Below are 56187 nucleotides of genomic sequence, written 5' to 3'. Positions count from 1 at the left end.
GTGCGGTCCTGCGACGAGGGGCGCCCCGCTCGGGAGGGGCGCCCCTCGGCACAGCCGTGCCTAGTCCGCGTCCTGGTTGTCGATGCCCAGGCCGGGGAGCAGGTCGGGCAGGAGCGGTGGGATGGTGACGTCCGGCTGGCCCGTCGGGGACTTGCCGGCGGACGGGGAGCTGCCGGTGGGCCCGGTCTTCGGGGGTTCGAGCAGACCACCCGTGTCGCCGCCGATGAGACCCTCGCCGCTGCTGCCGGTGGCCGAGCCGCTCGGGGTGCCGGTGCCGGTGTGCTGCCCCGCGGACGGGGTGTCGCCGGCGGAGCTGGGGGCCGTCGACCGGTGGCTGCCGGAGGAGCCGACGGACGGCGATCCGGAGCCGCCCTGGCGCCTGCCGCCGCCCGACGGGGCCGGCGGCTGCGGGAGCAGGGACTGCAGCGGGGCGACCTCTTCGTCTATGGCGTCGAAGACCGAGGACACCTGCTGTTTCACGTCACCCAGCTGCACGGGCAGCCTGTCGCTGAGCGCGCTCCACGCCTCGCGGTGGGACCGGGAGAAGGCGGACAGCGCCTGGATGGGGCCGAGGGAGTCCGGATCGGCCTCGTAGGCCGCGTGGAGCAGGCGGTGGCCCTCGGTGACGTCGTGCCGCATCCCGGACAGGGTGCGGCGGATCTCGCCGATGGACTCGTGGTCCAGATGGCCGCCCCGGCCGCGCTCCAGCAGCCGGCGGGCCTCGCTGAGCCGGGTGGACGCCTGGTCCAGATAGGTCTGGCCGCGCTGGTCGTCGCCATCGGTCAGGTAGTTGAGCTTGAAGTCCTCGATGCCCCGCTTCAGGCCGTACAGCGAGTCACCGGGAAGGGCGTCGGAGCTGGCGGCGGCTACCCCGCCGAAGGCTCCGGCGGCCACGCCGACGCTGAGCCCGCCGGCCGCGAGCCCCTTGGTCAGCCTGGTGCGCGGCCGGAGTTTGCCCAGCGGGCTCGCCCGGTGTGCGCCCCGGCTCCGGTGCGAACGCTGTTCCGGTACCGAAGCATCCGCCGCCCCCGTGCCCTCCCGGAGCATGGCCTCCATCGCGGCCACCAGCTGGGCCCGCTGAACGACCTTGACCTCCGGGTCGAGCTGCGGCTTGGGCAGCGCGCCGAGACCCGCGGACAGGGCCAGGAGCCGGCCCCGCTCGGTCTGCTCCTCGGCGGCCGGCGGCGTCTCCGCCGCTGCTGCGGACTGCTCGGCCGCCGGGTCCCGGTCGGACTGCTCCTCCAGGGCCTGGGCGAAGGCGTTCGCCCGCCGGTGCGCCGATACGTTCGCGATCACTGGCGGCACCTCCTCTCGTCATGACGGTCGACTCCCCAGGGGGTCCTGAGGGTTGCACGCCCACGACCACTTCCCACGATCGAGTGATCGGGGTCGGCCAGGACGTGACCACAGGGAGCCTGTATCCCGCACAACGACTGGCGCGGCACTTGGGTTACGGACAGCGGATGGTCGGATCGGAAAGACAACGGGCCTTCACGGAAAGTGAGTTGTGTGTCGCCCGGTGTCGCCCCACTCAGCGGGCGTCGTCCGGCAGCAGCCGGGCGAGGGTGCGTACGGCGCGGTACTGGAGGGTCTTGATGGCGCCCTCGTTCTTGCCCATGACCCGGGCGGTCTCGGCGACCGAGAGGCCCTGGAGGAAACGGAGTGTCACGCACTCCTGCTGCTGCGGGTTGAGCCGCCGTACGGCGTCCAGCAGGGCGGCGTTCGACAGGGACTCCAGGACGGAGTCCTCCGGGGAGCGCTCGACCTCGTTGGCGTCGAGCATCTCGCCGGTGGTGACCTCCAGCCGGAAACGGCTGGACTTGAAGTGGTCGGCGACCAGGTTCCGGGCGATGGTGACCAGCCAGGCCCCGAAGTCACGGCCCTGCCAGGTGAAGGTGCCGATCCTCCTGAGCGCCCGCAGAAAGGTCTCGCTGGTGAGGTCCTCGGCGGTGGCCCGGCCGCCGACGCGGTAGTAGATGTACCGGTAGACGGTGTCGCTGTACTGGTCGTAGAGCCGCCCGAAGGCCTCGGCCTCCCCCGCCTGGGCGCGTTCGACGAGGTCCATCATCCGGGCGCTGTCGCTGTCGGCGGCCGGCCGGCGGGCGGTGGCCGCGCCGGTGGCACGCCCTCGTCTGCCGACGGCGGCGCCGCCGTCGGCCAGTGCGTAGCACGGGCCTGCCGGCGCGGCGGCGGCGAAGGCAGGGACGGCGTACGCGGGGGGGACGAAGCCGCGCAGCGTCTCTTTGACCGTCGCGACCGTTGCGCGCAGCGTAGCCAGGCCCGAGGCGTCAACCCCGACGTGTGGGTACACGGGACTCCCAGAGGCAGAGCTTCCATCACGTGCAGTGCGGGACCTTTCACCCGTCGTGGCGACGGAGGGGTACCGGATTGCGTCTGAGGAGAATAACGCTTCGTACAGGCCCTGCTACACCGAGTTGCTCAAATCATCGATTGCGTCGCATCTGTAACCGTTTGATGGCTGGTCGCGTTTCGCAAAGTGATCGCTGGCTGACCGGAAAAGGGCGTCTTTCGGTGAAGTGCGGGGCATGTTGAACGCGGTGATGTACACGGGCGCGTTCAAGGTGCGCGCCGACCTGCGGCCGGACGGGGATGCCGGGATGCGCGGCACGCGATGTGTCGCTGCCGGCCCGGTTGGCGCTATCGGCGCGCTATCGGCGCCGTCGGCTCAGGGCGATGGCCGCAGCCGTGCCGCCGGCGACCGCGCCGACACCCGCCGCCGCGGGGATGCCGACCTTCGCCGCCTTGCGGCCCGTGCGGTAGTCCCGCAGGCGCCACTCCTTCTCCCGGGCGTGCCTGCGCAGCTTGGCGTCCGGGTTGATGGCGTAGGGGTGGCCCACCAGGGACAGCATCGGGATGTCGTTGTGGCTGTCGCTGTAGGCCGCGCAGCGGGAGAGGTCCAGCCCCTCGGCCGCGGCCAGGGCGCGCACCGCCTCCGCCTTGGCGGGGCCGTGCAGCGGCTCGCCGACCAGCTTGCCGGTGTAGACGCCGTCGACCGACTCGGCCACGGTGCCGAGGGCGCCGGTCAGGCCGAGGCGGCGGGCGATGACCTGGGCGATCTCGACGGGGGCCGCGGTTACTAGCCACACCTTCTGGCCCGCATCCAGGTGGGCCTGGGCGAGGGCGCGGGTGCCGGGCCAGATGCGGTCGGCCATGTACTCGTCGTAGATCTCCTCGCCGATCGACTCCAGCTCGGCGACCCGGTGGCCCTTGACGATCGACAGCGCCGAGTCGCGGGCGTCCTGCATGTGCTCCGGGTCCTCGACGCCGGCCAGCCGGAACCACGCCTGCTGCCAGGCGAACCGGGCGAGGTCGCGGGTCTCGAAGAACTTCCGCTTGTACAGCCCGCGGCCGAAGTGGAACAGCGCGGCGCCCTGCATCACCGTGTTGTCGAGGTCGAAGAAGGCGGCGGCCATGGCGTCGCCGATCACGGGGAACGCCGGTTCCTCCGGCGTGGCGCGCGGCGCCTCCTGCGAGGACTTGCGGGCGGCCTCCGCCGAGGCCTCGCCTGCCAACACGCTCCGCGCCGTGGCGGAGCGCCTACGGGGAGTGAGCCATCCGAGAGCGGCCATGACGCGAGCATAGCCAGTCTGTTCGGTGGTTCCGGAGTCGAGCGGGTGGCAGGGTGTGAACTCTGCGCGACAGGGCCGTGAAAGAAGCGATCCGGAATGGGCGCGGAGCGCGCGAGAATGGCCCGTATGAGTCCCCTTTTCCGACGCAGGGCCGAGCCGCGCGCGCGGCTGGTCACTCTGATCCGCAAGCCCGGCTGCCATCTGTGCGACGACGCGCAGCTGGTGATCGAGAAGGTGTGCGGGGACCTCGGTGTGCCGTGGGAGCCGAAGGACATCACCGAGGACCAGGACCTGTACGACCGCTACTGGGAGCAGATCCCGGTCGTCCTCGTCGACGGTGAACAGCACACCTTCTGGCGCGTGAACGAGGAGCGGCTGCGGCGTGCACTGACCGGGTAGTCCAAAGCGGCCGGAAAGTCGCTTAGGATCGACGGCGGTCTGGTCTCGGGGGCGGGATTCGTGAGGAGAGTGTGCGGTTTTGCCCCCAGTAATGAAGGAACGCCGGTGCGTGTGCGCCGGTTCCCGCCGGGGGCGCGAAACCGGCGTGACCCCGGTCACTTCTGCCGGGCAAATCGGACACCATCTTTGTGCACGCGTTCACAAAGACATAGCCTGCTGTCGACGGGGCGGTCTGGGGACGTATGACCGCCTGCAGCCCCGCTCTACCCGCAGGAGCACCGTGGCAACTGGCCGAACACACCGACCGGCGACCCGTAGCCGAGGGATTCCCGAGGCCACCGTCGCCCGGCTTCCGCTGTACCTCCGAGCCCTGACCGCACTGTCGGAGCGCTCGGTCCCCACGGTCTCCTCCGAGGAGCTGGCCGCGGCGGCGGGGGTCAACTCCGCCAAGCTGCGCAAGGACTTCTCGTACCTGGGCTCGTACGGAACCCGCGGTGTCGGCTACGACGTGGAGTATCTCGTCTACCAGATCTCCCGCGAACTCGGCCTGACCCAGGACTGGCCGGTTGTGATCGTCGGTATCGGTAACCTCGGCGCCGCCCTGGCCAACTACGGCGGCTTCGCCTCCCGCGGCTTCCGGGTCGCCGCGCTGATCGACGCCGACCCGGCGATGGCCGGCAAGCCGGTCGCGGGCATCCCGGTGCAGCACACCGACGAGCTCGAGAAGATCATCAAGGACAACGGCGTCTCCATCGGCGTCATCGCCACCCCGGCCGGCGCCGCCCAGCAGGTCTGCGACCGGCTCGTGGCCGCCGGGGTGACCTCCATCCTGAACTTCGCACCGACGGTGCTGTCCGTCCCGGACGGCGTCGACGTCCGCAAGGTCGACCTCTCCATCGAGCTGCAGATCCTCGCCTTCCACGAGCAGCGCAAGGCGGGCGAGGAGACCGCGGCGGGCGACGGCGCCCTGCCCGCCGCCACCGCCCGCGAGGCCTCCGCCGACCAGGGGCCCGACGGGGACGTCCCCGCCGTGATGCCGGCATGAGTCTCCTCGTCGTCGGACTGAGCCACCGCAGCGCCCCGGTCAGCGTGCTGGAGCGGGCCTCGCTGAGCGCGGACGCCCAGACCAAGCTGCTCCAGGACACCGTCGCCGCCGAGCCCGCCACCGAGGCCGCGGTCCTCGCCACCTGCAACCGCATCGAGCTGTACGCCGACGTGGACAAGTTCCACGCCGGTGTCGCCGAGCTGTCCACGCTGCTCGCCCAGCACAGCGGCGTCGGCCTGGACGAACTGACCCCCTACCTCTACGTGCACTACGAGGACCGGGCCGTCCACCACCTGTTCTCGGTGGCCTGCGGGCTGGACTCGATGGTCGTCGGCGAGGGGCAGATCCTCGGCCAGATCAAGGACTCCCTGGCGCTCGCCCAGGAGCTGCACAGCGCCGGCAGGCTGCTGAACGACCTGTTCCAGCAGGCCCTCAGGGTCGGCAAGCGTGCCCACTCCGAGACCGGCATCGACCGCGCCGGCCAGTCCCTGGTCACCTTCGGCCTGGAGCAGCTGGCCGCGGGCGGGGACGTGCTGGAATGGGCCGCGGGGCGGACGGCGCTGGTCATCGGTGCCGGGTCGATGTCGTCCCTGGCCGCCGCGACGCTCGCGCGCGCCGGGGTCACCGAGATCGTCGTCGCCAACCGCACCTTCGAGCGCGCCGAGCGGCTCGTGCACATCCTCACCGAGGGCGACGACACGGCCGTGACCGCCCGCGCGGTGGAGATGGACGCGGTGCGCGACGAACTGACACGTGCCGACGTCGTCGTCTCCTGTACCGGGGCGACGGGGCTGGTGCTCACGGCGGACATGGTCGCGCAGGCGGTCGAGGGCCGCACCGGCGCCCCCGCCGCCGAGATCGCCGACACCGCCCGTACGGCCGGCGCCACCCGTACGGCCGTACCGGCCAAGCCGCCGCTGCCGTCCGCCGGCGGCGACGAGAACTGCCCGCTGGACCTGGCCGCCGCACAGCCCGGCTTCTCCGTCATGGGCGAGGCCGCCGTGGCCGGCATGGACGCGGCCACCCTGGAGCAGCACGCCGCCTGGGCCGGCGGGGGCACCGCCCAGTTCGAGCGGAGCCGGGAACTCGGGGGAGGCACCGGGGACCGCCGGGGAAGCCGCAGCCCCGAGGCGGACGCCGACCTGATCAGCGCGCTCGCCGCGACCGCCGCGACGGTGGGCCGCATCCCCGAGCGGCGCAAGCCGGAGCCGGTGGCCGAACGCCCGGCACCCTTCTTCTTCCTCCTCGACCTCGCCATGCCCCGCGACATCGACGCGGCCGTGCACCGGCTGGCCGGGGTGCGCCTGGTCGACATCGAGTCGCTGGCGGAGGCGTCCGCCGACGCGCCGATGGCGGCCGACGTGGACCAGGTCCGGCGTATCGTCTCCGACGAGGTCGCGGCCTTCGGCGCGGCGCAGCGGGCGGCGCACATCACGCCCACCGTGATCGCGCTGCGCACCATGGCCGCCGACGTCGTCGCCGGCGAGATCGCACGGCTCGACGGCCGCCTGCCCGACCTGGACGAGCGCCAGCGCGGCGAGATCCGCCAGGCCGTGCACCGGGTCGTCGACAAGCTGCTGCACGCGCCGACCGTACGGGTCAAGCAGCTCGCGGCCGAGCCCGGCGGCGCCGGGTACGCGGACGCGCTGCGCACCCTGTTCGACCTCGACCCCGAGACGGTGGCCGCCGTCTCCCGGGCCGAGGACAGCACAGACGAGAAGGACCGACCGGCATGATGGAGAAGGCTTTGAGGCTGGGGACCAGGCGCAGCAAGCTCGCCATGGCCCAGTCCGGCCAGGTGGCGGAGGCCGTCCGCCGGGTGACCGGGCGGCCCGTCGAGCTGGTCGAGATCACCACCTACGGCGACACCTCCCGCGAGCACCTGGCGCAGATCGGCGGCACCGGCGTCTTCGTGACGGCGCTGCGCGACGCGCTGGTGCGGGGCGAGGTCGACTTCGCGGTTCATTCGCTCAAGGACCTGCCGACCGCGCAGCCCGAGGAGCTGGCCCTGGCCGCCGTACCGCCGCGCGAGGACCCGCGGGACGTGGTCGTCGCGCGCGACGCGCTGAAGTTCACCGACCTGCCGCGCGGGGCCCGGATCGGAACCGGCTCCCCCCGCCGCATGGCGCAGCTGAACGCGTACGCCCGTACCCACGGCCTGGACATCGAGACCGTCCCGATCCGCGGCAACGTCGACACGCGGATCGGATACGTCCGTGACGGCGAGCTGGACGCGGTCGTGCTGGCCGCCGCCGGACTCAACCGGATCGGCCGGATCGACGAGGTGACCGACTTCCTGTCGGTCGACACGGTTCTGCCCGCCCCCGGCCAGGGGGCCCTGGCGATCGAGTGTGCCGCGGACCACGCGGACCTCATCGCCGCGCTCGGCGAACTCGACGACCCGTTCACCCGGGTCGCCGTGACCGCCGAACGATCCCTGCTCGCCGCCCTGGAGGCCGGTTGCAGCGCACCTGTGGGTGCGCTGGCCGACCTTCCCCCCCTCTCGGCTCCGCTCGAGCGGGGGGACCCCCAGGCCGACGCGCAGATTGTCAAGGAAATGCGCCTGCGCGGCGTCGTCGGCACGACCGACGGCACCCGCATGGTGCAGCTGTCCACCACCGGTCCCGTGCCCCAGACGCACGACCGGGCGATGGCACTCGGGCGCGAACTCGCCACCGAGATGCTCGCCCAGGGCGCGGCCGGTCTGATGGGGGAGCGAGCACAGTGAGCCCCACCGCCCTTCCTGCCGCCGGTCCGGAACACGGGCACGTCACCTTCCTCGGTGCCGGACCCGGGGATCCGGGACTGCTGACTCTGCGCGCCGTGGAGGCGCTGTCGAGCGCGGACGTCCTGGTCGCCGAGCACGAGGTGCTCGACGTCATCCGGACGCACGCCCGACAGGGCGTCTCCGTGGTGCACACGGACGCGGACACCTCCGCGGTCTCGCCGCCGGGCACGGGCACGCCCCAGCTGACGGTGGTTGACGGCACGTCAACACCCGCCGCTGTCCCGGCTGCTGCTCGGGATGCCGCTCATCTTGTCATGGAGGCCGCGCGAGGCGGCAGGCGGGTCGTCCGTGCGGTGTCCGGGGACCCGGGACTCGACGCGTACGCCGCGGAGGAGATGCTCGCCTGCGCCGCCGCCGGGGTGTCCTTCGAGGTCGTCCCCGGTGTCGCCGCGGCGGTCGGCGTGCCCGCGTACGCCGGTGTGCCGCTGCGCGACGCCCAGGGCGCGGACGTCCGGTTCGTGGACGCCCGCACCGCCTCCGACCGCTGCTGGACGGAGGTGGGCGCCTCGGACGGCACGGTGGTCGTGTCGACGACCCTGGACTCCGTGGCCGCCGCGGCGGCCGAGCTGGTCTCGGCGGGCCGCAAGCCGGACACCCCGCTGACGGTGACCGTCGCCGGTACGACGACCCGGCAGCGCACCTGGGCGGCGACGCTCGGCACGATCGCGCAGACGCTGAAGCAGGCGAAGGTGCTGCCGTCGCCGGACGGCGGCCGGCCGGTGATAGCCGTGGTCGGCGAGCGTTCCGCCGCCGCCCGGCGCGACCAGCTGTCGTGGTTCGAGTCCAAGCCGCTGTTCGGCTGGAAGGTGCTCGTGCCGCGCACGAAGGAGCAGGCGGCGTCGCTCTCCGACCAGCTGCGCTCCTACGGCGCCGTGCCGCACGAGGTCCCGACGATCGCCGTCGAACCGCCGCGCACGCCCCAGCAGATGGAGCGTGCCGTCAAGGGCCTGGTGACCGGCCGGTACGAGTGGATCGCCTTCACCTCGGTCAACGCGGTGAAGGCCGTCCGGGAGAAGTTCGAGGAGTACGGCCTCGACGCCCGTGCCTTCGCGGGCATCAAGGTGGCCGCGGTGGGCGAGCAGACCGCCAAGGCGCTGGTCGCCTTCGGCGTGAAGCCGGACCTGGTGCCGAGCGGTGAGCAGTCGGCGGCGGGCCTGCTGGAGGACTGGCCTCCGTACGACCCGGTCTTCGACCCGATCGACCGTGTCTTCCTGCCGCGTGCCGACATCGCCACGGAGACCCTGGTCGCCGGGCTCATCGAACTGGGCTGGGAGGTGGACGACGTGACCGCCTACCGGACGGTCCGCGCGTCGCCGCCGCCGGCGGACACCCGGGAGGCGATCAAGGGCGGCGGCTTCGACGCGGTCCTCTTCACCTCGTCGTCCACGGTCCGCAACCTCGTCGGCATCGCGGGCAAGCCCCACAACGTCACCGTGATCGCGTGCATCGGCCCGGCCACGGCGAAGACGGCCGAGGAACACGGGCTCCGTGTCGACGTGATGGCTCCCGAGCCGTCGGTGCACAAGCTGGCGGAGGCGCTGGCCGACTTCGGCATGAAGCGGCGCGCTGCCGCGCTGGAGGCGGGGGACCCGGTGACGCGGCCCAGCGAGCGCCGGCCCGGGGCGCGCAGGCGCCGGTCGACGACCTAGCCTTGCCCCCCGGGCGGCACCCGCCCACCGGCAGAAGCCGTACGCCCCGCCGTCCCGTGTCTGGGACGGCGGGGCGTACGGCGTCCGGGGGCTCCACTGTGCTCGTGACGGCGGGCGTCGCCGTGCCGGTCTCCGACGGAGCGGGGTGCCGGGGTGGCCCTCGTCGGGCGGCGGCGTCCTCCTCGGCAGGGCGCTGCGGCACCGCCCCGTCGGCGACGCGCCCCGGCCGGCCGCCGACGTCCCGTCGGCAAAGGCGTACTCGGTGCGGGCGTAGCGTAGACGGCATGACGAAGTACGGATCCTTTCCCGGTACGCGTCCCCGGCGGCTGCGGACCTCGCCCGTCATGCGCCGCATGGTCGCCGAGACACGCCTGCACCCCGCCGACTTCATCCTTCCGGCGTTCGTCCGGGAGGGCGTGAGCGAGCCCGTGCCGATCGCCGCCATGCCCGGTGTCGTCCAGCACACCCGGGACAGTCTGAAGAAGGCCGCGGTGGAGGCGGTGGAGGCCGGGATCTCCGGGATCATGCTGTTCGGCGTGCCGGAGGAGTCCGGGAAGGACGCCCAGGGCACGGCCGGGACCGACCCGGACGGGATCCTCCAGGTCGCCCTCCGGGACGTCCGGGCCGAGGTCGGCGACGACCTGCTCGTCATGTCCGACCTGTGCCTGGACGAGTTCACCGACCACGGGCACTGCGGTGTGCTGGACGCCGAGGGCCGCGTCGACAACGACGCCACCCTGGAGCGGTACGCCGAGATGGCCCAGGTGCAGGCCGACGCCGGCGCCCATGTCGTCGGCCCCAGCGGGATGATGGACGGCCAGATCGGCGTCATCCGCGACGCGCTGGACCAGATCGGCCGGGAGGACGTCGCCATCCTCGCCTACACCGCCAAGTACTCCTCCGCCTTCTACGGCCCCTTCCGCGAGGCCGTCGGCTCCTCGCTCCAGGGCGACCGCAAGACCTACCAGCAGGACCCGGCCAACTGGCGCGAGTCCCTGCGGGAGCTGGAGCTGGACCTGGCCGAGGGCGCCGACATGGTGATGGTCAAGCCGGCCGGCCCCTACCTCGACATCCTGGCGCGGGTCGCGGACGCCGTGGACGTGCCCGTCGCCGCCTACCAGATCTCCGGCGAGTACGCGATGGTCGAGGCCGCCGCCGAGAAGGGCTGGATCGACCGGGACCGGGCCATCCTCGAGACGCTGACCGGCATCAAGCGGGCCGGGGCGCGGAACATCCTCACCTACTGGGCCACCGAGGTCGCCCAGCGACTGCGCTAGGGCCTGGCCGGCGAGAGGCTCACCAGCTGCTGATGGCGCCCGGGTCCTGCTGCCAGTACGTCACCTTCAGCGAGCTGTCGTAGTAGAGGCCCTTGGCGGGCAGGGGCGGGGTCGCGGACGGGCCGCCGCTGCTGTTCGGGGTGTAGCCCTGGAAGGCCACGGTCAGCTTGTGGCCGGTCGTCCCCCCGGTGCCGCTGCCGTCGGCGGCCGACAGCAGCACACCCGCGTACCCCGACGCGCCGGGCGCCAGGGACACCACGGCCTGCGGCTGGGTGTCCCGGTCCGCCTGCGGCACCCACTGCATCCCGTCGAAGCGCAGGACCGGGTAGTACGGCAGTTCGCAGGTCCTGCCCCCGGTGTTCTTCACCGTGAGCAGCAGGTGGTTGAGGGGCCGGTTGAGCGGCTGAGCGGTGACGGTGGTGTTCGCGCCGTTGCACAGCACCACCGACCCGCCGGCGGAGCCGCCCTTGGTGCTGTGGCCTGCGGAGGTGTCCGGCTGGGCGCCGGGGGCGTGGGTACGGGCCACGGGCGCGCCGTCCGCCGTGCTGCCTGCCGTACCACCACCCGTGCCGTGGCTGCCGCTGCCGCCGGAGCCGCCGGTGCCGCTGTTGCTGCCGCTGCCCCCGGTGCTCGCGCTGCCCGCCGTCTTCGTCGCGTCCGTCCGCGCCGCCGTCGGCCCGGAGGCGCCCTCGTCCTCGGTGCCCGTCCCGCCGCCGCACGCCGTGAGTGCGAGGGCGGCGACGGCGGTGCCGGTGGCGGCGAGCAGACGGATGTGGCGCATACGCATGGCAAGTCCTCTTTCGGGCTGAGCCGGTTGTCGTGCTTGGATGACCAACAGTCTGTGGGCGGCTCCGTCCCGGCGGCCGGCAACTGCGGGCGATCCGGGACGCTGGAATGCCTACAGCGGCTTTGACCTGCGGAAACATCCCCTCCCTGGAACGCCGGGGTGGGACGAGGGGGACGGAGGAACAGTGTCGCGAGGTGTGTCCGAGGGCGGCTTCGCCGAGCTGTTGCGGGAGCTGAAGGACCGCTCCGGGCACAGCTACGGCACGCTCGCCAAACGGCTCCACATGAGTACGTCGACGCTGCACCGCTACTGCAACGGGGACGCCGTACCGGCGGACTACGCGCCCGTGGAGCGGCTGGCCCGGCTCTGCAAGGCCACGCCCGGGGAACTGGTGGACCTGCACCGGCGGTGGGTGCTGGCCGACGCGGGGCGGGGACGGAAGGCTCCGGAGCCGGGGCAGGCTGCCCGGGGGCGGGCGGCTGACGGGCGGGAGCCGGGGGCTGACGGGCGGGAGCGGGGACCGGAGTCAGGGGCTGAGCCGGTGGCCGGGCCCAGGCCGACGTCCCGGTCGGAGTCGGCGTCCGGGCCGGAGTCGGCGCCCAGGTCGGAGTCGGAACCGGTCAGCGATGCGGAACCGGTCAGCGATGCGGAACCGGTCAGCGATGCGGAACCGGTCACCGAGGCGGAGCAAGTCGCCGCCGCGGAACCGGTCACCGAAGGGCCGCCGGGGCCGGCCGAGGCGAGCGGTTCGCGGCGCAGGCGCCGGAGCCGGACCGTTCTGCTCACCGCCGCCCTGACCGTCACCGCGCTGCTCGGCGGCGTGGCGGTCGCCCTGAACCTGCCCTACGAGGACGGGAAGCAGGACGGCAAGGGCGTCACGGCGGCCGGGGCCACAGCGGAGACCGCCGCCCGGGACATCGCGTCACCGAAGCCGTCGGCCGGGAGTCCGACGCCGGGCCGGTCCGCCGCCCGCTCGTCCTCACCCTCCCCACAGAGCTCCGCCACCGGCGGCGCCGGGCCCGCGGCCACGCCGCCGCGTGCCTCCGCGTCCGCGCGGACGTCCACCGCTCCGCCCCTCACGGTCGTCACCCACCCCTACGCCTGGGAGAGCCCCTGCTCCCAGCACTACCTGATCGACCGGCCGCCGGCCCGTGTCTCCCCGCCGCCGCTGGAACAGGACGCGCCCGCCTGGGTGGACGTGCATCAGGCGGTGTCGGCGGGGGAGCAGTACGTCACCTTCACCGTGCAGGGCACCGGCGAGGAGACCGTGGTCCTGGAGGGGCTGTCCGTGCGCATGGCGGGCAAGCGGTCCCCGCTCGCCTGGAGCGACTACGCCATGGGCTACCCGGGTGTCGGCTGCGGCGGCGGTGTGCCCACCCGGTCCTTCACGGTCGCCCTGGACGCGATGCGCCCCGCGCCCGTTCCCGAGGCCGGGAGCCGGAGCTTCCCGTTCAAGGTGAGCCAGTCCGACCCCGAGGTCTTCCACGTCACGGCGGACGCGTCCGCGTACGACGTCAGCTGGTACCTGGAACTCGCCTGGTCCAGTGGAGACCGGCACGGCACGCTGGTGATCGACGACGCCGGCCGCCCGTTCCGCACCAGCGGGAACAACGGCCGGCCGGCATACGCCTTCCCGCTCGGCGGCGAGAAGTGGCGACCGGCGTCGGACGCCGGCTGAAGACTCCGCCCGCCGGGCGGGGTCAGTCCCACCAGAAGGACCAACTGGTGGCGCCGACCAGCTCCTTGGCGTACGCCCGCACGCTCCCCGGGCCGCTCCGGACGACGGTGTCCGGACACATCGCGTAGTGCTCGGCGGCCAGCACCTCGGCGTCGTCGAGGCTGTCCGGCGGCGCCGCGACGGAGACGACCAGCGTGTCCGGGCCGAGCGCCACCACCCGGACGCCGAACCGGTCCTCCCACGACCGCAGCACCGCGCAGATCCGGGCCACGTCCTCTTCGTAGTCGAGCGGGCCCGTCCAGCCGATCGCCGCCGGTATGTCGGAGGAGCGGCGGGCCGGGACGAGGGCCAGGTGCGGTTCCTCTATCCACTCGGCCCACGTGCCCGGATCACGGTTCACCGCGTCGGCGACCTGCGCGGCCCGGGTCGCCGGATCGGCGGCCAGGACCCCGGCGGGCGCGAGTCCCGGCCACTCGACCCCGAACGGCTCGGTCTCGTCGCCGACGTGCCCGTCCGTCTCCGCCCTCCAGTACTCCGCGAGGACCTCCTCCACATCGTGGTCCCCGGGGTACGACGCCTCGCCGGGCAGCAGCTCCCAGTCCTCGATGCCGGCCCGGCAGCCGGCCAGGTCCACCAGCACCGGCAGCAGCCCGGTACGGGCCGCCGGCGCGCCCAGGGCCTTCCAGGTACCGGGTGAGGAGGGCTTCTCCGCGTGCCACAGCAGGGGTTCGTGCCAGGGCCCGTCGTCCGTCTCGTCCACCAGTCTGCCGGGCGGCAGTTGGAGTCCTAGGGAGCGCCCACTGGGGTCGGTGGCCAGCCTGGGCAGCGGATTGGGAAGAGTCGCCATACCGGTGACTGTAGGGGCAGCCACTGACAACGGCCCCCGTCCGGTGCCCCGTTGGCGCCGGTCAGGTCAGGGTCGTGATGCAGAACGGGTGGCCCGCCGGGTCGAGCAGCACCCGCCAGCGGTCCGGCTGCGGCTGCGACCCGGCCTTGGCCGCGCCCAGTTTCAGCAGGTGCTCCTCGGCCCAGTCCAGGTCGTCGACGCCCACCTCGATGTGGGCCTGCTTCTCCTGGGCGGGGTCCGGCCAGGTGGGGCGGCGGTAGTCGGCCAGGCGGTTGAAGGCCAGGCCCGCCGCGCCGTCCTTGCCGCCCAGCAGGACGAAGTCGTCGGACGAGTAGGCGACGGGCAGGCCGAACATCTCGCCGTAGAAACGGGACAGTTCGGCGGGGTCGGCGCAGTCGAAGGTGACGGCGACGTAGCGGAACGCGGGTGCGGAAGTGGTCTCCGAGGTCATGGGGGCGACAGTAGGAGATGACCAGGACAGTTGCTGTCCTGGATACGCGGGCCGTGTGGAAAACTTCGGCTCGTGCTCAGCGCGTCCGCCCGTCTGCTGCGTCTGCTCTCCCTGCTCGCCGCCCGGCCCTCCTGGACCTGCGCCGAGCTGGCCGGCCGCATGGCCGTCACCGACCGCACGGTGCGCCGGGACGTCGCCAGGCTGCGCGAGCTGGGCTACACCGTCGACTCCGACGCCGGGCCCTACGGCGGGTACCGGCTGCGGGCGGGCTCGCGCGTGCCGCCGCTGATGCTGGACGACGAGGAGGCGCTGGCGGTGGCGGTCGGGCTGCGGGAGGCGGCGCTGAGCGGGGCCCTCGGCGGGGACCAGGCCGCGCTGTCGGCGTTGCTGAAACTGCGCCAGGTGCTGCCGCCCCGGGTCGCCGAGCGGCTGGGGGAGTGGGACGACGCCTTGGTACGGCTGCCCTGGCCCGAGGAGCCACGGCTGCGGCCCGGCGTGCTGCTGGAGCTCGCCGCGGCCTGCCGACGGGGCGAACGGGCCCGGCTGTCGTACCGCGACGGGCAGGGCCGCGGTACGGTCCGGGACGTCGATCCGTACCGGCTCGTCCACACCGGCCGGCGCTGGTACTTCGTCGCCCGGGACGTGGCCCGGGGCTGGCGGACGTTCCGCGCCGACCGCGTGGAACGGCTGGTGCCCACCGGCCGGCCGGTGGAGATCACCGACCCGCCCGACCCGGCACAGCTGGTCTCCCGCAACACGGCGAACGGCCCCTACCCGCTGTCCGCGACCATCCGCCTCCCCGTCCCCCTGGACCAGGCGCTGCGGCTCGTCCCGGCGACGGTCGGCACCCACAGTGCCGACGGCCCCGACGCCACCCTGGTCGACATCGGCGGCCCGGACGCGGACGGCCTGGCCCGGTATCTGCTGGGCCTCGCGACCCCCCTGCGGGTCCTCGGCCCGGACCCGGTCCGGCAGGCCCTCGTCCGTCTGACCCGGGAACTGCTCGCCGCCCACACGGACGACGGCCCGCCCCCGGAGTGAGGGCGGGCCGTGCGTCTGTCCGTGCCGTCCGGTCAGAGCTTCTCGGGGGTCCTGATGCCCAGCAGGGCCATGCCCTGGTGGAGGGTGCGGGCGGTGAGGTCCACCAGGAACAGGCGGTTCTCCACGACTTCGGCCGGGTTGTCGGGGGACAGCACCTGGCACTGGTCGTAGAACGTCGTCAGGTGCGACGCCAGCTGGTACAGGTACGAGGCCAGCTTGTGCGGCTCGTAGGCCGCCGCCACCTCCAGCAGCGTCTCCGCGAACTGGTCCAGGTGCAGGCCCAGGGCGCGCTCCGCCGGGGCCAGGGCCAGCTCCGGGTGGGGCACCGGACGGGCCTCGCCCGCCTTGCGGAGGATGGACTGGATGCGGGCGTAGGCGTACTGGAGGTAGACGGACGTGTCGCCGTTGAGCGAGACCATCTGGTCCAGGTCGAACTTGTAGTCCCGGACGGCGGAGGTGGACAGGTCGGCGTACTTGACCGCGCCGATACCGACATGGCGGCCGTTCTCCGTGATCTCCTGCTCGGTCAGGCCCACCTTCCCGGCCTTCTCGCGCACCACCGCCGTGGCCCGCTCGGCGGCCTCGTCCAGCAGGTCCTCCAGCTTGACCGTCTCGCCCTCACGCGTCTTGAACGGCTTGCCGTCCTTGCCGAGGACCGTGCCGAAGGCCAGCTGCGTCGCCGTGACGTCCTCGTCGAGCCAGCCGGCCCGCCGCGCCGTCTCGAACACCATCCGGAAGTGCAGGCCCTGCCGGGCGTCCACCACGTAGAGCAGGGTGTTCGCCTTCAGGTTGAAGACGCGGTCGCGGATCGCGGAGAGATCGGTGGCCGCGTAGCCGTAGCCCCCGTCGGACTTCTGCACGATCAGCGGGACCGGGTTGCCGTCCGGGCCCTTGATGTCGTCGAAGAAGACGCAGAGGGCGCCCTCGGAGCGGACGGCCACGCCCGACTCCTCGAGCAGACGGCACGTTTCCGCCAGCATGTCGTTGTAGCCCGACTCGCCGACGATGTCGGCGTCCCGGACCTCCATGTCCAGCTTCTCGAAGACGGAGAAGAAGTAGATCTTCGACTCGTCGACGAACTTCTGCCAGATGGCGAGCGTGTGCGGGTCGCCCGCCTGGAGGTCCACCACCCGGCGCCGGGCCCGCGTCTTGAACTCCTCGTCGGAGTCGAACTTCTTCCGCGCGGTCTTGTAGAGGCGGTCGAGGTTCGACATCGCCTCCTCGCCGGTCACCCGGGCGTCCTTGTGGTCCAGCTCGTGCGGGTGCTCGTCCAGGTACTGGATGAGCATGCCGAACTGGGTGCCCCAGTCGCCGATGTGGTGGCGCCGGATCACGTTCTCCCCGGTGAATTCGAGGATCCGGACGACCGAGTCGCCGATGACCGCCGAGCGCAGGTGGCCGACGTGCATCTCCTTCGCCACGTTGGGCTGGGCGTAGTCGATGACCGTCGTGCCCGGGTTCGCGGCGGTCGGCACGCCGAGGCGGCCCGTCTCGTCCGCGTACCGCTCGGCCAGGTTCGACGTGATCGCCCTGTCCGCGACGGTGATGTTGAGGAAGCCGGGGCCGGACACCTCGACGTCCTCGATCACGTCACCCGTCACCACCTGGGCGACGACCTGGGTCGCCAGCTCCCTGGGGTTCGCCTTCGCCTTCTTGGCCAGGGCCAGGATGCCGTTGGCCTGGAAGTCGGCCCGGTCGCTTCGTCGCAGCAGCGGGTCCGCGCCGGCGGCCTCAGGCAGGGTGGCCGAGAGGGCGGACGCGAGGTGCTGCTGGACGTTGTCGCTGAGGGACGTGACCGAGGCCATAGGAATGGGTGCCGTTCTCCTCGTGGGGATGGATAGACCCAGCCAGTATCCCATGGGGGTAAAGCCGTTTTCCCGGTCGCCGAACGGTCTGTGAGAATGGGGTGTCACCCCGTTCAGAAAGAAGGACGTGCCGATCGTGGCTCAGAGCACCGAGACCACCGACTGGGTCTCCCGTTTCGCGGATGAGGTCATCGAGGAGTCGGAACGCCGTGCCCCGGGCAAACCGGTCGTCGTCGCGTCCGGACTCTCCCCCTCCGGCCCGATCCACCTCGGCAACCTGCGCGAGGTCATGACCCCGCACCTCGTCGCCGACGAGATCCGCCGCCGTGGCCGCCAGGTCCGGCACCTGATCTCCTGGGACGACTACGACCGCTACCGCAAGGTCCCGGCGGGCATCGCGGGCGTCGACGACTCCTGGGCCGAGCACATCGGCAAGCCGCTGACCTCGGTCCCGGCGCCGAAGGGCTCCTCGTACCCGAACTGGGCCGAGCACTTCAAGGCCGCGATGACCGAGTCGCTGGCCGAGCTGGGCGTGGAGTTCGACGGGATCAGCCAGACCGCGCAGTACACCTCCGGTGCCTACCGCGAGCAGATCCTGCACGCCATGAGGCACCGCGGCGACATCGACGCGATCCTCGCCCAGTACCGGACGAAGCCGAAGGGCAAGAAGCCCCAGCAGAAGGCCGTCGACGAGGCGGAGCTGGAGGCCGAGGAGGGCTCGGGCGCCGCGTCGGAGGACGACGGCAGCTCCGGTTCGGCCGGGTACTTCCCGTACAAGCCGTACTGCGGCGGCTGCGGCAAGGACCTCACCACGGTCACCTCGTACGACGACGACAGCACCGAGCTGGCGTACACCTGCACCGCCTGCGGCTTCGCCGAGACCGTCCGGCTCAGCGAGTTCAACCGCGGCAAGCTGGTCTGGAAGGTCGACTGGCCGATGCGCTGGGCGTACGAGGGCGTGATCTTCGAGCCGAGCGGCGTCGACCACTCCTCGCCCGGGTCCAGCTTCCAGGTCGGCGGGCAGATCGCCCCGATCTTCGGCGGCACGCAGCCCATCGGCCCGATGTACGCCTTCGTCGGCATCAGCGGTATGGCGAAGATGTCGTCCTCGCGGGGAGGTGTGCCGACCCCGGCCGACGCGCTGAAGATCATGGAGCCGCAGCTGCTGCGCTGGCTGTACGCCCGCCGCAGGCCCAACCAGTCGTTCAAGATCGCCTTCGACCAGGAGATCCAGCGGCTCTACGACGAGTGGGACAAGCTGGCGGCCAAGGTCGCGGAGGGTTCCGCGCTGCCCGGTGACGTCGCCGCGTACACCCGCGCCGTCGGCACCGCCGCCGGCGAGCTGCCGAGGACCCCGCGTCCGCTGCCGTACCGCACGCTCGCCTCCGTCGCCGACATCACCGCCGGCCACGCCGACCAGGCGCTGCGGATCCTCTCCGAGCTGGACCCGGAGCAGCCGCTGGGCTCGCTGGAGGAGGTCCGCCCGCGGTACGACAAGGCCGAGGCGTGGATCAACGCGCACGTGCCCGCCGACCAGCGGACCATCGTGCGGGACGAGCCCGACGGGGAGCTGCTGAAGTCGCTCGACGAGGCGTCCGCGCAGTCGGTGCGGCTGCTGCTCGACGGGCTGGCCGAGCACTGGTCGCTCGACGGGCTGACGCACCTCGTGTACGGCGTGCCGAAGGTGCAGGCCGGTTTCCCCGCCGACGCCACGCCGAAGGAGCTGCCCGCCGAGATCAAGACGGCTCAGCGGACGTTCTTCGCGCTGCTGTACCACCTGCTCGTCGGCCGGGACACCGGTCCCCGGCTGCCCACGCTGCTGCTCGCGGTGGGGCAGGAGCGGGTCCGCAAGCTGCTCGGTGAGTAAGCGGCGCCGGGCGCGGTAGGAGCCGTACGGCGAAGGGGCCCTCCTTCCGGAGGGCCCCTTCGTCATGCCGTCACGTTTTCCGATGCCGTCACGCGATGTGGTCCGCTTCCAGTTCCGCGTTGAAACGGTTGGTGAAACGGTTGACCATGCGGTCCGCGTCCCGCGCCGGGAGCGTGAGGCCGTACGTCGCCTCCACCGCCTCGCCGAACTGGTGCGGTGTGGGGAAGCTGCCGTCGATCGACTTGCGGAAGACCTGGTAGAAGTCGTCCTCGGTCGGGTTCGGCTCCGGGACGCCGCCGCCTTCCCCCAGTTCCCGGGTGCGGGTGGGGCTCACCGGGATGGGGAAGCTGCCCGTCTCCTCGGGGGAGGGCTGCTGGAACTGCTCCGGGGGCTGCTCCTCGTACCAGTCCTCGTACTGCTCCTCGGGCTCGTACTGAGGCTCCGGGGGCGGTTCGTAGGCGGGGTCGTAGCCGCCGTGGTACTCGATCTCGCGCTGGGCCTGGAACCAGGGGCTCTGCTCGTCCTCGGGGGGTTCCTCCGGGTACGGCCCGCCGGTGGGTGCCGCCTGCGCGGGGACGGCCGCCGTCCTGTCGGCACGGCCGCCCGGGGCCGCGGCGGCGGGCCCGCGCCCGGCGGTGGCGTCGGCCGCCACGAGCTGCGGCTGCCGGGGCGCCGTGGGCAGCAGCGCCGGGTCGACGCCCGCCGCCGCCAGGCCCGCCGGGGCCGTCTCCGCCAGCGGGACGCCGTACCTCGCCAGCCTCAGCGGCATCAACGACTCCACCGGAGCCTTGCGCCGCCAGGCCCGGCCGAAACGGCTCTGCAGCCTCGCCTGGTAGACGAGACGTTCCTGCTCCATCTTGATGACCTGCTCGTAGGAGCGCAGCTCCCACAGCTTCATGCGCCGCCAGAGGAGGAACGTGGGGACCGGCGAGAGGAGCCAGCGGGTGAGGCGGACCCCCTCCATGTGCTTGTCGGCCGTGATGTCGGCCATCCGGCCGATCGCGTGGCGGGCGGCCTCCACCGCCACGACGAAGAGGACCGGGATCACCGCGTGCATGCCCACACCCAGCGGGTCCGGCCAGGCGGCGGCGCCGTTGAACGCGATCGTCGCCGCCGTCAGGAGCCACGCCGTCTGGCGCAGCAGCGGGAAGGGGATGCGGATCCAGGTCAGCAGCAGGTCGAGGGAGAGAAGGACGCAGATGCCCGCGTCGATTCCCACCGGGAACACATAGGAGAAGTTCCCGAAGCCCTTCTTGATGGCCAGCTCTCGAACGGCCGCGTACGAACCGGCGAAGCCGATGCCGGCGATGATCAGCGCGCCGGTCACGACCACGCCGATGAGCACGCGGTGCATCCGTGTCAGCTGCAGTGGCGCGGCCACTCGTACTCCCCTCCCATTACGTGTTGTTGCGCGCAACAGGGTGGCACACGTGTGCGGCGAACGTGGTGCCGGTCAGCCGCTACGGCCTTCCGGTCAGCTTTTCTCCACAGCCGACTTGGACGGAGATGCACCGGAGGAGGCCGACTTGACCGGGGCCTTGGAGGCGGACTTCGAGGCCGACGCCGACGCCGACGCCGGCTCGGAGGGCGAGGCGGGGTCCTTCGTCGGGGAAGTCGCACCGCCGCCCTCACCGTTGGCCGACGAGACCGCCGACACAACCTCCTTCAGCGCCTTCTGCGCGTCCTTCGCCATGCCGTCGGCGTCGGGGGTCTTCTCGCCCGCGAGACCGGCGCCGTTGTAATCCACGGTGACCACGACGTTCTTCACCCGGGCGACGACCGTCTGCTGCTTGAAGAGACCCTCCTTCTTCTTCAGGTCGTAGCGCACCGTCGTCGCCTCCGAGCCCGTCCCGGACAGCGGCACGACCCTGGCGTTCTTGGCGCCGTCCACCGACTGGGCGTCCTTGACCTGCTGGGAGTAGTACGCGTGCGCCTGATCGTCGCCCGCGCCCCGGGCGGCGTCGGAGTCGAAGCGGAGCAGGGAGATGTTCAGCCAGCGGAACTGCGAGCCCTTGACACCGTTGTTGTCCAGGCTGTTCCAGGAGCAGGAGGCGCGCGCCGACGGGTCGTCCGAGCTGCCCTTCTTGCCCGACTTCGCACCCTCCGGGACCAGGTCGGTCAGGGTCTTCTTCGACAGCGCCGAGCACGGCTCGGGAAGCTTCTGGTACGCGGCGGCCGGCACGGTCGGGGACGCGCTCGCCGAGGGCTGCGAAGTGCCGCTCGCCGACTGCCGGGTGCTCTCCTCGCCGGACTTGGCCTTGGAGTCGCCGGAGTCCGAGGAGCAGGCGGCGGTGATCAGGACCGCGGGAACGGCTGCCGCGCAGACAAGAGCGCGGCGCAGGCGCCTGGCTCGCTGGGCATGGGCACGGTCGTCTCGCTGGGCTGCTCGCTGCATGGTTCCTTCACTCGTGACGCTCGGTGTTCGTGCGGGTTCCTGCGGGGCCACGGTACGCGGTGAAGGAGCTGTGCGGCTTTGGTTCCGGAGCTTCGCGAGCGGGGCCCGATCCGGTCGGCGAGGCCGTCAGCCGCCCAGCGTGTCGGCCAGTTGAGAGGCCAGATTAAGGGCCCTGTCCTGCATTTCCTTGCTGTCCGGGACCGTTCCGGTGGCCGTCGGCTGCTCCTCGTACTGGAGGGTGACGACGACGTTGGACGTGCGGAACACCACAGTGACCGTCCGCTGTTCGGCCGTCGAGCCGGACGTGTCCAGCTGGTCGTCCAGATACGCCTCGTCACCGAGGTCGGCGAGCGTGCGGGGCTGGAGTTCGCCGGGCGGGGCACCGGGGGCGGCCCCCGCGGAGCCCGAGGGCGCCGAGGACCCGGAGGGCGACCCCGAAGGGTCCGCGGAGGCCGACGACTTCGACGACGGGTCCGACGCGGGCGAGGAGGCGGCCCCGCCGGGGGAGCCCGTCGCGGACGACGTCGGCGTCGGGGACGTGGGCGGGGACGACGAGCCGCTCGGCGCCGGCAGGTCCGCGGCCGTCTGCTTCTCCAGGTACAGCTTCTGCGCCTGGTCGTCGTCGCTGACCGTGTTGTCGTACGACACCACGCGCTCGAAGTCGACGGAGAGGTGGTCCGTGGCGCCGGCCGACTCGACCTTCCAGTGGCAGCCGACCTTGCGGTCGGTGTCGTAGGTGAGCGCGGCCTCGCCCTGGTACGCCTGGTCCCGCTGGGCCGGGTCGGTGATCTGCTGGATGCCGGGCAGCAGCGAGTCCAGGGCGTCGTGACCGACCGCGCCGCAGGGTTCGGGGAGCGTGCGGTACTTGCCGGGCTGCGCGGCGACCGTGGCCGTGCCGGCGCCGCCCGGGTTGGCGTCGTCCGGGTTGGCGCCGTCGTCCTGGGCGCCGCCCGTGCAGCCGGCCAGCAGCGCCGCGAGGAGGGCGGCGGTGCCGGTTACGTACGCCTTCCGCTGCACGGTCGGGCTCCTCTCGACGATCTGTGCTCGCTCGGTGCTCCAGTGTCCCCGCCGGTTATTCGCTTGCCGCGGCGGGGCGCCCCCTGGAGACAATGTGTATCGCACGCACTGCCGTGGACGCCGGTCCCCTGTCCCTTTTCATCGACCTTGGCGTGGCTTTTGCGTTTTGCCGCCTTCAAGACTTTTGCTGTTGCCTTCGGGGGAATGAGGAAGACATGTCGTACGTGGAGATGCCGGGCGCCAAGGTTCCGATCCGGATGTGGGCGGATCCGGCGACGGTCGAGGACGTGGCTCTGCGCCAGCTCCGGAACGTCGCGACCCTGCCGTGGATCAAGGGCCTGGCCGTGATGCCGGACGTGCACTACGGCAAGGGCGCGACGGTCGGCTCGGTCATCGCGATGCAGGGCGCCGTGTGCCCGGCGGCGGTGGGTGTGGACATCGGCTGCGGGATGTCGGCGGTGCGGACGTCGCTGACCGCGAACGACCTCCCGGGAGACCTGTCCCGCCTCCGCTCGAAGATCGAGCAGGCCATCCCGGTGGGGCGGGGCATGCATGAGGACCCCGTCGAGCCGGGGGGCTTCCACGGGCTGGCCACGTCCGGGTGGGAGGACTTCTGGGGGCGGTTCGACGGGATCGCGGAAGCGGTCAAGTTCCGTCAGGAGCGTGCCTGGAAGCAGATGGGAACGCTCGGCAGCGGCAACCACTTCGTCGAGGTGTGCACGGACACGGACGGTTCCGTCTGGCTGATGCTCCACTCCGGGTCCCGGAACATCGGCAAGGAACTCGCCGAGCACCACATCGGCGTGGCGCAGAAGCTCCCGCACAACCAGGGTCTGGTCGACCGCGACCTCGCCGTCTTCGTGTCGGACACCCCGCAGATGGCGGCCTACCGCAACGACCTGTTCTGGGCGCAGGAGTACGCCAGGTACAACCGCACGCTCATGATGGCGCTCCTGAAGGACGTGGTCCGCAAGGAGTTCAAGAAGGCGAAGCCGGCCTTCGAGCCGGAGATCTCCTGCCACCACAACTACGTGGCCGAGGAGCGGTACGAGGGGATGGACCTGCTCGTGACCCGCAAGGGCGCGATCCGGGCCGGCTCCGGCGACCTCGGGATCATCCCCGGCTCGATGGGTACGGGCTCGTACATCGTGAAGGGCCTCGGCAACGAGCGGTCCTTCAACTCGGCCTCGCACGGCGCGGGCCGGCGGATGAGCCGGAACGCGGCCAAGCGGCGCTTCTCGACCGCGGACCTGGAGGAGCAGACGCGGGGCGTGGAGTGCCGTAAGGACTCCGGCGTCGTGGACGAGATCCCGGGTGCCTACAAGTCGATCGACCAGGTCATCGACCAGCAGCGGGACCTGGTGCAGGTCGTGGCGAAGCTGAAGCAGGTCGTCTGCGTGAAGGGCTGATCCGGCCCGCTGGTCCGGCCCGGCGCCCTCGTGGCGCCGGGTCAGACGTCTTCGTCCGGCTGGAGCGAGTCCAGCCAGCGCAGCAGGCGTTCGCCCTCGCGGCTCATGACGTCCGGGTCGCGCAGGGCGTTGGCCAGGAGGGACATGCCCTGGTAGCCGGAGACCAGGGTGAGGGCGAGGCCGTCCGGATCGGGCAGACCCAGGGCGCGGAACTGGGCGGCCGTCCAGTCCAGCAGGCGGCGGATCACCTCGCCGGCCTCCGCGTCCAGTGTGCCGTCCGTGCGCTTGTCGAGTTCGACGGCCAGGGTGCCGGTGGGACAGCCGTGGCGGGCGGCGCTCTCGCGCTGGGCGACCCATGCCTCGACCAGGCCCTTGAGGCGGTCGCGCGGGTCCGGCGACTCGCCGAGCCGGCCGGTGAGTTCGTCCAGGTGGGTGCGGTGCTCCGCCAGTGCGGCCCGGACCAGCTCGTCCTTGGTCTTGAAGTAGTAGTAGACGTTCCCGACCGGGACGTCCGCCTCCCGTGCGATGTCGGCGAGGGTGGTCCGCTCTATCCCCTGCTCGTGCAGGACCCGGGCCGCCGCGGCGGTGAGCCGTCGGCGCTTCTGTGACGCCCGCCCCCGCCGATCCACTGAGTTTGTCACCTGACTGACTATAGACAGGGCCCCGTCGCGCTGTGCTAGCGTCCTACTTAGTTAGTCAACTGACTCAGTAATAGGGGGCACAGTGATCACGGTGACCGGAGCGACCGGCAACATCGGGCGGACGCTGGTGGAACTGCTGGCCGGGGCGGGGGAGGAGGTCGTGGCCGTGTCGCGGCGGCCCGCGCCGAAGGACCCGGGGCGCGGGGTCCGATGGGTGACGGGCGGGGTCGGTGACGCCGAGAGCCTGCGGCCGGCCCTCGACGGCGCCCGCGCGGTGTTCCTCGTGCTGGGCGGCGAACTGAACTTCGCGGGGACGCGCCCCGGTGTCCTGACGGACGTGGTCGCGGATGCCGGTGCCGAGCGGATCGTCCTGGTGTCGTCGCAGGTCAGCGCCACCCGGCCGGAGGCGCCCTCGCACGCCCGGCTGCGGGACCTGGAGGCCGCGGTGCGCGCGTCCGGGCGGGAGTTCACCATCCTGCGGCCCGGCGGATTCGCCTCCAACGCCCTCGCCTGGGCCGAGTCCGTCCGCGCCGGGCGGACCGTCCACGCCCCCTTCGGTGACGTGGCGCTGCCCGTGGTCGACCCGGCGGACATCGCCGCCGTGGCCGCCGCCGCGCTGCGCGAGGACGGGCACGCCGGCCGGGTGTACGAGCTGACCGGCCCCGAGCCGATCAGCCCGCGCCGACAGGCCCAGGTGATCTCCGCCGCGCTCGGCGAGGACGTGGCCTTCGTGGAGCTGTCCCGCGCCCAGGCGCAGGCGGCGATGGCGCGGTCCATGCCCGAGCAGGTCGTCGCGGGCACGCTGGACGTCCTCGGCGAGCCCCTCCCGGCCGAGCGCCGGGTGAGCCCCGACGTCGCGGCCGTGCTGGGCCGCCCGGCCGCGCCCTTCGCGCAGTGGGTCGCACGCAACCTGCCGGCGTTCGCCTGAGCCCCTTCGCCCGGATCGGCGCCCGTGCCGGGGCCCGCGCGTGCTCGCCCCCGGCTTCGCAGTCCGGCCACCGGCCGCTGGAACCGGGCGCGGGGCGGCCGGGCGACGAGTGGCGGGTCCCGCGCCACACGCGGCGGGCCACCGACCGGTACCTGCAACGCCGGGGCCCGCCACGGCCCCGGGTGCGGTGGGAGCAGTTCCGCGCGCTCGCGGTGTCCGCTCGGTGACCGCCCTCGCGGTCACCGAGGCCGTCGCGCGCGTTACTTCGCGTGCCGGACCGCGTAGATCATGACGAACGCCAGGAAGTGGATGCCGAAGAGGAAGTAGGCGAGGAAGTACCAGACCTGGCGTTCGTCCTTCGTCTCCTGGGCCAGGCGGCGCCTCTCCCGGGAGCCGTCGTCGTCCGTCACGACTCGCGGTGCACCTTGGTGTTGGACGCCTGGGCACGCGGGCGCAGCACCAGGAGGTCGACGTTGACATGGCTGGGGCGGGTCACCGCCCAGGTGATGGTCTCGGCGACGTCGTCCGCGGTGAGGGGCTCGGCCACGCCCTGGTACACCTTCTCCGCCTTCTCCCGGTCCCCGCCGAAGCGGGTCAGCGCGAACTCGTCCGTCCTGACCATGCCGGGGGCGATCTCGATGACCCGGACCGGACGGCCGACGATCTCCAGGCGGAGGGTCTCGGCCAGGACGTGCGAGCCGTGCTTGGCGGCCACATAGCCGCCGCCGCCCTCGTAGGTGCCGTGGCCGGCGGTGGAGGAGACGACCACGACCACGCCGTCACCGCTCGCCTCCAGCTTCGGGAGCATGGCCTGCGTCATGTTCAGGGCGCCGATCACGTTCGTCTCGTACATGGTGCGCCAGTCCGCCGGGTCGCCGGTGGCCACCGGGTCCGCGCCGAGGGCGCCGCCCGCGTTGTTGACCAGCACGCCGACCGTCTTGAAGGCCGTGGCGAACTCGTCGACGGCCGCGCGGTCGGTCACGTCCAGCGGATAGGCCATCGCCGAGTGTCCGGCCTTCGTCAGCTCCTCGGCCAGGGCCTCCACGCGGTCCTTGCGGCGGGCGGTGAGGACGACGCGGTAGCCGGCCTCGGCGAGCTGCCGGGCCGTGGCGGCGCCGATACCGCTGCTCGCGCCGGTGACGACGGCGATGCGGGCGGCGGCGGACGGGGCTGCGGTGGCCATGGCTGCTCCTGGGACGTGCGTCGGGACCGTTTCGTCCAGCGTAAGTGAGCCTCAGCCGCCGTTCCGGGGCGCCCACATGATGACGGCCATTCCGGCCAGGCAGATCAGCGCCCCGGTGACGTCCCAGCGGTCGGGGCGGTAGCCGTCCGCGACCGCGCCCCACAGGAGCGAGCCGGCGACGAAGATCCCGCCGTAGGCGGCGAGGATGCGGCCGAAGTGGGCGTCCGGCTGGAAGGTGGCGACGAAGCCGTACGCGCCGAGGGCGAGGACGCCCCCGGTGATCCACAGCCAGCCCCGGTGCTCCCGGACGCCCTGCCAGACCAGCCAGGCGCCGCCGATCTCGAACAGCGCGGCGACGACGAACAGGGCGGCGGAGCGGAGGATCGGCATGGGGGCAGCTTCGCACGCGCCCGGCACGTCACCGGGCGGCGGTGTCGCCCGCGTCCTGTCACCTGTTGGAGGGCGCCTGGCGGCCGGCGGGCGTGGCATACATCCGTACGGCGGGCGGGAGCGGGAGCGCGAGCGGGAAGTGGTGAGGGCCGTGCGGATGCGGGCGTGGGTGTTGTCCGGGGTGTGTGCCGGTGCCGTGCTGGTGCCGGGGTCCGCGGTGGCCGCTCCGGCTCCGGAGGCCGATGTGACCCTCCACGGGACCGCCGTGATGGACGGGGACCAGGTGGAGGTGCGGCTGACGCCGCGCAGCGAGGGGACCGCCGCCGTCGCGGACGCCACGGTCCGGCTGCGCTGGTCGGTCGCGCTCGCCGACGAGCAGGCGCTGCCCGCGCGGTGCGTCCGGGAGGACGAGCGGGCGGTGCTGTGCGGGACCGGGGCGCTGGCCGTGGACGCGGCCGGGGAGCAGCTGCGGCTGCCGGTACGGCTGCGGGAGCGGGCGCCGGAGGTGACGCTGGAGGTCTCCACGGTGTGGAGCTCGGGCGGGCCGGACGCGGACCGGTCGAACGACCGGGCGGAGGTGCTCGTCCTGGCCACGGGCGACCCGTACGCCTTCTGACCGCCCGCACGACCCGTACGTCTTCTGACCGGCCCGCGCTCCGGGCGGGCGGGTCAGTCGGTGTTCTCCGTGTCGTAGCGCTCGCGGGCCGCCCTGACCTCGTCGAAGTGGGCCTCCGCCCAGTCCTTGACGGCGGTGAGCAGGCAGGCGAGGCCCACGCCGAGCGGGGTGAGTTCGTAGTCGACGCGGACCGGGACGGACGGGGTGACCGTGCGGCTGACGATGCCGTCCCGCTCCAGGCTGCGCAGGGTCTGGGTGAGCATCTTGGGGCTGACGCCGGCGATCTTGCGGCTGAGATCGCTGTAGCGCCGGGGGCCGGTGGCCAGGGCGGCGACGACGAGGCTGACCCACTTGTCGCTGAGCCGGCCGAGGAGCTGGTTGGTGGGGCACGCCCGCAGGAAGGCGTCGTAGTCTGCGCGGGCCCGTTCGCGGCGCTGGGCCGCGGTGGTGGTCGGCATGGGCTCTCCCCTCCGGGACAGTTACGCACTCCCAGGTAACTACTTACTCTTCGATAGTAGCTCTCCTACGGTTGGTGTGCGGCCGGAAAGTGCCGCGTGAACCGTCAAGGTCCCTGGGACTGGGGAGAGTTGTCATGCGTGCTGCTGTGGTGAGGACGTTCGGCGGACCGGAGGCCGTGGAGATCGCGGAGGTGCCGGTGCCGGAGCCGCGGGCGGGGCAGGTGCGGATCAAGGTGGCCGCGGGGGCGCTGAACCCCGTGGACGCCGGGGTGCGCGCCGGCCTGTTCGGCGGGGCCGGCAAGACGCTCGGGCTCGGCTGGGACGTGGCCGGGACGGTGGACGCGGTCGGCGTGGCCGCCGCCTGGCAGGTGGGCGACCCGGTGGTGGCGCTCGTGCCGGGGGTGGCCGACCCGCTGGGGGCGCACGCCGAGTACGTCGTCGTGGGGGCGGGCGCGGTGGCGAAGGCGCCGGCCGGGGTGGACGCCGTCCACGCGGGCACGCTGCCGCTGAACGGGCTGACCGCGCTCCAGGCGCTGGACCTGCTGGATCTCGCGCCGGGCGGCTCCCTGCTGGTGACCGGGGCGGCGGGCGCGGTCGGCGGGTTCGCCGTCCAGCTGGCCGCGCACCGGGGGATCGAGGTGACCGGACAGGCCCGGGCGGGGGACGAGGAGCTGGTGCGGTCGCTGGGCGCCGCGCGCTTCACCGCGGGCGCGGACGCGGCCGTGGCTGCGCCGGGCGGGGTGGACGCGGTGCTGGACGCCGCCGTGCTCGGCGAGCCGGCCCTGGAGTGGGTGCGGGACGGTGGCGCGTACGTCGGGGTGCGCCCCGGGGCGCACCCCGGGCCGGTGCGCGGGGTGCGGCCGGGGTCCGTGCAGGTGACCGCGGACGGGGCGCAGCTGGCGGAGCTGGTCCGGCTGGTGGAGGAGGGGGTGCTGACCCTGCGGGTGGCCGAGACCTATGCCCTGGAGGAGGCCGCGAAGGCGCACGCCCGGCTGGCGGAAGGCGGGCTGCGGGGGCGGCTGGTGCTGCTGCCGTAGGGCGCCGGACGCGGGTGTGGAGGGGGTCGGAATACCTGCGGTGGGGTGACCGTTGGAGGGGTATAGTTGAACGGTCAACAACCTGGAGGGTGAGCGACCATGCAGTTCGGGATCTTCACGGTCGGCGATGTCACGCCGGACCCCACCACGGGGCGCACTCCGACCGAGCGCGAGCGGATCAAGGCCATGGTCGCCATCGCGCTGAAGGCCGAGGAGGTCGGCCTGGACGTCTTCGCCACCGGCGAGCACCACAACCCGCCGTTCGTGCCGTCGTCCCCGACCACCATGCTCGGCTACATAGCGGCCCGCACGGAGCGGCTCGTCCTCTCCACCTCCACCACCCTGATCACCACCAACGACCCGGTGAAGATCGCGGAGGACTACGCGATGCTCCAGCACCTGGCCGACGGGCGCGTGGACCTCATGATGGGACGCGGCAACACCGGCCCGGTCTACCCCTGGTTCGGCAAGGACATCCGGGACGGGATCAACCTCGCCGTCGAGAACTACGCCCTGCTGCGCCGCCTGTGGCGCGAGGACGTCGTCGACTGGGAGGGCAAGTTCCGCACCCCGCTGCAGGGGTTCACCTCGACGCCCCGCCCGCTGGACGACGTACCGCCGTTCGTCTGGCACGGCTCCATCCGCTCGCCGGAGATCGCCGAGCAGGCCGCGTACTACGGCGACGGGTTCTTCCACAACAACATCTTCTGGCCCGCCGACCACACCAGGCGGATGGTGGAGTTCTACCGGAAGCGGTACGCCCACTACGGGCACGGCACGCCCGAGCAGGCGATCGTCGGGCTCGGCGGCCAGGTGTTCATGCGGAAGAACTCGCAGGACGCGGTACGGGAGTTCCGGCCGTACTTCGACAACGCGCCGGTCTACGGCCACGGGCCGTCCCTGGAGGACTTCACCGAGCAGACCCCGCTGACCGTGGGCTCCCCGCAGCAGGTGATCGAGCGGACGCTGTCCTTCCGCGAGTACGCCGGCGACTACCAGCGCCAGCTGTTCCTGATGGACCACGCGGGCCTGCCGCTGAAGACCGTGCTGGAGCAGCTCGACATGCTCGGCGAGGAGGTCGTGCCGGTGCTGCGCAAGGAGTTCGCCGTCGGGCGCCCGGCGGACGTGCCGGAGGCGCCGACCCACCGGTCACTGCTGGCCGCCGCGCGGAAGGAGACCGTCGCATGAGGCTCGTCGTCGTATCGGCGGGGCTGGGCGTCCCGTCCTCCACCCGGCTGCTGGCCGACCGGCTGGCCGCCGCCGTGGACCGGCACACGCCGGTGGACGTCCAGGTGGTCGAGCTGCGCGACCTCGCCGTCGAGATCGCGCACACCTTCACCAACGGGTTCGCCGGGAAGGCCCTGGCCGCCGCGCAGGACGCGGTGGCGCGGGCCGACGGGCTGATCGTCGTCACCCCGGTGTTCAGCGCGTCGTACAGCGGGCTGTTCAAGTCCTTCTTCGACGTGCTCGACAGGGACACGCTGGCCGGCAGGCCGGTGCTGATCGCGGCGACCGGCGGTACGGCACGGCACTCGCTGGTGCTGGAGCACGCCCTGCGGCCGTTGTTCGCCCACCTGCGGGCCGTGGTCGTCCCGACGGGCGTGTACGCCGCCTCCGAGGACTGGGGCGCGGAGGGACTGCCCGAGCGGATCGACCGGGCGGCGGGGGAGCTGGCCGCGCTGATGCCGTCGGCGGTCCGGCGGGAAGAGCCCGATGTGCCGCCGTTCGCCGAGCGGCTGGCGGCGCTGCGGCCCTGAGGGTGTCCCGGCGGGGGCCGCGACCGGTAGGGGCGCGGTGGCAGCCGACGGTGGGACCGGGGCGGAGGCCGACGGTGCGGCCGGGGCGGAGGCCGACGGTGAGAGCCGGGTAAAAAGGGTGGTCGCAGGCCATCGCGCCCGGCCGGACCGCCGGTGGCCTTGGCAGACTGGGGACGTGCCCCAGACTGTGCTGCTCGCCGAAGACGACCGTGCCATCCGCCATGCCCTGGAGCGTGCCCTGTCGCTGGAGGGGTACGAGGTGACGGCGGTCGCCGACGGCGTGGAAGCGCTGGCGCAGGCCCACCGGAACCCGCCGGACGTCCTCGTCCTGGACGTGATGATGCCGGGCATCGACGGCCTCCAGGTCTGCCGGGTCCTGCGCGCCGAGGGCGACCGCACCCCGATCCTCATGCTCACCGCGCTGGTGGAGACCGCCGACCGCATCGCCGGCCTGGACGCCGGGGCGGACGACTACGTGGTCAAGCCGTTCGACGTGGAGGAGGTCTTCGCCCGGCTGCGGGCGCTGCTGCGCCGCACCGGCGCGGCGCCCCTCACCAGCGGGTCCGAGGAGCCCCCGCGGGAGACGCAGGGCTCCGACCGGCAGCTGGAGGCCGCCGGCATCCGCATGGACCTCCAGGCCCGCCGGGCCTGGCGCCGCCGGCGCGAGCTGGAACTGACCCGCACCGAGTTCGAGCTGCTGGAACTGCTGGTGCGCAACGCGGGCATCGTGCTCGACCACTCCACCATCTACGACCGCATCTGGGGTTACGACTTCGGCCCGGGCTCCAAGAACCTCGCCGTCTACGTCGGCTACCTGCGCCGCAAACTGGTCGAACCCGGCGCCCCGCAGCTGATCCACACCGTGCGGGGCGTGGGTTACGTGCTGCGGGAGGACTGAGTGGGCCGCCGCCCGTGGCTGCCGGACCGGCCCCGGCAGAAGCTGGTCTCCCTGCGCACCACCTTCGCGGTCTCGTTCGCCGCCGTCACCGCGGCCGTCACGATCCTCGTCGGCATCCTGTCGTACAACTCCGCCGCACGGCTCGTCCGCGTCGACCAGCAGTCGGTGTTCACCCAGGTCGTGCAGGACGTGCGGGACGAGGTACGGCAGCAGGCGATGGGCCCCGGGGACTTCTCCTCCTCCCGCCCCGGGCACGACCTGGTCCGCCCCGCCCGCACCGACGTCCAGGTGCTCGGCGCGCGGGGGCAGATCGTGGACCACGGCAGCCCGGTGCTGCCCGTCACCTCCGCGGACAAGGGGGCGGCGGTCGCCCGCCCGGCCGGGCAGGTCGTCCAGCACAAGGACGTCCGGGTGGACGAGGACCTGTTCCGCGTCGCCACCGTCTCGCTCGGCGACGGGCGGGGCGCGGTCCAGGTGGCGCAGGAGTTCAGCGACACCGAGGACCTGCTGCGGGCCCTCCAGCAGCGGACGCTGATCCTGATGGCGGCGGTCGTGGTGGCGGCCGGGCTGTTCGGGTGGTGGCTGGCCCGGCGGATCACCCGGCGCCTGGTGATCCTCACCTCCGCCGCCGAGGACGTCGCCCGCACCCGGCGGCTGGGCATTCAGGTGCCGGTGACCGGCCTGGACGAGGTGGGGCGGCTCGGGCGCGCCTTCGACCGGATGCTGGGGCGGCTCGCCCAGTCGGAGGAGGACCAGCGCAGGCTCGTCCAGGACGCCGGCCATGAGCTGCGCACACCGCTGACCTCCCTGCGCACCAACATCTCCCTGCTGCGCCGGATCGACGAACTCCCGCCCGCCACCCGGGAGGACCTGGTCGCCGACCTCTCCCAGGAGGCCCGGGAACTCACCGACCTGGTCAACGAGCTGGTCGACCTCGCCGCCGGGCAGTCCGACGCCGAGCCGCCGCAGCGGCTGGACCTCGCCGACCTGGCCGAGGACGTCGTCGGGCTGGCCCGGCGCCGTACCGGCCGGGACGTCGTGCTGCACACGAGCGGTGACACGACGACCGACGGGCGCCCCGGGATGCTCCAGCGGGCCATCTCCAACCTGGTCGAGAACGCGGCCAAGTTCGATCCGGACGGCAGGGCGCCGATCGAGGTCGACGTCGCCGGGCCGGCCCGGCCGGGCACCGTGCGGGTGGAGGTGCGGGACCGGGGGCCCGGGATCGCCGACGGTGACCTCGTCCGCATCTTCGACCGCTTCTACCGCGCCGCCGACGCCCGCTCCCAGCCAGGCTCGGGTCTCGGCCTGTCCATCGTGCGCGAGGTCGCGATGGCCCACGGCGGAGCGCCGTTCGCCTTCCGGCGCGAAGGCGGCGGGGCGGTCATCGGGTTCACGGTCGGGGGCGGCATGGCCGGGGGCGGCGGCTCCGGCTGACGGGCGTACGGCGGGGGCCGCACGGGCCCGGGCCGTACGGGCGGCGGGCCGCACAGGCGCGGGCCGCCGTACGGGCGGCGGGGGCACAGGCGCGGGCCGTACGGGCGGGGGGCTGAGTACGCGTACCTACCGCAGGCTGGTGGGCACGCTCATCCCCGCGGCCCGCTCGCCGCCGTAGCGTCGCCGCATGCCCGAGGAGACCACCCCGCCCGCCGCCCCGCCCGCAACCCCGCCCGCCGGCCCCGCACTCGGCGGTCCGGTGGTCCGTGCCCTCGGCGCCGGCTGTCTGGGCTGCGGCGGCCTCGTGCTCGTCGCCGTCCTGGCCCTGGTCGGCGTGCTCCTGTGGAACGCCTCGGACGGCACGGACCTGCCCCGGGTGGCGCCCCGGGAGATGGCGGACCGCGCCGTCCGGAACTCGCAGGAGGCGTACGACGTCATGGGGTTCACGCGCGCCCTGCAGCCGGGGGAGGAGCCGGGGGAGGGCGGCGCCGGCACGCGGAACACGCTGGGCGCCCAGTACTGCTACGACGGCGGTCCGCTGGGGCTGGAGGACAGGACGGTCGACGGCGCCTACGGGATGTACCACGAGTGGGCGCTGGACCAGGTGCCCGCCGGCCGGGCCGTCCCCGGTCTGCGCCGGCTGCGCCGGCGGCTGCGGGAGGACGGCTGGGACGTCTCGTCGTACCGGGAGGGCGGCAGCGGCGAGGACTGGTCGCTGTTCGTCCGGCGGGACGGCGGGGAGCGGATGTCCTTCACGTGGTCCCCGCGCCGGCGGTACTTCACGGGCGGCGCCACCGTGCCGTGCGCCTACGACCCCGGGTGGACGGCCGGCGCCGGCGGCTTCTGGAGCCCCGACTCCGCCGCCGGCTCCGTGACGCCGCCCGTCCTCGCCCCCGGGAGACTATGAACGGCCGGGCAGCGTGAGGAAGCCCTCCGCGCGGGCGCTCGCCAGACCGATCCTGGGGATGTCGCTGCTCTTGGCGAACAGCAGGAACCGGGGCTCCCACACCGGGCGGTACTTGGCGTTGGCCCGGTACAGGGACTCGATCTGCCACCAGCGGGAGAAGAAGGTGAGGGTCGAGCGCCAGACCCGCAGGACGGGTCCCGCGCCGAGACGGGCGCCGCGTTCGAAGACCGAGCGGAACATCGCGAAGTTGAGGGAGACCCGCTCGATCCCCAGCCCCTCCGCCCTGAGCAGCAGTTCGACGACCATGTACTCCATCAGGCCGTTCTCGCAGGAGCGGTCGCGGCGCATCAGGTCCAGGGACAGGCCGTGCTCTCCCCAGGGGACGAAGCTGAGCAGGGCGCGCGGTTCGCCGTCGGCGTCCCGGCACTCCAGCATCACGCAGCGGCCGTCGGCCGGGTCGCCGAGGCGGCCGAGGGCCATGGAGAAGCCGCGTTCGGCGGCGCCGTCGCGCCAGTGCTCGGCGCGGTCCACCAGGACGGCCATCTCCTCGGCGGGAATGTCCTCGTGGCGGCGGATGCGGACCGTGTAGCCGGCCCGGCGGACCCGGTTGTGGGCCTGGCGGACCACGCGCATGGCGCGGCCGTCGAGGGTGAAGTCGGCGAGGTCCACGATCGCCTCGTCACCGAGTTCGAGCGCGTCCAGACCGTGGCGGGCGTAGACCGTTCCGGCTTCCTCGCCGGCCCCCATGACGGCCGGCGTCCAGGCGTGACGGCGGGCCTCGGCGAGCCAGGCGTCGATGGCGCCGGGCCAGGCCTCGGGGTCGCCGAGCGGGTCACCGGAGGCGAGGCTGACCCCGCCGACGACCCGGTAGGCGATGGCCGCCTTGCCGCTGGGGGAGAAGATGACGGACTTGTCGCGGCGCAGGGCGAAGTAGCCGAGGGAGTCGCGGTCGCCGTGGCGGTCCAGCAGGGCACGCAGCCGGGACTCGTCCTCCGGCGCCAGCAGGCGGGCACCGCGCGGGGCGCGGAAGCAGGCGTAGAGGACGAGCAGGAAGGTGGCGGCCATCAGGACGTTGATGACCATGTCCGCCCAGCGGGGGGCCTGCACGGTGTCGACCCGGTCGGCGAGCGGGCCGACGCTGATGCCGCGCAGCAGGGTGTACGCGATCTCGTCCTTGAGGGTGGCGCCGGTGACCTTGTTCGTCGCGTGCACCAGGAAGGTGCCGAGGCCGCCGCTGACGAGGGTGCCGCCCACGCCGACGGCGAGGGCCAGGCGCGGGTTGGAGCGGTCGCCGATGGCGTCGAACTCGCGCCGGCCGATCAGCAGGGCGGCGACGAACAGGCCGGTGAGGGCGGCGGAGACCCAGTTGAAGGCGTGCTCGCGGTAGGCGGCGTGGGCCAGGGCGACGGCGTACAGGGCGAGCAGGGAGCCGGCGAGGAGGAGGTTGAACAGCCAGGCGGCTCGCTTGCGGCGGCGCATGACCACCGCGAGGAACAGGGCGAGGGCCGCCGAGCCGAGGCCCGCGGTGGCCAGGTACGGGGTGAAGTACTCGCCCGCGTTGTGCTCGTGCACCTCCTCGCGGAAGGGGAGGGACATGACCGCCGCGATGTTCAGCACGGCCAGCAGGCGCAGGTACCAGACGGTCGTCGTGGCGGCGCGGGCGCGCAGCCGGCCGGTGCCGGGGGAGGTGCGGAAGGGAGCGCGGAGGAAGCGGACCGTGCGGCCGGGGCCGCGCGGAGCGGGAACCCGGGGCGGGGTCAGGGTCGTCTGTGGTGCGGGCATGTGGAGTGGTCACCCCTGGGGACGGGGACGGGGCGGCGCGGGTCCTGCGGTCGGCAGGCGAGCGGGCGCGCGGGCGTACGGGGATTCGTACAGCCAACCCACAGCGTCTCATTCCCGGCGGCCGGCGCCGAATTGGGCCGCCCCGGACCGGCACCGCCGAGCGGAGCCGCCGTCGGCCGTCGCAGCGGCGGCCGTGCTGAGATCAGGTGCTGGTGCGGGTGTTCTTGCTGGTGATGGTGCTGCTGCCGGTGCCGCGCCGGGCCGCCGTGAGCAGCCAGGCCAGGTTGCCCACCGCCGCTCCCGCGGCCACTGTGGCGACGATCACCCCGCCCGTCGCGAGGCCGTCGCTGAACAGGTGCGGGCGCCGGTCCAGGCTGTGCAGACCGAAGCCGCACAGCTCGTACACGCCGACGGCGGCGATGCCCAGACTGACGACCAGCACGGTCAGCGTCGGCGCGAGGCCGCGCGCACAGACCTCCGTGCCGAGTTCCGTCTCCGTGATGTCCTGCATGCGTCCCCCGTTGAACAGGCTTGTGAACAGCCCGGTAGGGGCTGGCGGTTGGGAACCCTACAATACGTAGGGTTGATCGGGTTCGACGCCGCGTGCTCACTCCGCCGTGTCCCGCCGGGTGCGGCGGGCGTAGGCCCGGGCCGCGCGGGCGCGGTCGCCGCACCGGATGGAGCACCAGTGGCGGCGGCCGTGGCGCAGCAGGTAGCGGTTGCAGGGCGGGGAACCGCAGGCGGTGAGGCGTTCCGCGTCCGGCCCGGTCAGCAGGTCGGCGGCGTCGGCGGCGAGGGCGGCGAGCGCGTGCTCGACGATCTGGGTGGTGGGGTGGGCCGCGGCCCGGTACAGGCCCCGGTCCGGTGACCAGTGCAGCAGCGAGGCGGCCGGGGCGAGGGTGAGCGCGTGGTTGAGGGCGGCGAGCGCCTCGGCCGGGGCCGGGTGGGCGTCGGTCCGGGCGGCGAGCAGCGCGCGGACCTGTTCGCGCAGGGCGCGCAGCCTGCCGGCGCAGGTCTCGCCCAGGTCGGCGGCGTCCGGGGCGAGGCCGCGGGCCGCCAGCCAGTGCCGGGCGGCGGACGGAGTGTCCAGGAGATCCGCCGACTGGCCACCCGGAAGGGTGAGTGCGGTGTTGGCGAGGTCGAGGGCGGGGTGCTGTTCGGCACCGGGGGCGGGCGGCAGCGGCGGCTCGGCCCGCCGCTGCGCAGGTCGCCCCGTGGGTGGTCGCTCCGCGGGCCGTTCCGCAGGCCGCGTGGGCCGTTCCGCAGGCCGCTCCGTCCGGCTGTGCAGGGGCCGGCCCTCGCGCGGCCTCATGAGTGCCTCGTCGCCGTCTCTCACGCGTCTCATGCTAGGGCTTGCACCTATCCGTGAGAAGCGACCAGCGTCTCTCATGGATGAACTCGCATCTTTCCATGAGGTGAGCCGAATGCGGATACCCGTCCAGGTCCTCGGCGGCCCCACCGTCCTCATCGAGTACGGCGGCCTTCGCTTCCTCACCGACCCGACTTTCGACGACCCCGGCGACTACCCGGCGCCCAGCGGCCGGGTCCTCACCAAGACCGCTCCGCCCCGCACCCCCCTCGCCGGACTCGGCCCCGTCGACGTCGTCCTGCTCTCCCACGACCAGCACGCCGACAACCTCGACCACTCCGGCCGCGCGCTGCTCGCCGGCGTCCCGCGCACCTTCACCACCCCCGCGGCGGCCGGCCGGCTCGGCGGCACCGCCGAGCCCCTCACCCCCTGGCAGTCCGTGGACCTGCCCCGTCCCGACGGCGGCACGCTCACCGTGACCGCCGCCCCCGCCCTGCACGGCCCCGAGGGCTCCCAGCCGATCGTCGGCGAGGTCACCGTCTTCCTGCTGACCGCCGCCGACCTGCCCACCGTCTACATCAGTGGCGACAACGCCTCCCTGGACCTGGTCAAGGAGATCGCCGCCCGGTACGCCCCCGTCGACACCGCCGTCCTCTTCGCCGGCGCGCCCCGCCTGCCGGTCCTCGACGACGCCCTCCTCGTCCTCGACGGCACCGGCACGGCCACCGCCGCCCGCCTCCTCGAGGCCCGCCGCGTCGTCCCGGCCCACTGCGACAGCTGGGCGCACTTCACCGAGACCCGGGACGACGTGGTGCGGGCGTTCGAGGCGGCGGGGCTGGCGGACCGCCTGCAAGGGGACTGACCGACGGCTCACCGCGCCCTTTCCCGCAGGAACAGCGCGCTGGTGAGGGTGCCCAGCAGCACGAGGGCCGCGTTCAGCGCGATCGCGGTCTTCAGACCGCCCAGGACGGCCAGGGTGCCCGTGCCGGTCATGGCGGCGGTGGCGACGGCGCTCATCACGGGCGTGCCCAGGGTGATGCCGATCTGCTGGGTCATCGTCGCGAGACCGGTGGCCAGGCCCTGTTCGTCGTCGGCCAGACCGGACGTGGCGGTCACCATGAAGCCGACGATGACCAGCATGTTGCCCACACCGCCCGCGAAGGTCGCGGCCAGCAGCAGCCAGAGCGAGGAGGAGTCGGCGCCGAGCCCCAGCAGGGCCGCCGTGAACACCGTCTGGACGAGGCCGCCGGCCAGGAGTGCCCGGGTGGCGCCGAGCCGGCCGATCAGCCGCGGGGCGAGGGTGCCGCCCACGACGGTCCCCGCGCCCAGCACGCCGAACGACAGCCCGGCGGCCAGCGGGGAGAAGCCGAGCACCTCCTGGAGGTAGAGGGTCAGCAGGAACACCAGGGACGTCTCGGTGAGGAACGCGATCAGACCGGCGGCATTGCCCCAGGCCACCGACCGCCTGCCGAGCACGCTCGGCGGCACCAGCGGGGCGGCCACCCGGCGTTCGACAGCGGCGAACAGGAGCAGCAGCGCCGCGCCGGCCGCCAGCGGCAGCAGCGTGGCAGGCGCCCCCCAGCCGTGCTCACCGGCCTGGGTCAGGCCGAGGATGACGGCCAGCAGCCCGAGGGTGACCGTGACGGCCCCCGGCACGTCCAGCTCCGGCCGCTGTGCGGGCCGGGACTCGGCGATGACCGTGGGCGCGACGAGCAGCACGGCGAGTGCCACCGGAACGTTGACGAAGAAGGCCCACCGCCAGGACAGCAGGTCCGTCAGCAGGCCGCCGAGGATCGCGCCCGTGGTGAAACCGGCCGACATCAGCGCCCCGTTGAGGCCGAGCGCCTTCTCCCGCAGCGGGCCCTCGGGGAAGGACGTCGTCAGCAGCGAGAGCCCGGCCGGGGTCACCGCGGCGGTGGCCAGCCCCTGGAACACCCGGGCCGTGATGAGCACCTCCGGGCTCTGTGCCAGTCCGCCCGCCAGCGAGGCCGCGCCGAGGACGACGAGACCGCCGAGGAACAGCCGACGGCGCCCGAAGAGATCGGCGACCCGCCCGAACAGCAGGGTGAACCCCGCCGCGCACAGGGCGAACGCCGTGCCGATCCACTGCAGACGGCCGAGCGGGAAGCCCAGACCGGCGCCGATCACCGGCAGGGCCACGTTCAGGATGGAGAAGTCCACGGCCAGCATGAACTGGGCCGCGAGCAGCAGCACCAGCACCAGGCGCAGCCGGGGGGTCAGGGCGGCGGGTGTGCCGGCCGGTTGTGTCGCTACGACGGACATGACGAGGTGGTCCCCTCTGGGTGACGGAGCTCGAGCGGCGGAAGTCGCCGGACCCGAGACTCGTCCGGCCGCGCCGCCCCAGCCAGCACCCCCGTGCGACCGGTCGGCGCGAGGGTGGTCATCCCACGACCACCCTCGGGCCTGCCGTCCGCGCGGCCCGGCGGGCAGGATGGACGACGACCGCCCTACGACCCGGAGGCAGCCATGGACGCCCCGTCCGAGCTGGGAGAGTTCCTCAAGTCCCGCCGTGCCGCGGTACGGCCGGAGGACGTCGGCCTCACGACCGCGCCGGAGCGCCGCCGGGTGGCCGGGCTGCGCCGCGAGGAACTGGCCCTGCTCGCGGGCGTCAGCATCACCCACTACACCCGGCTCGAACAGGGCCGCGCGACCGGTGTCTCCGACTCCGTGCTGGACGCCGTCGCCCGCACCCTGCGGCTCACCGAGGACGAGACCGACCACCTCAGGGACCTGGCCCGCCCCGCCCTCCGGTGCCGCCCGGCCGCGCCCCGCGCCGAGCAGGCCACCCCGTCGGCCCGTCAGCTGCTCGCGGCCATGACGGACATACCCGCCCTCATCCTGGACCGGCGGGGCGACGTCCTGGCCTGGAACCGGCTCGGCCACGTCCTGCTCGCCGGGCACCTGCCCTGGGAAAGCCCGAAGACGCCCGCGGCGCGGCCGAACCTGATCCGGATGCTGTTCCTGGACGAGCGGTACCGGGAGCGGTACGCCGACTGGAAGGAGGAGGCGCACCTCGCGGTCGCCTCGCTGCGCCTGGTCGCCGGCCGGCACCCCGACGACCGGGCGCTGGCCGAGCTGATCGGCCGGCTGTCCATCCTGAGCGACGAGTTCACCGCGCTCTGGGCCCGGCACCCGGTCCGCACCTGCACCTCGGGGCGGAAGTCGCTGCACCATCCGGAGGTCGGCCCACTGGAGCTGAGCTTCGAGAACCTGACCCTGCCGGGCTCGGCGGGCCAGCGCCTCATCACCTACACGGCCGAGCCCGGCACCCCGTCGGACGCGGCCCTGCGCCTGCTGGCCAGTACGGCCGCCCCCGCCCTCCCCGCGCACCTGCCGCTCCCGCGCGGCTGACGGGCCGCCGCCGCGGCCCGTACGGCCCGCCCTGCCCGGAGGCCTCCGCGACGGCCTTCTTGTTAAAGTGACAGGAACCCAAGTACCGTTGTCGGCATGCAAGCTGACGTGTGGTCACCACCGCCTGTGCTACTGACGGTTGATCTCGTGATCCTGACGCTGCGTGAGGGGCGGCTGTGTGTCCTGCTCGTGGAGCGGGGCGAAGATCCGTTTCGGGGGATGCCGGCTCTGCCCGGCGGATTCCTCAATCACGCCGGTGAGGAGATCCTGGACGCCGCCCACCGTGAGCTGAGTGAGGAGACCTCGCTGGCCGCCGGATGGGTCCATCTCGAGCAGCTGGCCACCTACGGGGACGCGGGCCGTGATCCACGGGGACGAGTCGTCTCCGTGGCCCACTTGGCGATCGCGCCGGGACTGCCCGAACCGGTCGCGGGCACGGATGCCATGGATGCCGCGTGGATGCCCGCGGAAGCCGTCCTGTCCGGTCAGGTGGAACTGGCCTTCGATCACCGCCGGATCGTGACGGACGGAGTCGAACGCGCGCGCACCAAACTCGAATTCTCGGCACTGGCCACGGCATTCTGCGGAGAACTCTTCACCATAGCCGAGTTGCAGAAGGTGTACGAAGCGGTTTGGGGCACCGAACTCGACACCCGTAATTTCTACCGGAAAGTCCAGGCCGTAAAGGGATTCATCGTGCCCGCCGGCTCGGGACGCAGGACCACGGGCGGACGGCCCGCGCGGCTGTACCGGGCCGGGCCGAAGACGGTGTTGTCCCCACCGCTGACCCGACCTGTGCCGTCCACGGCGGAAGAGGACACGAGAGAGGAAGGGGAATAGATGTCGAAGGACCTGGTGGTGATTCTCACCGCCCTCAATCTCGAATACGAGGCCGTGCGCCGGAAACTGGCCGGTCCACAGGTGCACCGCCATGAGCGGGGGACGCGGTTCGAGGTGGGAACCGTGCAGGGCACTTCCTGCCGTGTCGCGCTCGGCCTGACGAACAAGGGGAATCATTCGGCCGCGGTGATCGCTGAGCGCGCGATCCAGGAGTTCTCGCCGGTGGCCGTGTTGTTCGTGGGCGTGGCCGGTGCCCTGTGGGACACCGCCAGGCTGGGCGACGTGGTGATGGCGACACACGTGTACGCCTACCAGGGCGGGACCAGCGAGGACGACGGACTCAAGAGCCGTCCCCGGGTGTGGGAGACGGCGCACGGCATCAGCCAGCTCGGCTCGCATCTGGCTCGCGTGAACGACTGGGCCGACGACACGCCCGGTCATGGGCGCGTGCCGCAGGTGCGCTTCGGCGCGATCGCCGCCGGCGAGGTCGTACAGAACTCGAGGGTCTCGGCCGAGGCGCGCTGGATCCGGCAGCACTACAACGACGCGCTCGCGATCGAGATGGAGGCCGCCGGTGTGGCACAGGCCGGTCATCTCAACGGGGCGCCGGTGGCCATCATCCGGGGCATCAGCGACCGGGCGGACGGCACGAAGAGCAGCGCGAAGGACCGTAACTGGCAGCCACGGGCCGCGGCGAACGCGGCGGCATTCGCCACCCGGCTGGCCGTGGAACTGGTGGGAGAACAGGAGCAGATCGCGATGTCCCAGGCGGACGGGGCCCGTACGGCCGACAGACTCGAAGAGCGAGTCAGCAACACCGCCCACAACAGCACCGTGGGCATCATGGCCGGCTCGGTCAGGGGAAGCAGCGTCCACGTGAACGCGGACCCGAAGGTGACCGGCCCGGCGGACCTCGTCGCGGAACTGGACGGATTCCGCGAGCACCTGAAGCGTCACCACGCCGAGGGCGCCCTCGACGACGACACCCACCGAGAGGCACTGTCCGAGCTGGACTCTGCCCGCCGGGCGGCGAGGGAGAACACTCCCGAGGCGCCCAGGAGGGCGACCATGGCACTCAAGAGGTTACGCGGCCTGATCGCGGACTCTCCCGAACTGGCGGCCAGGCTGGCACCACTGGTCGTGGCGGCGGGTGACTTGTCGTGAACGACGGCAGCGCTGTCACGCACAATTCGGCCGCGTACGGCTCCACCGTCGGAATCCAGGCCGAGACCGTACACAATTCCAACGTCTACTTCGTCCATCCGGATGCATCGCCTCAGGAGAAGTACAAGGTCGGTGTGCGGTACCTGGAGGACGGCGTCCCCAGCCGTGCTCGCGACATGATCAGTGAGGCGATCGCCAACGGACACGACAACGCGGAGGTCCGTTTCCACTGGGTGCTGGCCATGCTCAGTGGACGCGCCTACGACGACCTCGGCACCGATGAGCTCCAGCGGCTGCAGCGCGCCTCCGGGCTCCTAGGGACCTATCCCGAGGGAGAGTGGAAAGACGCTCTGCGTGTCGCGTTCGAACTGCTGGCCATGCTCAGCACCCCGGACGGCGAGACAGGACGCGTCCTGGAGCGGCTGCGAGCCCTGTCACCCAGCCTGCGTGACACGATCCTCCACCACCTCGACCTCGTACTCACCGGAGGGCTGAAGGACAGCCTGTGGGCCGAGAACCGCGAGCGGGCCGAGGCGGCCCGCTTCGGCAACGGCCGGGTCCAGCGGGTGTGGGCCTATTTCGAACCCGACCCCATCGGGCCACGGGCCCTGCCGCCCCGCCCGAGCATCGCTGCCGCCGCCCGGGAGGCCCTCCCGCTCCGAGCCGGCCTGTTCGTCGTCACCACCGCATTCCTCTGCGTCCTGTCCCTGGTCGCGGACCCGGCCGCGGCAGCCGTCGAGTTGCTGGTGGCGCTCGGTGCGGGCCTGACCGCGGCTCACTTCGGCCGCCGGTGGTGGCTCCAGGAACATCGGCTGAAGACCAAGAAGCGCGTGTTCCAGGTCCCGCACCCGCGCGATCCCGCCTCCGCCGGGGACGGGTTCACCAACCAGGTCCGTCACTCGTTCGACCACTACTTCAGCGTCCGCGTGCCGTACGGACTCGCCCCGTACGAATGGCTCGGTCTCACCGTCGACATCCGCGAAAGCCTCGCCGCCGAGATCGCGGTTCTCTACCGCGAGAGCCGAATCGGCGTGGACCGGGTCAACTGGCTGATCCGCCATCTCGCCGAGGATGCCCGGGACCGCCACAGCAAAGGAACCCTGTTCGATCACCACCACCAGGACCAGACGCCGGCGGGGGCGAAGGCGCTGTGCGTGGTCGCCCTCGGCGCTCTCGGCGTCATGACTCTGGCCCTGCTCGGAACGGTGGCCTCAGGTGCCGGCGCGTCGCTGCTGCTGCCGGCCGTCGTGGCCGTGGCCGGCGCGGTCTGGTCCGGACGCGCGGCCGGGGCCGCGTGGCTGGAGGCCCGGGGTGAGGACCACCGACTGGCCGAGGAGACCAGGGAATACCAGGAGCAGCTGGCCGCGCGCCAAGCCGCCTACCAGAACTGGAAGTCGTTCCTGGAGGCCACGCGACCCAGTGAGCAGGAAATGGAGACCTGGCTCGCTTCCGACAAGACGCTGTTCGTCGACGAAGCACTTCACCACTACCAGCTCACCTGGCGCGATCTGATCACCCACACCATCCTGGTGACACCCGCGCGGCCCTACAAGCGAGGGCGTGTGAAGGGCGGCCCCTGGCGGTACTCGCGCTACAGCTTCCGTCTTTTCCTGGTCACACAGGATGGCGTTCGTGAGGTCAGCTCGGAATTCGACTTCACCGACGCCAAACGCGGGAACCGGCAGCGAAGCAACTACCGGTTCGACGCGCTGTCCTCCGTGCAGGTCACGGAACGCAGCGAGACCGGCTACGACCTGGAGCTCTTCCTCACCAACGGGCCGGCCAGGAACATCCGTGTCAAAGACGCCGACGCCCATCAACTCGCGCCGGACGAGAACGCCCAGGAGATCGCCGAAATCAACCTGGATGCGGCTGGTTTCATCCACACCTTCCGCCTCCTGGAGGGAATCGCGGCGGACGGAAAGGGTTGGATCGAACGAAACAACCCCAAAAACCTGCCGTCCTTCCATGCCGTCGGCTGAGTCTCCCGGGCGCCGGAGCGGGCAGGGGCCGGAACACCGGAGCCCTGCCCGCCCACACACCAGCACAGCCGGGACCCGAGCTTAGGAAGGGCCGTGGCCACCACAGAAGACGTCACCGAGAGCAGACTGCTGCTGGCCGAGTACGACCGCATCAAGGAGGAGCAGAACACCCGGATAGGGTTCCGTGACAACCTGCTCTACTTCACGCTCGCCGCGTCCACCGCGGTCCTGGCGATCGCCGTCCAGAGCGGCCAGGCCCGACTGCTGCTCGCCGTCCCCGTGATCTGCCTGGTCCTGGGCTGGACCTACCTGGTCAACGACGAGAAGATCTCGACGATCGGCTGCTACATCCGCGACCGGCTGGGCCCGCGGCTGGCCGAGCTCAGCGGCGCCCACGGCGCGGTGTTCGGCTGGGAGACCTACCACCGCGACGATGCGACCCGCACCACGCGCAAGCGACTGCAGACCGCTGTGGACCTGTTCACGTACCTGGCCTTGCCGATGATCTGCGTGACCGCGTTCTGGTGCTCTCCCGCCGCCCAGCCCCTGCTCGTGACCGTCTCCCTCACACAGACACTCGCCCTGGCCGTACTGGGCTGGCAGTTCCTGCGCTATACGGAACGGTGACGTCGCTCCGCGGCCCCGCTTCAGGTTCGATGCAAAGGCTGATGCCCCGCCTCATGCAGCCGGTGTGAGAAGTCCTGCCACTCGTGCAGCGATTGGGGGTGGTGGGGCGCTGACCTGGAGTTTCTCGGCGAAAACTGTGTTGACCTGTGGAAACTCCTCTCGGGAGTTCTCACGGGTCAACGCCGTTTCCCGGGCTCATGTGCCCTGGATGTGCCCTGGAACGCCCCCCGCGGGTTGTGCCCGAGCTGGAGCGGTCGAGCCGCTCCAGCTGCGTGGCTGAGGTCGCCTGTGCTGCCGAAGCGCCCTATCTACGACACCCGCTTTCAGCGGATGAGCACATTCATCATTCGTTGGGCGGTTCGCCCGAACAGCGGTGTAGCGGAGCTCCTTCGAAGCCGGGGCCGCAGCCGTTCCCTGCCAGCCATTCACGACACCCGCTTGTGTCTGACGGCGGACACCGCCCATACCCCGGTTTGGAGTTCATCAAGGACACAGACCGAGGCGGCGACGTAGCTGTGACGTACGGCACGGTCACTTTCCGGTCAGTCGCGCTCCGGGGCTGCGTCAAGATTCCGTGACCAGGCAAGATCGCGACTATCTTGCCCGGGTTGCTTCTGTTACGGATGGAGGTGGCAGGGGCACTACAAGCCAGCGGCCTGAGGGGCTGACTGTAGGGGGGAGGACTCGGTGGCCGACAACACGGGGGATCCGCAAGCAACTGCGGCTGCGCTGGAATCGGCGGCCGGCGCGCTTGCTGCGTCCGGTATCGGTCCGATCGCCGGTATCGGCGCCGTCATGGCCCGGGAGCTGCGGGTCGAGGCCGAAACGCTGACGAGCTTCAAGAACCGGGTGAACGACCTTCTGACTCGGCTGGAGAAGTCGAAGGCCGCCCCGCACAGGATCGCGGACAGCACCTTGCCGACGGGGCGGTTGGGAAACTTCGACGAAGCCGACGCGCTCCACAGCGCCTACAACCAGGTGCATGCCCAACTGGAGAACCTCTCCAAGATGCTGGCGCTGCAGATCGAGGGGCTGATGGTCACGGTCGACGCGTCGAAGACCAACTATCACAATCTTGACGACGACGTTCGAGATCGCCTGCACCGCATTCGCGTCGAGGTCAACAAGCTGACTGCCGATCAGGCTCGGCCAGAGGGACACGCTGACGGTGGAGCAGGCGGATCCGGCCAGAGCGGGCATGGGGCAGCGCCGGACTCGCAGGCAGGTGGCCTGTGATGTCCGTGCTGATGAGACAGTGCAACGGGATGGTCGCGGCACGGAAGGCGGTGGGATTCCATGTCTGACTTTGCCGGCCGCATGTGGGAGACGGTCAAGCAGGAGCGGTTTCTGGTTCAGGACCCGGAACAGCTGTGGGCCATGGTCGAGTCGGCTGACGGGCCGACGGTCAGCGGCCTTGGTGACCTGCTGACGGAGGCCGCCAAGACGATCAAGGAGATCGGTGGCGATCTGCTGAACCACAGTCTGGCGGTCGAGTGGGAAGGCGAGGGGGGCGAGGCGTTCCGGACCTGGTGCAACCAAGCAGCGCTGACCACACTGAGCCTGGGGGACTACAGCGAGAACGCGGGCAAGTGGCTCGGCCACGCGGCGGACACGCTGCACGAGGTCAAGCCGCAGCTTGAGCTGCTGCGGAACCAGAGTGTCAGCGCGCGCTCGGTGCTCGACGCGCATACGGCGAAGGCGACGGACGTCGGCAGCCACGACGGCGGTCCGTCGGATTCCGCGGTGACGAAGGCCAAGACCCAGTACGCCAACACCCGTGCCGAGGCTGGCGGGCTGATGATGAAACTTGCCCAGTCATACACGGCATCGACAGAGCAGATCCACGCGGTGGAGGCGCCGAAGTTTCCGGAGCTGCCCAAGCAGTTCGTGCCGACCACGTTCTACGGCACCACGCCCGTCGACGTTCCCTCCGGTCATGGGACTGCAGCCCGGGGCGTGGCCACGCCCCGGGTCGGCCAAGGCGTCGCCACGCCAGAGAGGCCACCTGGGCACGAAGCGAGGGCGGGAGGAAGCTCAGGAGGCACGAGCCCGGCACCGCAACCGTCCGTGCGGCACCACGCGACGGACGTGCCGGACGTGCCGGACGTGCCCGACACGCTGCCGCGCCACGTGCCAGACCCAACGAACACCACGATTGACAGCGTCAAAACTCTGCCGTCCCCTCCGGCGGTTCCGTCTTCGCCCTCGACGCCGCCCGACGGACCAAGCGGACCTGCCGGCCGGACACCGTCGACAACCGTGCCGCTTCCGCCTCCATTCGGGGCAGGAACGACGCTGCCGCCTGATGTCCGGGGAGGCGGTGGACGTCCCGTGTACGAGGGCCGGGGCCCCCTGGCCACGCCGTCCGGGCCGGGCACGTCCACAAGTCCGCGCGTCCCGGGACGCGGACTCTCTGGGCCCTTCGGCCCTGGCGCGACCGGCGACCAGCCCGGTGCTGGTCGCGGGCCGATTGGCTCCCCGTCGGCCAGAGGGGGCAACGGCGTCACCGGCGGTCGCCCTGTATCGCCGCCGGCAGGACGGCCTTCCGGTGCGCTTCCGCGGGGCAACGTCATCGGCGGCACTCCGAACCAGGAGCAACCTTCCAGGGGCCGCGGTGCTGTACCGGGCCGTCCTTCTGCTGGCTCCACGCCGGCCCGTGGCAACAACCGCACATCGGAGGGTGAGGGCGCGGCGAGGGGACGAATGCCTGCCTCGTCGAACGGCATCGTCGGGGGACAGCCCAGACCATCCCGAGACCGCGGACGGGCAGGGTTCACCTCGCGAAGCGTTCGGCCCGTGAGCGAAACTCCTGCAGACGAGCAAACGCCGCGACGTGGTGGACCACCCCGGAATGCCTCCAAACCTGCCATGAACCGCGATGACCGCTCCGCTCGCGACAGGCGCTCCGGCAGCCGTGCGAACGGTCAGGGAGAGGACAGGGATCACCGGGCAGAGGACAGGGATGACCAGCCAGAGGAGAGGGAGAGCCGCCCGACCCCGCCGCCCCTGCCCAAAGGGCCTGACGACATATAGGACGAGAAGGATGACCATGCGCAGCCGCAGCAAGCAGACCAGATGGCACGGACGGGCTGTGTCCGCAGCCCTCGGAGTCGTGTTGGCGAGCTTGGCCGTCCCTCCCGCGCACGCCGACACGGTCCGCGAGCGGCAGTGGTACCTCGATGCCATGCACGCCGAGCAGATGTGGAAGACCAGCACGGGCAAGGGCATCACGGTGGCCGTGATCGATACCGGAGTGCAGGCCGACATCCCCGACCTGCGCGGCCATGTTGTGGCAGGCAAGGACTTCTCCAAGCGGGCCGACGACGAACGCACGGACTACGACGGTCATGGCACTGGCATGGCTGTCCTCATCGCCGGCACTGGAGGCAGAGGTGCCACCACCGGCTCGTACGGTCTGGCCCCCGGCGCGAAGATCATGCCGATCCGCATCCCGGGTTTCATCGAGCGCAACCGCACCGACGGAAATCAGGACGATTTCCCCACGAGCGTTGCGAAGGCCATCCGGTTCGCGGCCGATTCGGACGCCCAGATCATCAACATCTCGCAGGGGAGTGCCGAAAATTCTCGGGCGCTGACGGAGGCGGTCGCCTATGCGCTGTCCAAGGGGAAGGTGATCTTCGCTGCTGTGGGCAATGACGGAGACACCGTCAATGAGGTCAACTATCCGGCGGCCACTCCGGGTGTGGTGGGGGTCGGGGCGATCGACAGAAACGTCAAGGCTACGAAGGAGTCCGAGCACGGCTCCCAGGTGGACGTGGTCGCGCCGGGCGAGGACATCATCTCCGCCTGCCTCGAAAGCAAGAGCGGCGTCTGCGACTCGCACGGTACCAGCGACGCCAGCGCCCTTGCCTCCGCCTCCGCCGCCCTGATCTGGTCCAAGCACCCGAACTGGACCAACAACCAGGTCCTGCGGGTCATGCTCAACACCGCGAGCAAGCCGACGAGCGGCAAGGAACGCACCGACCACATCGGCTATGGCGCCGTCCGCCCCCGCATCGCGCTGACCGACCCCGGCAACCCCGGCCCGGCCGACGTCTACCCGCTGCCCGACTTCAAGCAAGCGGCGTCCAAGGCACCCAACGGGTCGGCCACGGCATCCGCCAAGGACGAAAGCAGCCCATCGGCAGCAGCATCTGCATCTACCGATGATGGCTCTGTACTGCCATGGATTCTCGGGGGCGCTGGAGTTGCAGTGCTTGCCGGTGGATTTCTCACCGCTGGAGCTGTGCGCAGGCGCCGGCGTTCGGCGGCGGCAGTCCAGACTCACGCAGCCGCGCCGCTGGGACCGGGGCAGACGCCGGGGTATGGAGACAGCAACTACGGGGGGAGGCCGTGAGATGGCGTGGGACGAGTGGGAGCAGCTGAAGGCCGATGCGCTGGCCCGTCGGCAGAACGGGATGCGACTGGACAGCGCGGCGGGTACCGGCACCGGCGGCCCGCCTGATCTGAAGACGAACGAGACAGGAAACGACACCGCAGTCAAAGCCCTGCAGGATGAGATACCGCGAGGAACGGACAAGGCGGGCAGTCACGCCGACGAGTCCTCAGCCACGGCGGTGCGGGAGTTCAGCGGCTGGCAGACCGGCTCCGGGCTGAAGGCCGCCCACGCGGAGTGGCAGTTGCAGGTCAAGAACCTGAAGGCGCGCCTTGGGCAGGACAAGGCGGCCCTGGAGGGCAGCCACCGGCATCTCCAGTACGTCGATTACGGAGTCGGCAGCCGGACGGCGCGGATCAAGGCGGGACCCCACCAGGGGCACGAGGTCTAGGAAACCGGGGAAACGGGGACGGGGAGAAGGACGGGCATGCTCAGCTATCAGGACGTGGTCACCATCAAGCTCGGTGTTCTGACGACGGCGGCCACCGACTGGGAGGACATGGCCAGCGGCTTCGAGGACCTGGAGACCCTCTACGCCGCGAAGGTGGAGTCGGCGGCGACCGAGGACACGGCAGGTATCACTGCCGCGGTCAGGGCCGCGCAATTAGCTGCCACCCGCCAGCAGTTCAAGGACGCGCAGACTGAAGCCGGCGCCATTGCCTCAATCCTGCGGGACGCCCATCAAGAGTTCTCCAAACTGATCGGCCACGTGAACGACGTCGTCGAGCAGGTGAAGGCGGACCACATGTCCGTCAACAGCCAGGGCGAGGCGGTCTACGACTTCCGCAAGCTCACCCCGATGCGACATGACGAGGACTACCCCAAGTACGTGTCCCAGGCGAAGAACGCTGAAGCGGCCTGGACGAAGAAGATCAAGGACGCCGTTCAGAAGGTGGACGACGCCGACCAGGGCGTGAAGCTCGCTCTCCACGAGGCGGCCGGCATCAAGAGCTGGATCCAGCGTGCGTTCGACGAGGCGATGGGGCAGGGCGATCACACCTTCAACGGCTCCGCCGTCGGTGACATCGAGGTGTACGAGGCCCGCGAGGCCAAGCAGTATGCCAACCAGATCCTGAACGGCGACAAGCTGCAAGGCGACGACCTGAAGGAGTGGCAGCGCCTCATGCGCGACAACTCCCACGACAAGGTCTTCAGCCAGACCCTCCTCAACTCCCTCGGCGCGGACAAAACCCTCAAGCTCGCCAACAAGATCGACGACCTGGCGTACTTCGACGACACCAAGGACAAGAACGCCTACCTGCAGATCAACGGAGGCATTGCCGACTCGCTGGCGACCGCCACTCGTGTCCCCGACTTCAAGGACGCGAACGGCAAACACCTGCCCTTCGGGTCAAAGGGATACAACGAAGCCTTCGACAACTGGCTTACGACCGACGACGCCCAGTTCTACATCAAGTTCGGCAACGACCTGAGGGAACACGGCACCGAAAAGTACGACCTCAAGGCCGCCGGGGAAAAGATCCAGATGATGACCAAGGGCCACGGCCAGCAGGTGCGCGGCTACCAGAGTCTGGTCACGTTGATGCAGCAGGGACATGGTGACTACTCACCGCAGTTCCTGTCCGACGTCACCGACGGCGCGATCGCCGCGGAGAAGGACCATCCGAACGTCTGGGACCTCTACGGCAACTTCGACAGCAAGAACGGCGACGACTGGTTCGCCAATGACCCGGTTGACGGTGCCCTGGGCATCATGGGCCGTGACCCGGAGGCAGCCGCTGGCTATCTCGACCCGCACGCGGGCGGCACTGACGACCGTCTCCACTACCTTCTCAAGGACCGAGACTGGAAGGTCGTCAACACCACTGACTGGCAGGGAAACCGAGAGATCGACACGTCCGATGTACAGGACACCGACGACCGCAGGGGACTGGGCGGCGCCCTGACCGCGGCAGCCACCGGTATCGACCCGCACGGACCCCGCCCGGTGGGACCGACGCCGCACACGGACGCCAACAACAGAGTCTTCGTGCACGCACTGGATATCCTGTCCAAGCAGGGAGACGACATGCCTCCGTCCCTGCGCGACGACATGGCGAAGATCATGACCAATCACGGTCACGAGACCTATGTGGCGATGAGCGACCCGAGCGGCAGGCGCCATCCCGATGTCGGCCCCACGCTGGATCAGAAGCAGGTCATGGAAATGACCAAGCAGATCTCCCGGAGCCAACACTCTTATGGCCTGCTGCATGAGGGCATGAACTACGCCATCATGGACGACATCCACGACCGCTCGCGACGGCCGGAGGACACGCTCAGTTCGGCCGGATACGCCGTCGGGTTCATGGAGGATGCCCGGTACGCCGCGCTCAAGGGTGATCAGCACGACTACACCTGGGACAAGGCATGGAGCTATCACGCCTTGGGCGGGGCGCTGAACTTCATCCCGGTCTACGGAGACGCCGCCCAGCGTGGAGCGGACGTGCTCACCACCGCCTGGATCATGGATGAGCAACAGCATCAGGCCGACAAGCTGACCAGCGATAGCCAGCACACCTACGACCTGCGTCGGAATCAGCTCAATTCCATCGCCGATCAGTGGTACTCGGTCAACTCTGACTGGGCCTCCAGCCAGAGTCACCCAGGATATTCGCCCAACGACGGCGTGTACAAGCAAATCGAAGGCTGGGCCAATGATGGGGGCGCCCAGTTCCGAGGGATGGCGGGAATTCACTGATGGCAAAAGCGCGGCGCACTGCGCAATTGGTCCTTTGTGGCGTTTTTGTGCTCGTGATGACGGGATGCAGTAAAACTCAACCCGGCATTCCAGATAGTTTCTGCCATGTCCCCGTTAATCATTCGGCCCTGTCGCCGCTGGTTCCGAATGGAGACAGCCTGAAGCAGAAATACACGCCCTTCCAGTCACACCCCGGCGCACAGTGTGACCTGAGTGTGGACGGCCGTGGTGTCCTGTCTGTCGCCGTGAACCGGCGGGACCGAGCCCCGGACCCGACAGACTGGAACAAGGTCGGAACGCCGTACAAGTACGCTGCCCAACGAAAGGTCGCGTTCTCGGGGCACGCGTCGATCGGAAGCGACCGCGCCGTGGTCGAGGCAACGTGCAACACCAGGACCGCATACGTGTCCGTAGTGGTGGACTTCTGGGGCGACCGCGTCGAGGACACTCCCACCGGCTACAAGAAACTTCTTCGCTTCGTCAACGACTTCGTCCCTCGCGCAACAAAGAAGTTCGGCTGCACTAAATAGAGGCCATTTGAAGTATTACCTCGATCATCTCCGAAGCGTTCGCGGTGTGTCGTCACTATGTTGCGCCAACGTTCGCGGGTCCGCTGTTCCCCGTCGATCCACCGTGCCCGTGCGGTCTCGGCGGGGAGCGGGAGGTCGGCCATGAAGTGCGCGATCTCGACGTAGTACGCGTAGTCGCCGCTGCGGGTGAGCTCGCGCAGGCGGGCGATCCCGGCCTCGAGCTCGTCTTGGGCACCAAGGACCGCATGGTGGAAGCACAGGGTCAGGTGGAGCTTGGCTGCGGCGTAGGAGATGCCGGAGACGCCGATCTCGGCGAGGAGGACGGCGGCCCGGTCCGGTAGGTCTGCGGCGTAGCCGGCATCGCGTACCAATGCGGCGATGCGAGCGGTCATCTCGGTGGAGCGCAGGCTGAGGCGCGACAGCATCTGGTCTGCCAGGTCGAGCTCGTCATCGGCCCGACGTGGGTCGGTGAACGCGACGGCGAAGGCGAGATGCGCCTGGGACATGGCGGTCTCGCCAGCCATGCCATGCTGTTCGGCTTCGCTCCGGGCTGCGAGATAGGCCGCTGCTGCCCGGTCCATGTCTCCCTGGACCCACCACACGTCACCGAGCACTCGATGATGTCGCCCTTCCCAGCCCAGCCTTCCAGCGGCATCCATCGCCGCGGGGAAGTCTCCGGACAGTCGGCTCAGATGCGCCAGGCCGCGTCCGGCGGCAAAGGCCAGCCGACCGCCGGCGGAGGCGACGCGCTGCATGCCCTGGCGCGAATCGTCGGTCAGTCCGAGGTCTCGCTGGGCCTTTGCCAGGTAGTACGTAGCCAGCTCGACCAGTTCGTCGGGGAGCAGCCCCGACGCCAGGACGGCCGAGAGCCGACTGGCCGTACGCGCGCGGTGCTCGTGCTGACGGCGGGCGATGGCGCTGAGCGTTTCCACCAGAGCATCCGCCGAAGTTTGCAGCCCGCGCATCGACGTGTTCTCCACGGACGGGAGAGCGAGGGGCTCCGAGATGGAATCTGCCACGTACTGGAAGGCGGCATCGACGAGCCAGCCGAGATCGAGGCGGAAGTCCCGTGCGAGAAGCAGACCTTGCTGAAGACAGCCGACCAGGGCGGTTCGATCGTGTCGCAGGTCTTGCCGCCACTGCGCTTCCAGGGCGTGGAATGCACGTTCGGCCGCGCGTTGCCAGTCCTGTTGTGACCAGCGGTCGTCACTGCCGTCGTCCGCGTTGCGGATGGCGGACCGGATGAGGTCGTGGATATGGAGAGGCCACACGCCGGAGGAGGACTCACGCATGAAGGGACGCTCGATCAGTCGCAGGGTGGGCGCATCGTGGTCCATGCCGGCGACCTGGGTGGCCAGGTGCACGGAGAATGCACTGAGCAGGCTGACCGAGCGGAGCACGTGGCGCTCTTCGGCGGTGAGGTCACTGAGGGTCCGGGCAATCAGGGCGGGAAAGTCATGGTCGAAGTCGGTGACCTGCGGCTGCCTGCCACCACGTCGCAGCTCCAGGTAGCGCATGACCGACAGGTCCAGATACAGGGGCAGCCCGTGGGAGCGCTCGGCGATGATCCGGCGGACCGGTTCGGTGATCAGCGGCTGGCCGTCGCGGCTGAGCCTGCGGGTCAGGTAGTCCTCGCAGTCCTCGGGAGAGAAGTCGCCGATCAGGATCAAGTCGCGTTCTTCGTTGCTCAAGCCATGTTGCCAGGCTATGGCAAGGCTCCGGCTGGGCAGCAGGTTGTGCTGGTGCAGCGCAAGGTTGCAGCTGCACCACCTGGCTTGCTGCCTCACCTGAAGGCGAGTTCACGGAAGCTGTTGCGAACCTCGGTCAATGGCCCGCGATCCCTTGTGTAGTAAAGCTTGTTGGTCAGGAGCACCGCCCAGCGGCCCTCGGTGGGGGAGATCCACATGCCTGTGCCGGTGAAGCCGTAGTGCACCCAGACGTCCTCCTCGGTGGTGGTGCCGGGAGCGGGATGCCAGAACAGGCCACGAGCCGGTAGGAGCTCACCAGTCTCGATGGTCAGGGAGCGTGTGATCCACTCGCTGCCGAAACCAGCCCGCACATGGGACGCGGCAGGGCCGAGCATGTACCGGAGGAAGGTGGCGAGGTCGTTGAGGACGGTGAAGACGCCTGCGATGCCGCAGACGCCTCCCAGGAGGCGGGCAGAGAAGTCGTGGGCGACTCCCTTGAGATGGGTGTCGGTGTCCTGGTCGAGTTCGGTGGGAGCGCAGCGGGCGGCGAGGTCGGCGGGCAGGGGGCCGAAGCGGGTGCCGGTCATGCCCAGCGGGTGCCAGGTGCGGGCGGTGGCCAGTTGGTCCAAGGGGTGGCCGGAGAGGTGTTCGGCGAGGTAGCCAAGGATGAGGGCGGCGCGATCGGTGTACTCGACGGCTTCGCCGGGTGACCGGTGGAGTGGCTCGTGCAGTACGCCGCGGCGGATGTCGTCCGGGTCGGTGCCGTAGAGGTTCTTCAGCTGCGCCCGCAGTGGGACGCCGGCGGTGTGCGTCAGCAGCTGCCGAGCGGTGACGGCTCCGAGTGGATGTCCGGTGACCTCCTGCCAGAAGCTGCCGAGCGGCTGGTCGAGGTCGAGGGTGCCGTCCTCCCACAGGGCGCCGATGGAGGACCAGACCGCCAGGATCTTGGTGAGGCTGGCCGCGTCGAAGACAGTGTCGGTGCGCATCGGCACGTCCGGCTCGTCGGGGTCGAGGACGCCGGTGGTGCTCTGGGCGAGGGTGCCGGTGGCGTCGCCGACGGCCCACACGGCGCCGGGATACACCTTGTCGCGGACTCCCTCGTCGAGCAGGGCTTCGATGCGGTCGAGGTCGTACGTCATGGTCTCCCTCTTCGCCGGGGTATCCCGTCGGTCAGCGTAGTGACGTTCGCGGGGTGGTTCGGGTAGTGACCGTGTCGGGTCGTCCGGCGGTCGCTTCAGGTGAGCTGTCGGCCGAGGTCGGTCAGGGACCGTGCGGTCGCCGAGAGGGGATGGCGAGCCGCGTTGGCGCCGTGCTCCTGGATGCGGGCGAGAGCATCAAGGCGCTCTCCGAGTACCTCGGCCACTCGGACCCGGGCTTCACGCTGCGGACGTACACGCACCTGCTGCCGTCCAGCGAGATCCGCACCCGCAAGGCGATCGACGACGCCTTCACCGGAGCCCCTGCAGAAGAAGCTCAGGGCACATCAGTGCCCCAGAGAA

52 protein-coding genes and 1 pseudogene (1 of these 53 cut by a window edge) are annotated in these 56187 nt (G+C 71.4%); 30 read left to right on the top strand and 23 right to left on the bottom strand.

Annotated elements, in window-relative coordinates:
* Positions 1-60: 60 nt before the first annotated feature.
* The 3 genes from AB0B40_RS05905 to AB0B40_RS05895 all read right to left on the bottom strand — a co-directional run bounded on the left by AB0B40_RS05905 (position 61) and on the right by AB0B40_RS05895 (position 3590).
* Entirely contained in the window at positions 61-1296 is a 1236-nt protein-coding gene (locus AB0B40_RS05905; RefSeq protein ID WP_345057289.1) for a DUF5667 domain-containing protein, read from the bottom strand.
* Between the two features lie 235 nt (positions 1297-1531).
* Entirely contained in the window at positions 1532-2311 is a 780-nt protein-coding gene (locus tag AB0B40_RS05900) for an ECF subfamily RNA polymerase sigma factor, BldN family (protein ID WP_345057291.1), read from the bottom strand.
* 358 nt (positions 2312-2669) lie between these two features.
* Entirely contained in the window at positions 2670-3590 is a 921-nt protein-coding gene (locus tag AB0B40_RS05895; protein ID WP_345057293.1) for an HAD-IB family hydrolase, read from the bottom strand.
* A 117-nt stretch (positions 3591-3707) separates the two neighbouring features.
* Here AB0B40_RS05895 and AB0B40_RS05890 point away from each other — a divergent pair, with 117 nt between their 5' ends.
* From AB0B40_RS05890 to hemB, 6 genes are all read left to right on the top strand, one after another.
* Positions 3708-3989 carry a glutaredoxin family protein gene (locus AB0B40_RS05890; RefSeq protein ID WP_345057295.1) on the top strand — a complete coding sequence of 94 codons (282 nt, stop codon included), beginning with the start codon at positions 3708-3710 and terminating at the stop codon, positions 3987-3989.
* A 280-nt stretch (positions 3990-4269) separates the two neighbouring features.
* On the top strand, positions 4270-5034 hold the full coding sequence (locus AB0B40_RS05885) for a redox-sensing transcriptional repressor Rex (RefSeq protein ID WP_345057297.1): 765 nt from the start codon (positions 4270-4272) through the stop codon (positions 5032-5034).
* Positions 5031-6770 (top strand): glutamyl-tRNA reductase, encoded by a 1740-nt coding sequence (locus AB0B40_RS05880; RefSeq protein WP_345057299.1) that lies wholly within the window; start codon positions 5031-5033, stop codon positions 6768-6770. Before AB0B40_RS05885 ends, AB0B40_RS05880 begins: the two co-directional genes overlap by 4 nt.
* A complete protein-coding gene (hemC, locus tag AB0B40_RS05875; protein WP_345057301.1) occupies positions 6767-7762 on the top strand; it encodes a hydroxymethylbilane synthase in 996 nt (331 codons plus the stop codon). Before AB0B40_RS05880 ends, hemC begins: the two co-directional genes overlap by 4 nt.
* The gene (locus AB0B40_RS05870) at positions 7759-9471 is read left to right on the top strand and encodes a uroporphyrinogen-III synthase (RefSeq protein ID WP_345057303.1); all 1713 of its coding nucleotides are present in this window, start codon (positions 7759-7761) and stop codon (positions 9469-9471) included. The genes hemC and AB0B40_RS05870 overlap by 4 nt, the downstream gene beginning before the upstream one ends.
* 284 nt (positions 9472-9755) lie before the next feature.
* A complete protein-coding gene (hemB, locus tag AB0B40_RS05865) occupies positions 9756-10748 on the top strand; it encodes a porphobilinogen synthase (protein WP_345057305.1) in 993 nt (330 codons plus the stop codon).
* 19 nt (positions 10749-10767) lie between these two features.
* On the opposite strand, the gene AB0B40_RS05860 is transcribed toward hemB, so the two are convergent.
* On the bottom strand, positions 10768-11529 hold the full coding sequence (locus tag AB0B40_RS05860; protein ID WP_345057562.1) for a DUF4232 domain-containing protein: 762 nt from the start codon (positions 11527-11529) through the stop codon (positions 10768-10770).
* 202 nt (positions 11530-11731) lie between these two features.
* Between AB0B40_RS05860 and AB0B40_RS05855 the strand changes: the two genes are divergently transcribed.
* The gene (locus AB0B40_RS05855; RefSeq protein WP_362263145.1) at positions 11732-13213 is read left to right on the top strand and encodes a helix-turn-helix domain-containing protein; all 1482 of its coding nucleotides are present in this window, start codon (positions 11732-11734) and stop codon (positions 13211-13213) included.
* 22 nt (positions 13214-13235) lie between these two features.
* Here AB0B40_RS05855 and AB0B40_RS05850 read toward each other — a convergent pair whose 3' ends face one another.
* Together AB0B40_RS05850 and AB0B40_RS05845 are read right to left on the bottom strand one after the other, a co-directional pair.
* Positions 13236-14060: a DUF4253 domain-containing protein gene (locus AB0B40_RS05850; RefSeq protein WP_345057309.1), complete on the bottom strand. Its 825-nt coding sequence runs from the start codon at positions 14058-14060 to the stop codon at positions 13236-13238.
* 61 nt (positions 14061-14121) lie between these two features.
* Entirely contained in the window at positions 14122-14511 is a 390-nt protein-coding gene (locus tag AB0B40_RS05845) for a VOC family protein (RefSeq protein ID WP_362263116.1), read from the bottom strand.
* A 72-nt stretch (positions 14512-14583) separates the two neighbouring features.
* Between AB0B40_RS05845 and AB0B40_RS05840 the strand changes: the two genes are divergently transcribed.
* Positions 14584-15552, top strand: a complete 969-nt coding sequence (locus AB0B40_RS05840; protein ID WP_362263113.1) for a YafY family protein — start codon at positions 14584-14586, stop codon at positions 15550-15552.
* A 32-nt stretch (positions 15553-15584) separates the two neighbouring features.
* On the opposite strand, the gene argS is transcribed toward AB0B40_RS05840, so the two are convergent.
* Positions 15585-17357 (bottom strand): arginine--tRNA ligase, encoded by a 1773-nt coding sequence (argS, locus tag AB0B40_RS05835; protein WP_362263110.1) that lies wholly within the window; start codon positions 17355-17357, stop codon positions 15585-15587.
* Between the two features lie 127 nt (positions 17358-17484).
* Between argS and lysS the strand changes: the two genes are divergently transcribed.
* The gene (lysS, locus tag AB0B40_RS05830; protein WP_362263107.1) at positions 17485-19224 is read left to right on the top strand and encodes a lysine--tRNA ligase; all 1740 of its coding nucleotides are present in this window, start codon (positions 17485-17487) and stop codon (positions 19222-19224) included.
* Between the two features lie 88 nt (positions 19225-19312).
* On the opposite strand, the gene AB0B40_RS05825 is transcribed toward lysS, so the two are convergent.
* From AB0B40_RS05825 to AB0B40_RS05815, 3 genes are all read right to left on the bottom strand, one after another.
* Complete coding sequence (locus AB0B40_RS05825) at positions 19313-20605, bottom strand: DUF2637 domain-containing protein (RefSeq protein WP_362263104.1); 1293 nt, start codon at positions 20603-20605, stop codon at positions 19313-19315.
* Positions 20606-20698: 93 nt separating this feature from the next.
* A complete protein-coding gene (locus AB0B40_RS05820; protein ID WP_345057320.1) occupies positions 20699-21619 on the bottom strand; it encodes a DUF3558 family protein in 921 nt (306 codons plus the stop codon).
* A 126-nt stretch (positions 21620-21745) separates the two neighbouring features.
* Positions 21746-22636, bottom strand: a complete 891-nt coding sequence (locus AB0B40_RS05815) for a DUF3558 domain-containing protein (RefSeq protein WP_362263101.1) — start codon at positions 22634-22636, stop codon at positions 21746-21748.
* 215 nt (positions 22637-22851) lie between these two features.
* Here AB0B40_RS05815 and AB0B40_RS05810 point away from each other — a divergent pair, with 215 nt between their 5' ends.
* Complete coding sequence (locus tag AB0B40_RS05810) at positions 22852-24045, top strand: RtcB family protein (protein WP_345057324.1); 1194 nt, start codon at positions 22852-22854, stop codon at positions 24043-24045.
* Positions 24046-24086: 41 nt separating this feature from the next.
* On the opposite strand, the gene AB0B40_RS05805 is transcribed toward AB0B40_RS05810, so the two are convergent.
* Complete coding sequence (locus AB0B40_RS05805; protein ID WP_362263098.1) at positions 24087-24686, bottom strand: TetR/AcrR family transcriptional regulator; 600 nt, start codon at positions 24684-24686, stop codon at positions 24087-24089.
* An 82-nt stretch (positions 24687-24768) separates the two neighbouring features.
* Between AB0B40_RS05805 and AB0B40_RS05800 the strand changes: the two genes are divergently transcribed.
* Positions 24769-25614, top strand: coding sequence for an NAD(P)H-binding protein (locus AB0B40_RS05800; protein WP_362263095.1), 846 nt, complete (start codon positions 24769-24771; stop codon positions 25612-25614).
* A gap of 260 nt (positions 25615-25874) precedes the next feature.
* Here AB0B40_RS05800 and AB0B40_RS05795 read toward each other — a convergent pair whose 3' ends face one another.
* The 3 genes from AB0B40_RS05795 to AB0B40_RS05785 are packed head-to-tail and all read right to left on the bottom strand — an operon-like array spanning position 25875 to position 27187.
* Positions 25875-26024 (bottom strand): hypothetical protein, encoded by a 150-nt coding sequence (locus AB0B40_RS05795; protein WP_362263092.1) that lies wholly within the window; start codon positions 26022-26024, stop codon positions 25875-25877.
* Positions 26021-26797 (bottom strand): SDR family NAD(P)-dependent oxidoreductase, encoded by a 777-nt coding sequence (locus tag AB0B40_RS05790; protein WP_345057330.1) that lies wholly within the window; start codon positions 26795-26797, stop codon positions 26021-26023. Before AB0B40_RS05790 ends, AB0B40_RS05795 begins: the two co-directional genes overlap by 4 nt.
* 51 nt (positions 26798-26848) lie before the next feature.
* The gene (locus AB0B40_RS05785; protein WP_345057332.1) at positions 26849-27187 is read right to left on the bottom strand and encodes a YnfA family protein; all 339 of its coding nucleotides are present in this window, start codon (positions 27185-27187) and stop codon (positions 26849-26851) included.
* Between the two features lie 244 nt (positions 27188-27431).
* Here AB0B40_RS05785 and AB0B40_RS05780 point away from each other — a divergent pair, with 244 nt between their 5' ends.
* The gene (locus AB0B40_RS05780; RefSeq protein ID WP_362263089.1) at positions 27432-27803 is read left to right on the top strand and encodes a hypothetical protein; all 372 of its coding nucleotides are present in this window, start codon (positions 27432-27434) and stop codon (positions 27801-27803) included.
* A 53-nt stretch (positions 27804-27856) separates the two neighbouring features.
* Here the strand turns inward: AB0B40_RS05780 and AB0B40_RS05775 are convergent, their stop codons facing one another.
* A complete protein-coding gene (locus AB0B40_RS05775; RefSeq protein ID WP_345057336.1) occupies positions 27857-28261 on the bottom strand; it encodes a helix-turn-helix domain-containing protein in 405 nt (134 codons plus the stop codon).
* Positions 28262-28395: 134 nt separating this feature from the next.
* On the opposite strand from AB0B40_RS05775, the gene AB0B40_RS05770 reads away from it, so the two are divergent.
* The 6 genes from AB0B40_RS05770 to AB0B40_RS05745 all read left to right on the top strand — a co-directional run bounded on the left by AB0B40_RS05770 (position 28396) and on the right by AB0B40_RS05745 (position 34297).
* Positions 28396-29298 carry an NADP-dependent oxidoreductase gene (locus AB0B40_RS05770; protein WP_345057338.1) on the top strand — a complete coding sequence of 301 codons (903 nt, stop codon included), beginning with the start codon at positions 28396-28398 and terminating at the stop codon, positions 29296-29298.
* A 99-nt stretch (positions 29299-29397) separates the two neighbouring features.
* Positions 29398-30486 carry an LLM class flavin-dependent oxidoreductase gene (locus tag AB0B40_RS05765; protein ID WP_345057340.1) on the top strand — a complete coding sequence of 363 codons (1089 nt, stop codon included), beginning with the start codon at positions 29398-29400 and terminating at the stop codon, positions 30484-30486.
* Entirely contained in the window at positions 30483-31055 is a 573-nt protein-coding gene (locus AB0B40_RS05760; RefSeq protein WP_345057342.1) for a CE1759 family FMN reductase, read from the top strand. The genes AB0B40_RS05765 and AB0B40_RS05760 overlap by 4 nt, the downstream gene beginning before the upstream one ends.
* Before the next feature lie 175 nt (positions 31056-31230).
* Positions 31231-31953, top strand: coding sequence for a response regulator transcription factor (locus tag AB0B40_RS05755; protein WP_345057344.1), 723 nt, complete (start codon positions 31231-31233; stop codon positions 31951-31953).
* On the top strand, positions 31954-33390 hold the full coding sequence (locus AB0B40_RS05750) for a HAMP domain-containing sensor histidine kinase (RefSeq protein ID WP_345057346.1): 1437 nt from the start codon (positions 31954-31956) through the stop codon (positions 33388-33390).
* Positions 33391-33577: 187 nt separating this feature from the next.
* Positions 33578-34297 carry a hypothetical protein gene (locus tag AB0B40_RS05745; RefSeq protein ID WP_345057348.1) on the top strand — a complete coding sequence of 240 codons (720 nt, stop codon included), beginning with the start codon at positions 33578-33580 and terminating at the stop codon, positions 34295-34297.
* Here the strand turns inward: AB0B40_RS05745 and AB0B40_RS05740 are convergent.
* The 3 genes from AB0B40_RS05740 to AB0B40_RS05730 all read right to left on the bottom strand — a co-directional run bounded on the left by AB0B40_RS05740 (position 34292) and on the right by AB0B40_RS05730 (position 37424).
* Positions 34292-36079 (bottom strand): phosphatidylglycerol lysyltransferase domain-containing protein, encoded by a 1788-nt coding sequence (locus AB0B40_RS05740; RefSeq protein ID WP_345057350.1) that lies wholly within the window; start codon positions 36077-36079, stop codon positions 34292-34294. The two genes, AB0B40_RS05745 and AB0B40_RS05740, sit on opposite strands and share 6 nt — an antisense overlap.
* 202 nt (positions 36080-36281) lie before the next feature.
* Positions 36282-36590, bottom strand: a complete 309-nt coding sequence (locus tag AB0B40_RS05735) for a hypothetical protein (RefSeq protein WP_345057352.1) — start codon at positions 36588-36590, stop codon at positions 36282-36284.
* 96 nt (positions 36591-36686) lie between these two features.
* Positions 36687-37424, bottom strand: coding sequence for an ABATE domain-containing protein (locus tag AB0B40_RS05730; protein WP_362263081.1), 738 nt, complete (start codon positions 37422-37424; stop codon positions 36687-36689).
* A gap of 79 nt (positions 37425-37503) precedes the next feature.
* Between AB0B40_RS05730 and AB0B40_RS05725 the strand changes: the two genes are divergently transcribed.
* Positions 37504-38250: an MBL fold metallo-hydrolase gene (locus tag AB0B40_RS05725; RefSeq protein WP_345057356.1), complete on the top strand. Its 747-nt coding sequence runs from the start codon at positions 37504-37506 to the stop codon at positions 38248-38250.
* An 8-nt stretch (positions 38251-38258) separates the two neighbouring features.
* Here the strand turns inward: AB0B40_RS05725 and AB0B40_RS05720 are convergent, their stop codons facing one another.
* Positions 38259-39671, bottom strand: coding sequence for an MFS transporter (locus AB0B40_RS05720; RefSeq protein WP_362263077.1), 1413 nt, complete (start codon positions 39669-39671; stop codon positions 38259-38261).
* Between the two features lie 204 nt (positions 39672-39875).
* On the opposite strand from AB0B40_RS05720, the gene AB0B40_RS05715 reads away from it, so the two are divergent.
* The 6 genes from AB0B40_RS05715 (at position 39876) to AB0B40_RS05690 (ending at position 46609) form a co-directional block, all read left to right on the top strand.
* Positions 39876-40760, top strand: coding sequence for a helix-turn-helix transcriptional regulator (locus AB0B40_RS05715; RefSeq protein ID WP_362263075.1), 885 nt, complete (start codon positions 39876-39878; stop codon positions 40758-40760).
* Positions 40761-40856: 96 nt separating this feature from the next.
* On the top strand, positions 40857-41600 hold the full coding sequence (locus AB0B40_RS05710) for an NUDIX hydrolase (RefSeq protein ID WP_345057362.1): 744 nt from the start codon (positions 40857-40859) through the stop codon (positions 41598-41600).
* Positions 41601-42764: a 5'-methylthioadenosine/S-adenosylhomocysteine nucleosidase gene (locus AB0B40_RS05705; protein WP_345057364.1), complete on the top strand. Its 1164-nt coding sequence runs from the start codon at positions 41601-41603 to the stop codon at positions 42762-42764.
* Positions 42761-44746 (top strand): hypothetical protein, encoded by a 1986-nt coding sequence (locus AB0B40_RS05700; protein WP_362263071.1) that lies wholly within the window; start codon positions 42761-42763, stop codon positions 44744-44746. Before AB0B40_RS05705 ends, AB0B40_RS05700 begins: the two co-directional genes overlap by 4 nt.
* A 93-nt stretch (positions 44747-44839) precedes the next feature.
* A complete protein-coding gene (locus AB0B40_RS05695) occupies positions 44840-45373 on the top strand; it encodes a hypothetical protein (protein WP_345057368.1) in 534 nt (177 codons plus the stop codon).
* Between the two features lie 687 nt (positions 45374-46060).
* Positions 46061-46609 carry a hypothetical protein gene (locus tag AB0B40_RS05690; RefSeq protein ID WP_362263068.1) on the top strand — a complete coding sequence of 183 codons (549 nt, stop codon included), beginning with the start codon at positions 46061-46063 and terminating at the stop codon, positions 46607-46609.
* A 332-nt stretch (positions 46610-46941) separates the two neighbouring features.
* Here AB0B40_RS05690 and AB0B40_RS05685 read toward each other — a convergent pair whose 3' ends face one another.
* Complete coding sequence (locus AB0B40_RS05685; protein WP_362263065.1) at positions 46942-47271, bottom strand: hypothetical protein; 330 nt, start codon at positions 47269-47271, stop codon at positions 46942-46944.
* Positions 47272-48416: 1145 nt separating this feature from the next.
* On the opposite strand from AB0B40_RS05685, the gene mycP reads away from it, so the two are divergent.
* From mycP to AB0B40_RS05665, 4 genes are read left to right on the top strand one after another with little or no spacing between them, the layout of a single operon-like run.
* Positions 48417-49730, top strand: a complete 1314-nt coding sequence (gene mycP, locus AB0B40_RS05680) for a type VII secretion-associated serine protease mycosin (RefSeq protein ID WP_362263062.1) — start codon at positions 48417-48419, stop codon at positions 49728-49730.
* Between the two features lies 1 nt (position 49731).
* Complete coding sequence (locus AB0B40_RS05675) at positions 49732-50160, top strand: hypothetical protein (RefSeq protein WP_362263059.1); 429 nt, start codon at positions 49732-49734, stop codon at positions 50158-50160.
* A 36-nt stretch (positions 50161-50196) separates the two neighbouring features.
* Positions 50197-52470: a hypothetical protein gene (locus tag AB0B40_RS05670; protein WP_362263058.1), complete on the top strand. Its 2274-nt coding sequence runs from the start codon at positions 50197-50199 to the stop codon at positions 52468-52470.
* Positions 52470-53000: a hypothetical protein gene (locus tag AB0B40_RS05665; RefSeq protein WP_362263055.1), complete on the top strand. Its 531-nt coding sequence runs from the start codon at positions 52470-52472 to the stop codon at positions 52998-53000. The genes AB0B40_RS05670 and AB0B40_RS05665 overlap by 1 nt, the downstream gene beginning before the upstream one ends.
* On the opposite strand, the gene AB0B40_RS05660 is transcribed toward AB0B40_RS05665, so the two are convergent.
* From AB0B40_RS05660 to AB0B40_RS05650, 3 genes are all read right to left on the bottom strand, one after another.
* A complete protein-coding gene (locus tag AB0B40_RS05660) occupies positions 52928-54691 on the bottom strand; it encodes a hypothetical protein (RefSeq protein ID WP_362263052.1) in 1764 nt (587 codons plus the stop codon). The genes AB0B40_RS05665 and AB0B40_RS05660 overlap by 73 nt on opposite strands.
* Before the next feature lie 92 nt (positions 54692-54783).
* Complete coding sequence (locus tag AB0B40_RS05655; protein WP_362263049.1) at positions 54784-55827, bottom strand: serine hydrolase domain-containing protein; 1044 nt, start codon at positions 55825-55827, stop codon at positions 54784-54786.
* A 95-nt stretch (positions 55828-55922) separates the two neighbouring features.
* Positions 55923-56051: a hypothetical protein gene (locus tag AB0B40_RS05650; protein WP_362263148.1), complete on the bottom strand. Its 129-nt coding sequence runs from the start codon at positions 56049-56051 to the stop codon at positions 55923-55925.
* Here AB0B40_RS05650 and AB0B40_RS05645 point away from each other — a divergent pair.
* Positions 55995-56187: pseudogene (locus tag AB0B40_RS05645) on the top strand (site-specific integrase); its annotated part runs 34 nt beyond the window's last position; the annotation flags it as partial. The gene AB0B40_RS05650 and the pseudogene AB0B40_RS05645 overlap by 57 nt on opposite strands.

Source organism: Streptomyces sp. NPDC042638 (assembly GCF_040647235.1).
Classification (GTDB): domain Bacteria; phylum Actinomycetota; class Actinomycetes; order Streptomycetales; family Streptomycetaceae; genus Streptomyces; species Streptomyces rameus.
Note: the sequence above shows the minus strand (reverse complement) of the source record. Positions and strands in the feature narration are given on the sequence as shown.

Bases quoted from the DNA above. Each gene is read 5' to 3' on its own strand.
- AB0B40_RS05895 (WP_345057293.1), bottom strand. From the start codon at position 3,590: ATGGCCGCTCTCGGATGGCTCACTCCCCGTAGGCGCTCCGCCACGGCG.
- AB0B40_RS05890 (WP_345057295.1), top strand. From the start codon at position 3,708: ATGGCCCGTATGAGTCCCCTTTTCCGACGCAGGGCCGAGCCGCGCGCG.
- AB0B40_RS05880 (WP_345057299.1), top strand. From the start codon at position 5,031: ATGAGTCTCCTCGTCGTCGGACTGAGCCACCGCAGCGCCCCGGTCAGC.
- hemC (WP_345057301.1), top strand. From the start codon at position 6,767: ATGATGGAGAAGGCTTTGAGGCTGGGGACCAGGCGCAGCAAGCTCGCC.
- hemB (WP_345057305.1), top strand. From the start codon at position 9,756: ATGACGAAGTACGGATCCTTTCCCGGTACGCGTCCCCGGCGGCTGCGG.
- AB0B40_RS05860 (WP_345057562.1), bottom strand. From the start codon at position 11,529: ATGCGCCACATCCGTCTGCTCGCCGCCACCGGCACCGCCGTCGCCGCC.
- AB0B40_RS05850 (WP_345057309.1), bottom strand. From the start codon at position 14,060: ATGGCGACTCTTCCCAATCCGCTGCCCAGGCTGGCCACCGACCCCAGT.
- AB0B40_RS05845 (WP_362263116.1), bottom strand. From the start codon at position 14,511: ATGACCTCGGAGACCACTTCCGCACCCGCGTTCCGCTACGTCGCCGTC.
- argS (WP_362263110.1), bottom strand. From the start codon at position 17,357: ATGGCCTCGGTCACGTCCCTCAGCGACAACGTCCAGCAGCACCTCGCG.
- AB0B40_RS05820 (WP_345057320.1), bottom strand. From the start codon at position 21,619: ATGCAGCGAGCAGCCCAGCGAGACGACCGTGCCCATGCCCAGCGAGCC.
- AB0B40_RS05810 (WP_345057324.1), top strand. From the start codon at position 22,852: ATGTCGTACGTGGAGATGCCGGGCGCCAAGGTTCCGATCCGGATGTGG.
- AB0B40_RS05790 (WP_345057330.1), bottom strand. From the start codon at position 26,797: ATGGCCACCGCAGCCCCGTCCGCCGCCGCCCGCATCGCCGTCGTCACC.
- AB0B40_RS05785 (WP_345057332.1), bottom strand. From the start codon at position 27,187: ATGCCGATCCTCCGCTCCGCCGCCCTGTTCGTCGTCGCCGCGCTGTTC.
- AB0B40_RS05775 (WP_345057336.1), bottom strand. From the start codon at position 28,261: ATGCCGACCACCACCGCGGCCCAGCGCCGCGAACGGGCCCGCGCAGAC.
- AB0B40_RS05770 (WP_345057338.1), top strand. From the start codon at position 28,396: ATGCGTGCTGCTGTGGTGAGGACGTTCGGCGGACCGGAGGCCGTGGAG.
- AB0B40_RS05765 (WP_345057340.1), top strand. From the start codon at position 29,398: ATGCAGTTCGGGATCTTCACGGTCGGCGATGTCACGCCGGACCCCACC.
- AB0B40_RS05760 (WP_345057342.1), top strand. From the start codon at position 30,483: ATGAGGCTCGTCGTCGTATCGGCGGGGCTGGGCGTCCCGTCCTCCACC.
- AB0B40_RS05745 (WP_345057348.1), top strand. From the start codon at position 33,578: ATGCCCGAGGAGACCACCCCGCCCGCCGCCCCGCCCGCAACCCCGCCC.
- AB0B40_RS05740 (WP_345057350.1), bottom strand. From the start codon at position 36,079: ATGCCCGCACCACAGACGACCCTGACCCCGCCCCGGGTTCCCGCTCCG.
- AB0B40_RS05735 (WP_345057352.1), bottom strand. From the start codon at position 36,590: ATGCAGGACATCACGGAGACGGAACTCGGCACGGAGGTCTGTGCGCGC.
- AB0B40_RS05730 (WP_362263081.1), bottom strand. From the start codon at position 37,424: ATGAGACGCGTGAGAGACGGCGACGAGGCACTCATGAGGCCGCGCGAG.
- AB0B40_RS05725 (WP_345057356.1), top strand. From the start codon at position 37,504: ATGCGGATACCCGTCCAGGTCCTCGGCGGCCCCACCGTCCTCATCGAG.
- AB0B40_RS05720 (WP_362263077.1), bottom strand. From the start codon at position 39,671: ATGTCCGTCGTAGCGACACAACCGGCCGGCACACCCGCCGCCCTGACC.
- AB0B40_RS05715 (WP_362263075.1), top strand. From the start codon at position 39,876: ATGGACGCCCCGTCCGAGCTGGGAGAGTTCCTCAAGTCCCGCCGTGCC.
- AB0B40_RS05710 (WP_345057362.1), top strand. From the start codon at position 40,857: ATGCAAGCTGACGTGTGGTCACCACCGCCTGTGCTACTGACGGTTGAT.
- AB0B40_RS05705 (WP_345057364.1), top strand. From the start codon at position 41,601: ATGTCGAAGGACCTGGTGGTGATTCTCACCGCCCTCAATCTCGAATAC.
- mycP (WP_362263062.1), top strand. From the start codon at position 48,417: ATGACCATGCGCAGCCGCAGCAAGCAGACCAGATGGCACGGACGGGCT.
- AB0B40_RS05675 (WP_362263059.1), top strand. From the start codon at position 49,732: ATGGCGTGGGACGAGTGGGAGCAGCTGAAGGCCGATGCGCTGGCCCGT.
- AB0B40_RS05670 (WP_362263058.1), top strand. From the start codon at position 50,197: ATGCTCAGCTATCAGGACGTGGTCACCATCAAGCTCGGTGTTCTGACG.
- AB0B40_RS05665 (WP_362263055.1), top strand. From the start codon at position 52,470: ATGGCAAAAGCGCGGCGCACTGCGCAATTGGTCCTTTGTGGCGTTTTT.
- AB0B40_RS05655 (WP_362263049.1), bottom strand. From the start codon at position 55,827: ATGACGTACGACCTCGACCGCATCGAAGCCCTGCTCGACGAGGGAGTC.